The organism is Leifsonia naganoensis, from assembly GCF_013410615.1.
GTDB classification, from domain to species: domain Bacteria; phylum Actinomycetota; class Actinomycetes; order Actinomycetales; family Microbacteriaceae; genus Leifsonia; species Leifsonia aquatica.
In genome coordinates this window covers 3,212,635-3,267,098 of record NZ_JACCHJ010000001.1, presented here as the reverse complement: position 1 = coordinate 3,267,098, position 54,464 = coordinate 3,212,635, and the positions used below count along the sequence as shown (strand labels likewise).

59 protein-coding genes, 1 tRNA gene and 1 pseudogene (2 of these 61 only partly in view) are annotated in these 54,464 nt (G+C 70.9%); 33 read left to right on the top strand and 28 right to left on the bottom strand.

Features of this window, described 5'->3' with window-relative positions; all coding sequences use genetic code 11:
• Positions 1–478: the 5' portion of a class I SAM-dependent methyltransferase gene (locus HNR14_RS15750; protein WP_179701785.1), read on the bottom strand. The gene continues 269 nt to the left of window position 1, outside the view; 478 of the gene's 747 nt are visible here — the first part of the coding sequence; its start codon is at positions 476–478; the stop codon falls past the left edge of the window.
• 108 nt (positions 479–586) lie between these two features.
• On the opposite strand from HNR14_RS15750, the gene HNR14_RS15745 reads away from it, so the two are divergent.
• Both HNR14_RS15745 and HNR14_RS15740 read left to right on the top strand, forming a co-directional pair.
• A complete protein-coding gene (locus HNR14_RS15745) occupies positions 587–1,168 on the top strand; it encodes an exonuclease domain-containing protein (RefSeq protein WP_179701784.1) in 582 nt (193 codons plus the stop codon).
• 208 nt (positions 1,169–1,376) lie between these two features.
• A complete protein-coding gene (locus HNR14_RS15740) occupies positions 1,377–2,801 on the top strand; it encodes a DNA recombination protein RmuC (protein WP_179701783.1) in 1,425 nt (474 codons plus the stop codon).
• Positions 2,802–2,889: 88 nt separating this feature from the next.
• Here the strand turns inward: HNR14_RS15740 and glpX are convergent, their stop codons facing one another.
• Positions 2,890–3,891: a class II fructose-bisphosphatase gene (gene glpX / locus HNR14_RS15735; protein WP_021765779.1), complete on the bottom strand. Its 1,002-nt coding sequence runs from the start codon at positions 3,889–3,891 to the stop codon at positions 2,890–2,892.
• 203 nt (positions 3,892–4,094) lie between these two features.
• Here glpX and fbaA point away from each other — a divergent pair, with 203 nt between their 5' ends.
• Positions 4,095–5,123, top strand: coding sequence for a class II fructose-bisphosphate aldolase (gene fbaA, locus HNR14_RS15730; protein WP_179701782.1), 1,029 nt, complete (start codon positions 4,095–4,097; stop codon positions 5,121–5,123).
• 64 nt (positions 5,124–5,187) lie between these two features.
• On the top strand, positions 5,188–5,844 hold the full coding sequence (locus HNR14_RS15725; RefSeq protein WP_179701781.1) for a DUF6264 family protein: 657 nt from the start codon (positions 5,188–5,190) through the stop codon (positions 5,842–5,844).
• Between the two features lie 25 nt (positions 5,845–5,869).
• Here the strand turns inward: HNR14_RS15725 and HNR14_RS15720 are convergent, their stop codons facing one another.
• On the bottom strand, positions 5,870–6,739 hold the full coding sequence (locus tag HNR14_RS15720; RefSeq protein WP_179701780.1) for an SDR family oxidoreductase: 870 nt from the start codon (positions 6,737–6,739) through the stop codon (positions 5,870–5,872).
• Between the two features lie 94 nt (positions 6,740–6,833).
• Between HNR14_RS15720 and HNR14_RS20970 the strand changes: the two are divergent.
• The 3 genes and pseudogenes from HNR14_RS20970 to HNR14_RS15705 all read left to right on the top strand — a co-directional run.
• A pseudogene (locus HNR14_RS20970) lies at positions 6,834–7,208 on the top strand (winged helix-turn-helix transcriptional regulator); the annotation flags it as partial.
• A 9-nt stretch (positions 7,209–7,217) separates the two neighbouring features.
• Positions 7,218–8,066, top strand: coding sequence for a PP2C family protein-serine/threonine phosphatase (locus HNR14_RS15710; protein WP_343064565.1), 849 nt, complete (start codon positions 7,218–7,220; stop codon positions 8,064–8,066).
• On the top strand, positions 8,063–9,181 hold the full coding sequence (locus tag HNR14_RS15705; RefSeq protein ID WP_179701779.1) for an acyltransferase family protein: 1,119 nt from the start codon (positions 8,063–8,065) through the stop codon (positions 9,179–9,181). The genes HNR14_RS15710 and HNR14_RS15705 overlap by 4 nt, the downstream gene beginning before the upstream one ends.
• Positions 9,182–9,190: 9 nt before the next feature.
• On the opposite strand, the gene HNR14_RS15700 is transcribed toward HNR14_RS15705, so the two are convergent.
• The gene (locus HNR14_RS15700; RefSeq protein ID WP_179702700.1) at positions 9,191–10,231 is read right to left on the bottom strand and encodes a 4-hydroxy-3-methylbut-2-enyl diphosphate reductase; all 1,041 of its coding nucleotides are present in this window, start codon (positions 10,229–10,231) and stop codon (positions 9,191–9,193) included.
• 78 nt (positions 10,232–10,309) lie between these two features.
• Here HNR14_RS15700 and xseA point away from each other — a divergent pair, with 78 nt between their 5' ends.
• The 5 genes from xseA to HNR14_RS15675 are packed head-to-tail and all read left to right on the top strand — an operon-like array spanning position 10,310 to position 14,627.
• Entirely contained in the window at positions 10,310–11,599 is a 1,290-nt protein-coding gene (gene xseA, locus HNR14_RS15695; RefSeq protein ID WP_343064512.1) for an exodeoxyribonuclease VII large subunit, read from the top strand.
• Between the two features lie 10 nt (positions 11,600–11,609).
• A complete protein-coding gene (locus HNR14_RS15690) occupies positions 11,610–11,861 on the top strand; it encodes an exodeoxyribonuclease VII small subunit (RefSeq protein WP_039922461.1) in 252 nt (83 codons plus the stop codon).
• Positions 11,858–12,514: a DUF4245 domain-containing protein gene (locus HNR14_RS15685; protein WP_179701777.1), complete on the top strand. Its 657-nt coding sequence runs from the start codon at positions 11,858–11,860 to the stop codon at positions 12,512–12,514. Before HNR14_RS15690 ends, HNR14_RS15685 begins: the two co-directional genes overlap by 4 nt.
• On the top strand, positions 12,515–13,183 hold the full coding sequence (locus tag HNR14_RS15680; protein WP_179701776.1) for a carbonic anhydrase: 669 nt from the start codon (positions 12,515–12,517) through the stop codon (positions 13,181–13,183).
• Between the two features lie 37 nt (positions 13,184–13,220).
• Entirely contained in the window at positions 13,221–14,627 is a 1,407-nt protein-coding gene (locus tag HNR14_RS15675) for a class II fumarate hydratase (protein WP_039922465.1), read from the top strand.
• 103 nt (positions 14,628–14,730) lie between these two features.
• Here the strand turns inward: HNR14_RS15675 and HNR14_RS15670 are convergent, their stop codons facing one another.
• The 4 genes from HNR14_RS15670 to HNR14_RS15655 all read right to left on the bottom strand — a co-directional run bounded on the left by HNR14_RS15670 (position 14,731) and on the right by HNR14_RS15655 (position 19,193).
• Positions 14,731–15,294: a prepilin peptidase gene (locus tag HNR14_RS15670; RefSeq protein ID WP_179701775.1), complete on the bottom strand. Its 564-nt coding sequence runs from the start codon at positions 15,292–15,294 to the stop codon at positions 14,731–14,733.
• Positions 15,295–15,396: 102 nt separating this feature from the next.
• Positions 15,397–16,740 (bottom strand): RNA 5'-3' helicase PhoH2, encoded by a 1,344-nt coding sequence (gene phoH2 / locus HNR14_RS15665; RefSeq protein WP_343064511.1) that lies wholly within the window; start codon positions 16,738–16,740, stop codon positions 15,397–15,399.
• Positions 16,741–16,969: 229 nt separating this feature from the next.
• Positions 16,970–18,085, bottom strand: coding sequence for an aminotransferase class V-fold PLP-dependent enzyme (locus HNR14_RS15660; protein WP_179701774.1), 1,116 nt, complete (start codon positions 18,083–18,085; stop codon positions 16,970–16,972).
• Positions 18,086–18,398: 313 nt separating this feature from the next.
• Positions 18,399–19,193 carry an isoprenyl transferase gene (locus HNR14_RS15655; RefSeq protein WP_021763333.1) on the bottom strand — a complete coding sequence of 265 codons (795 nt, stop codon included), beginning with the start codon at positions 19,191–19,193 and terminating at the stop codon, positions 18,399–18,401.
• Positions 19,194–19,394: 201 nt separating this feature from the next.
• Here HNR14_RS15655 and trhA point away from each other — a divergent pair, with 201 nt between their 5' ends.
• Positions 19,395–20,084, top strand: a complete 690-nt coding sequence (trhA, locus tag HNR14_RS15650) for a PAQR family membrane homeostasis protein TrhA (RefSeq protein ID WP_246311909.1) — start codon at positions 19,395–19,397, stop codon at positions 20,082–20,084.
• Positions 20,085–20,119: 35 nt separating this feature from the next.
• Here trhA and HNR14_RS15645 read toward each other — a convergent pair whose 3' ends face one another.
• On the bottom strand, positions 20,120–20,395 hold the full coding sequence (locus HNR14_RS15645) for a hypothetical protein (protein ID WP_179701772.1): 276 nt from the start codon (positions 20,393–20,395) through the stop codon (positions 20,120–20,122).
• A 135-nt stretch (positions 20,396–20,530) separates the two neighbouring features.
• Here HNR14_RS15645 and HNR14_RS15640 point away from each other — a divergent pair, with 135 nt between their 5' ends.
• A complete protein-coding gene (locus HNR14_RS15640; RefSeq protein ID WP_248616264.1) occupies positions 20,531–20,926 on the top strand; it encodes a DUF4307 domain-containing protein in 396 nt (131 codons plus the stop codon).
• Positions 20,927–21,034: 108 nt separating this feature from the next.
• A complete protein-coding gene (gene greA, locus HNR14_RS15635) occupies positions 21,035–21,526 on the top strand; it encodes a transcription elongation factor GreA (RefSeq protein ID WP_179701771.1) in 492 nt (163 codons plus the stop codon).
• A gap of 65 nt (positions 21,527–21,591) precedes the next feature.
• Here the strand turns inward: greA and HNR14_RS15630 are convergent, their stop codons facing one another.
• Positions 21,592–22,191 (bottom strand): TetR/AcrR family transcriptional regulator, encoded by a 600-nt coding sequence (locus HNR14_RS15630; RefSeq protein ID WP_246311583.1) that lies wholly within the window; start codon positions 22,189–22,191, stop codon positions 21,592–21,594.
• A gap of 106 nt (positions 22,192–22,297) precedes the next feature.
• Between HNR14_RS15630 and HNR14_RS15625 the strand changes: the two genes are divergently transcribed.
• Positions 22,298–23,260 carry a zinc-binding dehydrogenase gene (locus HNR14_RS15625; protein ID WP_179701769.1) on the top strand — a complete coding sequence of 321 codons (963 nt, stop codon included), beginning with the start codon at positions 22,298–22,300 and terminating at the stop codon, positions 23,258–23,260.
• Positions 23,261–23,281: 21 nt separating this feature from the next.
• On the opposite strand, the gene ilvA is transcribed toward HNR14_RS15625, so the two are convergent.
• Both ilvA and HNR14_RS15615 read right to left on the bottom strand, forming a co-directional pair.
• Positions 23,282–24,541 (bottom strand): threonine ammonia-lyase, encoded by a 1,260-nt coding sequence (gene ilvA / locus HNR14_RS15620; RefSeq protein WP_179701768.1) that lies wholly within the window; start codon positions 24,539–24,541, stop codon positions 23,282–23,284.
• 55 nt (positions 24,542–24,596) lie between these two features.
• The gene (locus HNR14_RS15615) at positions 24,597–25,841 is read right to left on the bottom strand and encodes an AI-2E family transporter (RefSeq protein ID WP_179701767.1); all 1,245 of its coding nucleotides are present in this window, start codon (positions 25,839–25,841) and stop codon (positions 24,597–24,599) included.
• A 199-nt stretch (positions 25,842–26,040) separates the two neighbouring features.
• Between HNR14_RS15615 and HNR14_RS15610 the strand changes: the two genes are divergently transcribed.
• Positions 26,041–27,321: an FtsW/RodA/SpoVE family cell cycle protein gene (locus HNR14_RS15610; RefSeq protein ID WP_179701766.1), complete on the top strand. Its 1,281-nt coding sequence runs from the start codon at positions 26,041–26,043 to the stop codon at positions 27,319–27,321.
• Here HNR14_RS15610 and HNR14_RS15605 read toward each other — a convergent pair.
• The 4 genes from HNR14_RS15605 to HNR14_RS15590 are packed head-to-tail and all read right to left on the bottom strand — an operon-like array spanning position 27,284 to position 31,276.
• Positions 27,284–28,363 carry an ABC transporter ATP-binding protein gene (locus HNR14_RS15605; protein WP_179701765.1) on the bottom strand — a complete coding sequence of 360 codons (1,080 nt, stop codon included), beginning with the start codon at positions 28,361–28,363 and terminating at the stop codon, positions 27,284–27,286. The genes HNR14_RS15610 and HNR14_RS15605 overlap by 38 nt on opposite strands.
• A 2-nt stretch (positions 28,364–28,365) precedes the next feature.
• Complete coding sequence (locus HNR14_RS15600; protein ID WP_179701764.1) at positions 28,366–29,181, bottom strand: ABC transporter permease; 816 nt, start codon at positions 29,179–29,181, stop codon at positions 28,366–28,368.
• Positions 29,178–30,137: an ABC transporter permease gene (locus tag HNR14_RS15595; RefSeq protein ID WP_425485034.1), complete on the bottom strand. Its 960-nt coding sequence runs from the start codon at positions 30,135–30,137 to the stop codon at positions 29,178–29,180. The genes HNR14_RS15600 and HNR14_RS15595 overlap by 4 nt, the downstream gene beginning before the upstream one ends.
• Positions 30,137–31,276 (bottom strand): ABC transporter substrate-binding protein, encoded by a 1,140-nt coding sequence (locus HNR14_RS15590; protein ID WP_179701763.1) that lies wholly within the window; start codon positions 31,274–31,276, stop codon positions 30,137–30,139. The genes HNR14_RS15595 and HNR14_RS15590 overlap by 1 nt, the downstream gene beginning before the upstream one ends.
• Positions 31,277–31,427: 151 nt before the next feature.
• Here HNR14_RS15590 and HNR14_RS15585 point away from each other — a divergent pair, with 151 nt between their 5' ends.
• From HNR14_RS15585 to HNR14_RS15575, 3 genes are read left to right on the top strand one after another with little or no spacing between them, the layout of a single operon-like run.
• Entirely contained in the window at positions 31,428–32,663 is a 1,236-nt protein-coding gene (locus tag HNR14_RS15585; RefSeq protein ID WP_218875784.1) for a winged helix-turn-helix domain-containing protein, read from the top strand.
• Between the two features lie 15 nt (positions 32,664–32,678).
• Complete coding sequence (locus HNR14_RS15580; RefSeq protein WP_179701762.1) at positions 32,679–32,912, top strand: hypothetical protein; 234 nt, start codon at positions 32,679–32,681, stop codon at positions 32,910–32,912.
• Positions 32,913–32,937: 25 nt separating this feature from the next.
• Positions 32,938–33,504, top strand: a complete 567-nt coding sequence (locus tag HNR14_RS15575) for an AAA family ATPase (RefSeq protein ID WP_179701761.1) — start codon at positions 32,938–32,940, stop codon at positions 33,502–33,504.
• Here HNR14_RS15575 and HNR14_RS15570 read toward each other — a convergent pair.
• Together HNR14_RS15570 and HNR14_RS15565 are read right to left on the bottom strand one after the other, a co-directional pair.
• Positions 33,501–34,412, bottom strand: a complete 912-nt coding sequence (locus tag HNR14_RS15570) for a M48 family metalloprotease (RefSeq protein ID WP_179701760.1) — start codon at positions 34,410–34,412, stop codon at positions 33,501–33,503. The two genes, HNR14_RS15575 and HNR14_RS15570, sit on opposite strands and share 4 nt — an antisense overlap.
• A gap of 7 nt (positions 34,413–34,419) precedes the next feature.
• Positions 34,420–34,986 (bottom strand): LemA family protein, encoded by a 567-nt coding sequence (locus tag HNR14_RS15565; protein WP_021762881.1) that lies wholly within the window; start codon positions 34,984–34,986, stop codon positions 34,420–34,422.
• Positions 34,987–35,148: 162 nt separating this feature from the next.
• On the opposite strand from HNR14_RS15565, the gene HNR14_RS15560 reads away from it, so the two are divergent.
• Genes HNR14_RS15560 through HNR14_RS15525 form a run of 8 tightly spaced genes read left to right on the top strand, consistent with a single transcriptional unit; the run spans position 35,149 to position 39,712 of the window.
• The gene (locus HNR14_RS15560; RefSeq protein ID WP_343064510.1) at positions 35,149–35,769 is read left to right on the top strand and encodes a TetR/AcrR family transcriptional regulator; all 621 of its coding nucleotides are present in this window, start codon (positions 35,149–35,151) and stop codon (positions 35,767–35,769) included.
• A gap of 46 nt (positions 35,770–35,815) precedes the next feature.
• Positions 35,816–36,592: an ABC transporter ATP-binding protein gene (locus HNR14_RS15555; protein WP_179701759.1), complete on the top strand. Its 777-nt coding sequence runs from the start codon at positions 35,816–35,818 to the stop codon at positions 36,590–36,592.
• Positions 36,589–37,323 (top strand): ABC transporter permease, encoded by a 735-nt coding sequence (locus HNR14_RS15550; protein WP_179701758.1) that lies wholly within the window; start codon positions 36,589–36,591, stop codon positions 37,321–37,323. The genes HNR14_RS15555 and HNR14_RS15550 overlap by 4 nt, the downstream gene beginning before the upstream one ends.
• Positions 37,324–37,376: 53 nt before the next feature.
• Entirely contained in the window at positions 37,377–37,667 is a 291-nt protein-coding gene (locus HNR14_RS15545) for a WXG100 family type VII secretion target (protein WP_155829037.1), read from the top strand.
• Positions 37,658–38,197, top strand: a complete 540-nt coding sequence (locus tag HNR14_RS15540) for a hypothetical protein (RefSeq protein WP_179701757.1) — start codon at positions 37,658–37,660, stop codon at positions 38,195–38,197. The genes HNR14_RS15545 and HNR14_RS15540 overlap by 10 nt, the downstream gene beginning before the upstream one ends.
• Positions 38,194–38,517 carry a hypothetical protein gene (locus HNR14_RS15535; RefSeq protein ID WP_179701756.1) on the top strand — a complete coding sequence of 108 codons (324 nt, stop codon included), beginning with the start codon at positions 38,194–38,196 and terminating at the stop codon, positions 38,515–38,517. Before HNR14_RS15540 ends, HNR14_RS15535 begins: the two co-directional genes overlap by 4 nt.
• Positions 38,514–39,275, top strand: coding sequence for a hypothetical protein (locus HNR14_RS15530; RefSeq protein ID WP_021758155.1), 762 nt, complete (start codon positions 38,514–38,516; stop codon positions 39,273–39,275). The genes HNR14_RS15535 and HNR14_RS15530 overlap by 4 nt, the downstream gene beginning before the upstream one ends.
• Complete coding sequence (locus HNR14_RS15525) at positions 39,272–39,712, top strand: SUR7/PalI family protein (RefSeq protein WP_179701755.1); 441 nt, start codon at positions 39,272–39,274, stop codon at positions 39,710–39,712. Before HNR14_RS15530 ends, HNR14_RS15525 begins: the two co-directional genes overlap by 4 nt.
• A gap of 4 nt (positions 39,713–39,716) precedes the next feature.
• Here HNR14_RS15525 and HNR14_RS15520 read toward each other — a convergent pair whose 3' ends face one another.
• From HNR14_RS15520 to HNR14_RS15505, 4 genes are read right to left on the bottom strand one after another with little or no spacing between them, the layout of a single operon-like run.
• Positions 39,717–41,039, bottom strand: coding sequence for a D-arabinono-1,4-lactone oxidase (locus HNR14_RS15520; RefSeq protein WP_179701754.1), 1,323 nt, complete (start codon positions 41,037–41,039; stop codon positions 39,717–39,719).
• On the bottom strand, positions 41,036–42,301 hold the full coding sequence (locus HNR14_RS15515) for an amino acid deaminase/aldolase (protein WP_179701753.1): 1,266 nt from the start codon (positions 42,299–42,301) through the stop codon (positions 41,036–41,038). The genes HNR14_RS15520 and HNR14_RS15515 overlap by 4 nt, the downstream gene beginning before the upstream one ends.
• Positions 42,301–43,557 carry an MFS transporter gene (locus tag HNR14_RS15510; RefSeq protein WP_179701752.1) on the bottom strand — a complete coding sequence of 419 codons (1,257 nt, stop codon included), beginning with the start codon at positions 43,555–43,557 and terminating at the stop codon, positions 42,301–42,303. The genes HNR14_RS15515 and HNR14_RS15510 overlap by 1 nt, the downstream gene beginning before the upstream one ends.
• On the bottom strand, positions 43,554–44,228 hold the full coding sequence (locus HNR14_RS15505; RefSeq protein WP_179701751.1) for a TetR/AcrR family transcriptional regulator: 675 nt from the start codon (positions 44,226–44,228) through the stop codon (positions 43,554–43,556). The genes HNR14_RS15510 and HNR14_RS15505 overlap by 4 nt, the downstream gene beginning before the upstream one ends.
• Before the next feature lie 214 nt (positions 44,229–44,442).
• Here HNR14_RS15505 and HNR14_RS15500 point away from each other — a divergent pair, with 214 nt between their 5' ends.
• Positions 44,443–46,548, top strand: a complete 2,106-nt coding sequence (locus HNR14_RS15500) for a hypothetical protein (protein WP_179701750.1) — start codon at positions 44,443–44,445, stop codon at positions 46,546–46,548.
• Between the two features lie 9 nt (positions 46,549–46,557).
• On the opposite strand, the gene HNR14_RS15495 is transcribed toward HNR14_RS15500, so the two are convergent.
• The 3 genes from HNR14_RS15495 to HNR14_RS15485 all read right to left on the bottom strand — a co-directional run bounded on the left by HNR14_RS15495 (position 46,558) and on the right by HNR14_RS15485 (position 48,025).
• Positions 46,558–47,046, bottom strand: a complete 489-nt coding sequence (locus tag HNR14_RS15495) for a hemerythrin domain-containing protein (RefSeq protein ID WP_179701749.1) — start codon at positions 47,044–47,046, stop codon at positions 46,558–46,560.
• A gap of 1 nt (position 47,047) precedes the next feature.
• Positions 47,048–47,419: a YchJ family metal-binding protein gene (locus tag HNR14_RS15490; RefSeq protein WP_179701748.1), complete on the bottom strand. Its 372-nt coding sequence runs from the start codon at positions 47,417–47,419 to the stop codon at positions 47,048–47,050.
• A 234-nt stretch (positions 47,420–47,653) separates the two neighbouring features.
• On the bottom strand, positions 47,654–48,025 hold the full coding sequence (locus HNR14_RS15485; protein WP_179701747.1) for a VOC family protein: 372 nt from the start codon (positions 48,023–48,025) through the stop codon (positions 47,654–47,656).
• Between the two features lie 228 nt (positions 48,026–48,253).
• Between HNR14_RS15485 and HNR14_RS15480 the strand changes: the two genes are divergently transcribed.
• A tRNA-Leu gene (locus HNR14_RS15480) sits at positions 48,254–48,327 on the top strand.
• Positions 48,328–48,438: 111 nt separating this feature from the next.
• Positions 48,439–49,113 (top strand): PIN domain-containing protein, encoded by a 675-nt coding sequence (locus HNR14_RS21215; RefSeq protein WP_281371296.1) that lies wholly within the window; start codon positions 48,439–48,441, stop codon positions 49,111–49,113.
• A 168-nt stretch (positions 49,114–49,281) separates the two neighbouring features.
• Here the strand turns inward: HNR14_RS21215 and HNR14_RS15470 are convergent, their stop codons facing one another.
• Positions 49,282–50,694, bottom strand: coding sequence for an MFS transporter (locus tag HNR14_RS15470; RefSeq protein ID WP_179702695.1), 1,413 nt, complete (start codon positions 50,692–50,694; stop codon positions 49,282–49,284).
• 43 nt (positions 50,695–50,737) lie between these two features.
• Between HNR14_RS15470 and HNR14_RS15465 the strand changes: the two genes are divergently transcribed.
• Positions 50,738–51,181, top strand: a complete 444-nt coding sequence (locus tag HNR14_RS15465) for a MarR family winged helix-turn-helix transcriptional regulator (protein ID WP_179701746.1) — start codon at positions 50,738–50,740, stop codon at positions 51,179–51,181.
• Between the two features lie 29 nt (positions 51,182–51,210).
• Complete coding sequence (locus HNR14_RS15460; RefSeq protein ID WP_179701745.1) at positions 51,211–51,795, top strand: IMPACT family protein; 585 nt, start codon at positions 51,211–51,213, stop codon at positions 51,793–51,795.
• Between the two features lie 69 nt (positions 51,796–51,864).
• On the opposite strand, the gene HNR14_RS15455 is transcribed toward HNR14_RS15460, so the two are convergent.
• Both HNR14_RS15455 and HNR14_RS15450 read right to left on the bottom strand, forming a co-directional pair.
• Complete coding sequence (locus HNR14_RS15455) at positions 51,865–53,268, bottom strand: FAD-dependent oxidoreductase (RefSeq protein WP_179701744.1); 1,404 nt, start codon at positions 53,266–53,268, stop codon at positions 51,865–51,867.
• A 39-nt stretch (positions 53,269–53,307) separates the two neighbouring features.
• Positions 53,308–54,464 carry the 3' portion of a S8 family serine peptidase gene (locus tag HNR14_RS15450; RefSeq protein WP_425485033.1) on the bottom strand. The gene runs 172 nt beyond the window's last position, so only the last 1,157 of its 1,329 coding nucleotides appear in the window; its start codon lies beyond the right edge, outside the window; its stop codon occupies positions 53,308–53,310.

The following is a 54,464-nucleotide window of genomic DNA, read 5'->3' as shown; positions in this document are numbered from 1 at the left end:
ACGCATCCCCCGCGCCGATCAGCTCGCCCAGGCGGCGCACCCAGTCGACGCGCTCGTCGCGGTCGTTCCAGAGCAGCCCGAGGCGGCCTCCTGGTCGCAGCACGCGGGCCACCTCGGGCACGGCGCGCTCGGTGTCGACCCAGTGCCACGCCTGCGCGGCGACCACGAGATCCTGGGACGCGTCGGCCACCGGGAGGCTCTCCCCCGTGCCGAGCCGCGCCTCCGCGCCGGGCAGCCGTTCGCCGAGCACGCGCAGCATCTCGGGCGACGGGTCGACGGCGGTCACGGTCAGGCCGGCCTCGACGAGCGAGGCCGTGAGCTTGCCCGTGCCGGCGCCGAGATCGAGCACGTCCGCCGCGACGCCCTCGGCGATCCAGGCGACGGCCTCGGCCGGGTACCCGGGACGGGAGGCGTCGTACACCTCCGCGGCACGGTCGAAGGAGGCGGCGAGGAGGTCTCGGTCGTGACGCTGGCGCATGCTGCGATCGTACGCGCGGGAGGTCGGGACGAGATCGGGCGTCCCCGATACAGCGGCGCGCCCGCCTCGTGCGCGGGCGGTGTCGGCGGGCCGTGCGAGCATGACGACGTGACACTGGACTTCACCGCCATCGACTTCGAGACCGCGAATTCCTCCGCGGCATCCGCCTGCTCCGTCGGGCTGGTGAAGGTCAGGGACGGCAGGGTCGTCGACCGCGTCGGCTGGCTCATCCAGCCGCCGTTCGGGCACGACCACTTCCAGGAGTGGAACGTCCGCATCCACGGCATCCAGCCCGAAGACGTCATCGGGGCTGCGGGATGGGTGGACCAACTCGCCGACCTCGTCGAGTTCGCGGAGGACGACCACCTCGTCGCCCACAACGCCGGCTTCGACATGGGCGTCATCCGGGCCGCGTGCGCCGCGACCGCCGTCGCCTGCCCCGAGTACCGCTACCTGTGCAGCCTGCAGGTCGCCCGCCGCACCTACTCCCTCGACTCGTACCGCCTGCCGGTCGCGGCGATGGCCGCCGGCTTCGAGGACTTCGCCCACCACGACGCCCTCGCCGACGCCGAGGCGTGCACCGCCATCGTCATCCATGCGGCGAAGCGGCACGAGGCCGCCACGATCGACGACCTCTCCGCCCTCACCGGCGCCCGGGTCGGCCGGATCGGGATGGTCGCCGCGGCCTGATCGCGCCGCGCCGCGCGTCGCCTCCCGGCACGTCATTCCCCGGCACGTCGCCAACGGAGGAGATCCGCCCGCCTCGCGCCCGCGTCTCCTCCCGAACCTGCGCTCACCCGGCGCGCCGCACCGCGTCTCCTCCGGTAGCCGCCGGCCGTTAGCCGCGCCCGCCGCGCGGGAGCGCCCCAGTGTCGGACGCCCCTGTCACACTGGCGGCATGGACATCCTCGCCCTGCTCCTCGGTCTCCTCCTGGGCCTCGTCGTCGGCGCCGTCGGTGCCGGCTTCGCCGTCGCGAAGCTGCTGCGCGACCGTGCGGCGAACACCGCCCCGGCCGCCCCCGCCGTCGACCCGGCGGTGATCGAGGCGCAGCACACCACGGCCCTCGCGGAGCTGCGCGCGGCCGAGCAGGCCGTCCAGGCGGAGATCCGCGCCGACCTGGCGGGCGCGCAGTCGCGCGTCGACGCTTTGGAGGAGCAGCTGCGCACGGCGCAGGAGCTGCAACGCGAGACGGTCGAGCGCCACCGCGCCGAAGCGCAGGCGCAGGTCGAGCGCGAGCGCGCCGAGAGCAAGGTCCTGCAGGCGCTTGCACCGGTGCGCGAGAGCCTCACCGACATGCAGCGCAAGGTCGTCGCGCTCGAGTCGCAGCGCAGCGAGCAGCACGGCCAGCTGACGCAGCAGCTGCGCACGGCGGCGGAGTCGGAGGAGCGGCTGCGCAGCACCGCGGAGGCCCTCGCCTCGGCGCTCCGCTCCAACAGCACCCGCGGCGTGTGGGGCGAGACCCAGCTGCGCAGCGTCGTGGAGGCCGCCGGTCTGCTGGAGCGCGTCGACTTCGACGTGCAGTCGAGCATCCACTCGGAGTCCGGCGCCGGTCGCCCAGACATGATCGTCCGCCTCCCCGGCGGCAAGAACATCGCGCTCGACGCGAAGGTGCCGTTCAACGCGTACCTCGAGGCGAGCCAGATCCCGGCGACGGCGACCGGTGCGGAGGGCGCGCAGCGTCAGGCGCTGATGAAGCAGCACGTGAAGGCCGTTCGCGACCACATCACGGCGCTCGGCAGCAAGGCGTACTGGACCGGCCTCGAGTCCTCCCCCGAGCTCGTCATCGCGTTCATCCCGAGCGAGTCCCTGGTCTCGTCGGCGCTGGAGGCCGACCCGTCGATCATGGAGTTCGCGTTCGGCAAGCGCGTCGCCCTCGCCTCCCCCGTCACCCTGTGGTCGGTACTCAAGACGGTCGCGTTCAGCTGGCAGCAGGATGTGCTGACCCAGGAGGCGAAGCAGCTCTTCGACCTCAGCCGCACCCTTTACAGCCGGCTCGCCACCACCGCGACCCACATCGAGAAGCTCGGCCGGTCGATCGAGCGCACCGTCAAGGACTACAACGGCTTCGTCGGCTCGTTCGAGCGCCAGGTCTTCCCGGCCGCCCGCAAGCTGGGCGCCCTCGACGAGTCCAAGGTCATCGGCGTGATCGAGGGCATCGAGGAGTCTCCCCGCGAGCTCACCGCCTTCGAGCTGACCACCGAGCTGGAACTCGATCTCGAGCCGCGCGACATGCACGGCATCGACAAGCTCGCGATCGACGAGCAGGAGCGCGCACACGCGCAGGAGCGCGACGCGGAGGACGCGGAGTCCGGCGCCGCCTGATGCGGCCCTCCCCCGATACATTCGTGCCGAATGTCGGCTTTGGCACCACCAGAGTCGACATTCGGCACGAATGCGCGAGGGAAGCCTCCTACAGCTGCTCCGGCTCCAGCCACTTCTCGGCGAGGTGGTCGGCGATGACGCGGCGGATGGTGCCCGACTTCGACCGCAGCACGATCGACTCGGTGCGGATGATCGGTCCCTTGCGGCGCACACCCTCGACGAGGCCGCCATCGGTCACGCCGGTCGCGACGAAGAACGTGTTGTCGCCCTGCACGAGGTCGTCGGCGCCGTAGATCCGGTCCACGTCGAGGCCCGCGGCGATGCCGCCGGCCCGCTCGGCGTCGTCCTTCGGGGCGAGCTTGCCCTGCATGAACCCGCCGAGCGCCTTGACGGCAGCGGCGGTGATGACGCCCTCGGGGCTTCCGCCGACACCCACACACATGTCGATGCGCGACTCGTAGCGCGCCGCGTTGATGCCACCGGCCACATCGCCGTCGAACAACAGCCGCGTCCCCGCACCGGCGGCGCGGATCTCCTCGATCAGCTCCGCGTGACGGGGCCGGTCCAGCACGGCCACGCGGATCTCGCCGACCGGCTTGCCCTTGGCCTTCGCCAGCTCCCGGATGTTGTCCCCGATCGACTGCGACAGGTCCACGACCCCGGCGCCCTCCGGCCCGGTGACGATCTTCGACATGTAGAAGATGCTCGACGCGTCGAGCATGGTGCCGCGGTCCGACACCGCGATCACGGAGAGCGCGTTCTGGCGCCCCGCGGCGGTCAGCGACGTGCCGTCGATCGGGTCGACCGCGATGTCGCAGGCGGGCCCGCGGCCGTTGCCGACGTGCTCGCCGTTGAACAGCATGGGGGCGTTGTCCTTCTCGCCCTCGCCGATGACGATCAGGCCGTCGAAGTTGACCGTGCCGAGGAACTTGCGCATCGCGTCCACCGCCGCACCGTCGGCGAGGTTCTTCTCGCCCCGGCCGATCCACGGCGTCGCGCGGATCGCTGCCGCCTCCGTCGCTCTCACCAGTTCCATCGCCAGGTTCCGGTCAGGATGCAGAAACAGGGATGCGGTGTCGGTGCTGGTCATGATGGGTCCTCCCGGACGGAATCGAACGACATTGTCTAGGCCGCCCGCGGCGACGCTGCAAGTGTATCCACGCCGTGCGCGGACGCGGCAGGATGCGCACGAACGTTCACCTCCGATGCGCGATCGCACGACCCCACGGCCGGGCGCGGGGCGTCGTCGGTATGATGAGACCCGTTCGACACCCTGATTCCCAAGGAGCTGCAATGCCCATCGCCACGCCGGACCAGTATGCAGAGATGCTCGACAAAGCGAAGGCCGGCGGGTTCGCCTATCCCGCGTTCAACGTGTCGTCGTCGTCGACGATCAACGCGGTGCTCCAGGGCCTCACCGAGGCCGGCAGCGACGGCATCATCCAGGTGACCACGGGCGGTGCCGACTACTTCGCCGGCCAGACCGTGAAGGCCCGCGCGACCGGCGCGCTCGCGTTCGCGAAGTTCGCGACCGAGGTCGCCAAGAACTACCCGATCACCGTCGCCCTGCACACCGACCACTGCCCGAAGAACGCGCTCGACGACTTCGTGCTGCCGCTCATCGCCGCCTCCGAGGAGGAGGTCCGTGCGGGCCGCAACCCCATCTTCCAGTCCCACATGTGGGACGGCTCGGCCGTGCCGCTGGACGAGAACCTCGAGATCGCTCAGGAGATGATCAAGCGCACGAAGGCCATCAACGCCATCCTCGAGGTCGAGATCGGCGTCGTCGGCGGCGAGGAGGACGGCGTTCAGCACGAAGGCTCCAACGAGGCCCTCTACACGACCCTCGCGGACGTGGAGAAGGCCGTCGAGGCACTCGGCCTCGGCGAGAACGGCCGCTACATGGCCGCACTCACCTTCGGCAACGTGCACGGCGTCTACAAGCCGGGCAACGTCAAGCTGCGCCCGGAGCTCCTCAAGGAGATCCAGGACGGCCTCGCCGCGAAGTACGGCACCGGCCCGAAGCCCCTCGACCTCGTCTTCCACGGCGGCTCGGGCTCGACCGACGAGGAGATCGCCGAGGCGGTCCGCAACGGTGTCATCAAGATGAACATCGACACGGACACGCAGTACGCGTACACCCGCGCGATCGCCGGCTACATGCTGTCGAACTACGACGGCGTGCTGAAGGTCGACGGCGAGGTCGGCAACAAGAAGCTGTACGACCCGCGCGCGTGGGGCAAGGTCGCGGAGACCGCGATGGCCGCTCGCGTCATCGAGGCCACGCAGCAGCTCGGCTCGGCCGGACACTCCGGCAAGTAATCCCCCCGGCGGCGGTCGGCTTCGGCCGGCCGCCGCTTCGCGTATCCCGAAGGAGGCGGCCTGCATGGCCGACGAAGACCCGAAGCCGGACGAGCGGCCACGGCCGCAGTACGGCGAGCTGGCCCCGCCCGGGTGGGTGTGGAAGCCGCCGGAGGACGTCGACCGGCTCGACACGGCCCGCTCGAATCCCACCGTCGACGACGAGGCGTCGCAGCCGTCGGCCCCGGACTCCACGCGCGCGCCGTACCGTCAGGCCCCTCCGCCCACGACGTCCCCGTATCCCGGTGCCGCACCGGACGCGGCGCACGGTCGGCCTCCGGCGCCGCGGTGGAATCTCACCCTCACGATCCTGCTGATCGCGTTCGGCTTCTTCGGGATGTCGTACTCGGTGGCCATCCTGCAGGCCTTCCCGACCTCGATGCAGCTGCTGCACTCGAGTCAGGGACTCGGTGACTTCACGCCCGCTGCGGCCGTCGGGACGCTGATCACCGTGGGCACCGTGACGATGACCGGCCTGTGGGCCCTCTCGACCGGGCTCGCCGTCTGGCAGCTCGTCCGGCGGAGGATGGCGTTCTGGATCCCGCTCACCGCCGGGGTGGTCGCGCTGGTGGTCCTGTTCGTGTTCCTCGCCATCATCCTGTCGACCGATCCCACGCTGATCGACTTCTACAGCGGCGTGATGCCGGCGTCGCCGGTGCCCACGGCACCGGCGACGCCCTGAGCCCCCGACGATCCGGGGGCGACGGTCAGGCCGCCGCCTCCTCGCGTGCCTCGGCGAGGCCCTGCGCCAGCGGCGTCGTGGGCCGGCCGATGAGCTCGGCGAGGGTGGTCGTCGCGTCGGCGAGCTCGCCGTCGCGGATGTTGCCGTCGAGCGCCACGACGAACCCGGCCGTGCCCTCGTCCAGCCCGGCGCCGGTGAGGATGCTCGTGTGCTCGTCCGGCGTGACGGACCGGTAGACGACCTCCCGGCCGGCCAGTGCGCCGACGGCGGTGGCGAGCTCGTCGAACGTCCAGGCGACATCGCCGCTCAGCTCGTAGATCGCGCCCTCGTGGCCGTCGGTCGTGAGCACGACGGCGGCAGCCTCCGCGTAGTCCTTGCGGGAGGCGCTGGCCACGCGTCCCTCACCGGCGCTGCCGACGATCTCGCCGGTCGCGGCAGCCTGGTCGACCAGCCCGCTGTAGTTCTCGGTGTACCAGTTGTTGCGCAGGATGGTGACCGGCAGCGAGGAGGCGGCCAGCAGCTCCTCGGTCGCCTTGTGCTCCGGCGCGAGGACGAGCGCGCCGTCGGTCGCGTGCGGCGCACTGGTGTAGACGAGACGGCCGACTCCGGCGGCCTCAGCGGCCTCGATGGCGTTGCGGTGCTGCTGCACGCGCTTGCCGACCTCCGAGCCGGAGACGAGCAGCACCGCGTCCGCACCCGCGAAGGCGGCGGTCAGCGTCTCGGGCTTCTCGAAGTCGATGACGGCGGTCTCGACGCCCTGCGCGGCCAGCGGTGCGAGCCGTTCGGCGGAGCGGCCGACCGCCCGGATGTCGGAGGCGGCGACGCCGCGGGCGAGGAGGGAGTCGACGGTGAGGCGGCCGAGGTGGCCAGTGGCGCCGGTGACGACGATGGTCATGGAGGGTTTCCTTTCGATCGGACATCGAGGAGAACCCATCCACTCGCCCGATACTTCCCGATCGGAGGTACCCACCTTTTGGTAAGTTACTGACGTGGACACCAGTCTCGCGTCATTGAACGAGTTCGGCTTCACCGACGGAGTGCTCCCGTCGGCGTGCCCGAGCCGGATCGTGCTGAATCACGTCACGAGCACCTGGGGCGTGCTCGTGCTCGTCGCCCTCTCCCAGAGCGATCTGCGCTGGGGAGAGCTGCGACGTACCGTCCAGGGGATCAGCGAGAAGATGCTCGCGCAGACCCTCCGCACCCTCGAAGCCGACGGCTTCGTGCTGCGCACGGCGCAGCCCACCGTGCCACCGCGCGTCGACTACAGCCTCACGCCGCGCGGGCGCGAGCTGACCACGCACCTGCTGCCGCTGATGGAGTGGATCGCCGGCAACGCCGACGACATCCTCTCCGGCGAACCGGCCGCCCCACCCGTGCCGCTCGGGTTCTCGACGGGGCAGGCGTCCACGCGCGGCGATTTCCGCGACGGCAACGAGGACTCGCTGTACGCCTCCGCGTGGTCCGCCTTCGTCGCCGACGGGGTCGGTGGGCATGCAGCCGGCGAGATCGCGTCGGCGACGGTCGCGATCCGGCTCGCATCGATGCTGGATGCGACGGGCGGGCGCGTCCCGACCGAGGAGCGCCTCCGCGAGCTGATCGCGATCGCGAACGCCGATCTCGCGCTCCGCGTGCGGCTCGATCCGGCGCTGGCCGGCATGGCGACGACGCTCGCAGGCCTCTTCGCCGACGGCGCCCGGATCTTGGTGGCGCACACGGGCGACTCGCGCGCCTACCGGCTGCGGTCGGGGCGGATGGAGCAGCTGACCCGCGACGACTCCCTGGTCGCCGATCTCGTCGCCTCCGGCGCGATCGCCGAGGCCGACGTGCCCATCCATCCGCTGCGCTCCATCGTGACCCACGTCCTCGGCGGCGACGCGGACGATGCCGCCGCCCTCCACGTGGTCGCCGAGCCGGCCCGGCGAGGCGACCGCTGGTTGCTCGCGAGCGATGGCCTGACCGACTACGTCGCGCGCGAGATCATCGCCGACGCCCTCGCCTCCGGCACTCCGCAGGAGGCGGCGGACGCCCTGCTGACGATCGCCCGCGCTCACGAAGCGCGCGACAACGTGTCGGTCGTCGTCGCGGACGTCGTCGAGTATCCCGAAGCCCCGGCCTACGCCCCGGTGTTCGGTGGCTCCGCTGCCGACGACCCGGCGTCCTCCCGATACCTGGACGGCGACAGCCCGCGCGCTCGAGACCGGCCTGGTAGATTTCCCGGGTGAACCAGCCGCCCCACGAGCTCGACGCGATCGCGACGGGAGATGACGTCGCCGCTGCCCGCACCCGCTCGGTCGGGCTCGACGTCCTGCGGACGACGGCCATTCTCGGCGTCGTGGCGATCCACGTGTTCGGCAACATCGTCGGCAACCCTGCGATCCGCGGATCCGGAACGTGGTGGGCGGCGACCGTCATCGACGTGGCCAACGTGTGGGTCGTGCCCGTGTTCGTGATGGTGAGCGGCGCGCTCGTCCTGTCGTCGCGCGCTCACGTCGACGGGCCGGCTGCGTTCTATCGCAAGCGGCTGCTCCGGCTCGGCCCCGCCTTCGTCTTCTGGCAGGTGTTCTACTTCGTCGTCGTGCGGATGCTGATGTCGCACCAGCACTTCACTCTCGTCGAGACGGCGGGGCTCGTCTTCGACGCGAAGACGTACACGCATCTCTACTTCCTCTGGCTGATCGTCGGCCTCTACGCTGTGGCGCCCGTACTTGCCGCCTTCCTCCACGGCGGCGGGCCGCGGCGTGCCGTGATCTTCGCCTCGTGCACCCTCGGGCTGACCGTCGTCGTGGTCGGTCTCTCCGGTCTCGCGACCATGCACGGCGATCCCCACCCGATCGTGCTGAACGCCCTGACCCAATGGGTGCCGTATGTCGGCTACTTCCTCGCCGGCTGGGCACTCCGGAATGTCACCCTCCGGGCCGGCTGGACGATCGCGGCCGCCCTCGCCACCGCGGCCCTGCTGGCCATGACGATCTGGCAGTACAACGGAGTCGCGGTGCCCGGCTGGCTGAACGCGGTGTCGCCCCCCGGCTACTACTCGGCGATCGTCGCCGCCGCGTCCGTCGGCGTCTTCGTCGTCGTGAACAGCCTGTGCGCGCACGTGCGCACGCGGCCGGTCCAGCGACGCGGGATGCTGACCACGCTCTCGGACGCCGCGTTCGGCGTCTACCTCGTGCACTTCTTCATCCTGGTGCTCGCCGAGCTGGTGGTCCCGGGACTCCTCCCCCGGCTTCAGACCACGCTGTGGGTCGCCATCGCGGTGTGGGCCGGCGTCTGCGTTCTGTCGTTCGCGATCAGCATCGGTGCCCGGCGCGTGCCGGTCCTGCGCAGACTGTTCTGAACGCTGCCGTCAGCGCCCGCGCCCGCCGATCGCCCGGGCATCCTGCTTGCCGGTGATGTCCTTGCGGAGCTCCTTCGGCAGGGAGAACATGAGGTCCTCCTCGGCCGTCTTGATCTCCTCGACGTCGCGGTAGCCGGCGCCGGAGAGGTCGTCGAGGACCTCCTGCACCAGCACCTCGGGCACGGACGCGCCGCTCGTGACGCCGATGCTCGCGACGCCGTCGAGCCACTCCTGCTTGATCTCGCTGGCGTAGTCGACGCGGTAGGCGGCCTTCGCGCCGTACTCGAGCGCGACCTCCACGAGGCGCACCGAGTTGGAGGAGTTGGCGGAGCCGACCACGATCACGAGCTCGGCCTGCTCGGCGACCTTCTTGATCGCGACCTGGCGGTTCTGGGTGGCGTAGCAGATGTCGTCGCTGGGCGGGTCCTGGAGGTTCGGGAAGCGCTCGCGCAGGCGGCGCACCGTCTCCATCGTCTCGTCCACCGAGAGGGTGGTCTGCGAGAGCCACACGACCTTGTCCGGGTCCTTGACGACGATGCGGTCGACGTCCTCCGGGCCGTTGACGAGGGTCACGTGCTCGGGGGCCTCGCCCGCGGTGCCCTCGACCTCCTCGTGGCCCTCGTGGCCGATGAGCAGGATCTCGAAGTCGTCGCGCGCGAACCGCACGGCCTCACGGTGCACCTTGGTGACCAGCGGGCAGGTCGCGTCGATCGCGTGCAGGCCGCGGTCGGAGGCGGCGTTGACGACCGCCGGCGAGACGCCGTGCGCCGAGAAGACGACGTGGGAGCCCGTGGGCACCTCGTCGACCTCGTCGACGAAGATCGCGCCCTGCTTCTCGAGCTCGGACACGACGTGCACGTTGTGCACGATCTGCTTGCGCACGTAGACGGGCGAACCGTAGTGCTCGATCGCCTTCTCGACGGCGACCACCGCACGGTCCACGCCGGCGCAGTAGCCGCGGGGAGCCGCCAGCAGCACACGTTTGCGTCCGGCGACCGGGATATCCTGAAGCCGGCCGCGCGCACCGGGGGTCCGCGGGATCCGGGGCATCGGCAGGCTGATAGTCGCGTCGCTCACCCCTCGATCCTACGGGTGAGCGCTGAGGAACGGATGGGAGGCTCCCGAACGGTGACGGAGACCACGAACGCGCCCACGTTCACGCCCGGGCCGCCGACGCTGGACGCGCCCTGGCCCGTCTCGGTGCTGGCGGGCAAGATCAAGGGCTGGATCGATCGGCTGGGCACGGCCTGGGTCGAAGGAGAGATCACCCAGTGGGGCGTCTCCGGCGGCAACGTCTACGGCAAGCTCAAGGACCTCGAGGGCGACGCCACGATCAGCTTCACGATCTGGTCGTCGGTGAAGGCGCGCATCCCGGCCGACCTCAAGCAGGGCGATCGCGTCATCGCGGCGGTCAAGCCGAACTACTGGGTCAAGGGCGGGACCCTGACCATGCAGGTCTCCGACATGCGCCACGTCGGCATCGGCGACCTCCTCGAGCGTCTCGAGCGCCTGCGTCAGCAGCTGACGGCGGAAGGGCTGTTCGCGCCCGAGCGCAAGAAGCGCCTCCCGTTCCTCCCCCACACCATCGGGCTGGTCACCGGCCGGGACTCCGACGCCGAGAAGGACGTGCTCCGCAACGCGCAGCTGCGCTGGCCGCAGGTGCGCTTCCGCACCGTCTACGCGGCTGTGCAGGGCGAGCGCACGGTCCCGGAGGTCGTCGGCGCCATCCGGACGCTGGATGCCGACCCGGAGGTGGAGGTCATCATCGTCGCGCGCGGCGGCGGCGACTTCCAGAACCTGCTCGGCTTCAGCGACGAGGCCCTCGTGCGCGCCGCGGCGGCCGCGACGACCCCGCTCGTGAGCGCGATCGGGCACGAGGCCGACCGCCCGCTCCTCGACGAGGTCGCCGATCTCCGCGCCTCCACCCCGACGGATGCGGCGAAGCGGGTCGTGCCGGACGTCGCCGAGGAACTCGCCCGCGTGCACCAGGCCCGCGCGCGCATCGGCGCCCGCCTCACGCACATGATCCGCAACGAGGTCGACCGGATCGGCCACCTGCGCAGCCGCCCGGCCCTGGCCTCCTCGGCCTGGATCGTGGACTCGCGCGCCCAGGAGCTCACCCGTTACGTGGCGCGCGGCGTCGAGCTGGTCGAGCGCGGGGTCGAACGCGAGACCGCGCGGATCGGCGAGCTGCGCGGCCACCTGCGCGCCCTCTCCCCGCAGGCGACCCTCGACCGCGGTTACGCGATCGTGCAGAACGGCGAGGGGCACGTCGTCTCGGATCCGGCCCAGGCAGCGCCGGGAAGTGCGCTGCGGGTGACTGTCTCGGGCGGCGCGTTCGCCGCGACGGCCGGCGAGGAGCTCCCCTCCCCGGCTCGGTCCGACGCGGACTCAGCGGGCACTCGGCCGGGCAAATAGAATGGATGCCATGCCGACCTCCCAGACCACCTCCGGCGTGGACCCCCTCAGCGATCTCAGCTACGAGGAGGCGCGTGACGAGCTGGTCCGCGTCGTCACGGAACTCGAGCAGGGATCCGCGACGCTCGAGGAGTCGATCGCGCTCTGGGAGCGCGGTGAGGCGCTGGCCCGGCACTGCGAGGAGTGGCTGATCGGAGCGAAGGCCCGCCTGGACGCGGCGCGCGCCGGGTCCGCCGCAGCGGGAGCCGCTGACAGCGAATGAGCCCCCGAGAGAAGCCGCCGGCGGTCGTCGCCGAGCTCGGCCGTCCCGAGACCCCCGAGGAGACCGCCGCCCGCAAGGCGCAGAACTCCGCGAACCACCGCAACCGGCAGACGATCAACAACCTCGTCTACTCGCTGATCGCGACGGTCGCGCTCGTGATCGTGATCGTGCTGGTCGTGCCGCGCGGCAATCCCACCGCCACGCAGCCTCCCGTCGACTACGCGAGCGTCGCCCAGGAGGCTCAGGGCAGCCAGGCGGATCGCCTCCTCGTGCCCAAGCTCCCCGCCGACTGGAAGTCGAACAGCGCCGAGCTGCGCACCAAGACCGCCGACGGCGTCGACTCCTGGTACATCGGGCTGATCACGCCGAAGGGCGAGTACATCGGCATCACCCAGGGCTTCGACGCCAACGACAGCTGGGTGGCCGACCAGGTGAACAAGTCCCGCATCGCCGGCACGCGCGACATCGATGGCGTCACCTGGGATGTCTACGACAACCGGAAGTCCTCGTCCGACGTCAGCGACGTCGAGTACGGGCTCACCACGAACGCCGGTCACAGTTCCATCGTCGTCGTCGGGACCGCCGACGACGCCGAGTTCCGCACCGTGGCCGCGTCGCTGGCCGACCAGATCACCGCATTGAAAGGCGAATAGATGCCCACGACCCGTCCCGGACGTATCTGGAACGCCATGCTCGAGGGCAACGAGCGCTTCATCGCCGGCGCCCCGCAGCATCCCCGCCAGGATGTCGAGCGCCGCGAGTCCCTCTCGACCGGCCAGACGCCGGTCGCCGCGATCTTCGGCTGCGCCGACTCCCGCCTCGCCGCCGAGATCATCTTCGACATGGGCCTCGGCGACGCCTTCGTCGTGCGCAATGCCGGCCAGGTGGCGTCGGAGTCGGTCATCGGCTCGCTGGAGTACGCCGTCGCCGTGCTGAAGGTGCCGCTGATCCTCGTGCTCGGCCACGACTCGTGCGGCGCGGTCGCGTCGGCCATCGCCTCCCAGGAGCCGGACGCCGAGCCCCTCCCCCCACACATCGCCAACCTGATCGCGCCGATCGTCCCCGCGGTCCACCGGGTCTCCGGCACCCGCGACGACGAGCCCGTGGCGCCCGGCGCCGCCGACCCGATGGAGGTGGGCCGCGAGCACCTGCGCGACACGGTCGCCGAGCTTCTCGCCCGCTCCGAGATCATCAGTACCGCCGTGGCCGAGAACGTCCTCGCCATCGTCGGGGCGAACTACCGTCTTCAGGAAGGTCGGGTCGTCCCCGACATCGTCGTCGGCATGACCGATCCGGTCGCCGAACAGCAGCCCGAGCGCTGACCGCAGCGTCTTCGGCATCAGAAAGGAAGAACACACCGTGGTGGACACCCAGGCGGACGCCGAGTACCGCATCGAGCACGACACGATGGGCGAGGTCCGCGTTCCCGCGGCCGCGCTCTACAGCGCGCAGACGCAGCGAGCCGTCGAGAACTTCCCCATCTCGGGATCGGTGCTCGAGCCGACCCAGATCGCGGCGCTGGCCCGCATCAAGAAGTCCGCGGCCCTCGCCAACGCGCGCCTCGGCGTCCTCGACCAGGAGATCGCCGACGCCATCGCCGCCGCGGCCGACGAGGTCGTGAGCGGAGCGCACGACGCCGAGTTCCCGATCGACGTCTACCAGACCGGGTCGGGCACCTCGTCGAACATGAACATGAACGAGGTCCTGGCGACGCTCGCGTCGCGTCGCCTGGGCAAGCCGGTGCACCCGAACGACCACGTCAACGCGTCGCAGTCGTCGAACGACGTCTTCCCGACCTCGGTGCACATCGCCGTCACCGGCGCGCTCATCGACGACCTCATCCCCGCGCTCGACCACCTTTCTGTCGCGCTGGAGGAGAAGGCCCAGACATGGGCCACCGCGGTCAAGTCGGGTCGCACCCACCTCATGGACGCCACCCCCGTGACCCTCGGCCAGGAGTTCGGCGGCTACGCCGCTCAGATCCGTTACGGCATCGAGCGCGTGCGGTCGGCTCTCCCCCGCGTCGCGGAGGTCCCGCTCGGCGGGACGGCCGTCGGCACCGGCATCAACACGCCGCTCGGCTTCCCGCAGCTGGTCATCGAGCTGCTCACCGCCGAGACCGAGCTGCCGATCACCGAGGCGCGCGACCACTTCGAGGCCCAGGCCAACCGCGACGCGCTGGTGGAGGCGTCCGGCGCCCTGCGCACCATCGCCGTCAGCCTGACCAAGATCTGCAACGACCTGCGCTGGATGGGCTCGGGTCCGAACACCGGTCTCGGCGAGATCCACATCCCCGACCTGCAGCCCGGCTCGTCGATCATGCCCGGCAAGGTCAACCCGGTCATCCCGGAGGCCGTGCTCATGGTCGCCAGCCGGGTCGTCGGCAACGACGCCACTATCGCGTGGAGCGGCGCGTCGGGTCTCTTCGAGCTGAACGTCGCCATCCCGGTGATGGGCACCGCACTGCTCGAGTCGATCCGTCTGCTGACGCAGGCGAGCCGCGTGCTCGCCGACAAGACCGTCGCCGGTCTCGAGGCCAACCTCGACCGCGCCCGCGCGTTCGCCGAGTCGAGCCCGTCCATCGTCACGCCGCTGAACCGCGTGATCGGCTATGAGGCCGCCGCCAAGGTCGCCAAGCACTCGGTCGCCCAGGGCATCACGGTGCGTGAGGCCGTGATCGACCTCGGCTTCGTCGACCGCGGCGAGGTCACGCTGGAGCAGCTGGACACCGCCCTCGACGTGCTCAGCATGACCCACCCGGGCTGAGCCCGCACCGCACCAACCAGTGGTCGCAACACGCCGCGCCCGGCATCTCCGGCGCGGCGTGTTGCGACGACCAGATCGCCCGCTGGGCTCCCGCTACTGCCCCCTACTGCGCCGCGACCACCACCATCCAGAACGCCCCCAGCATCGCCGGCCCGAAGGCGACCTCCGGCCGGTCACTCCCCAGGCTCCCGCGCCGTACCACCCACTCGATCACGACGTGCAGCGCCGCCGCGAGGAACACCGCCGCCACCCACAGCAGCACCGGCACCGCCGCCCCCAGCGCAATCGCGAGCAGCCCGGCGAGCTTCGCATCCCCCATCCCGAGCCCGCCGCTCCACACCAGCAGCAGGAACAGCCCGAGCACGCCCGTTCCCCCGGCGAGCACGACCGTCACCGACGCCAGCGTGTCGTGCGCAGGCGAGCCACGCGCCAGCGCCTCCCACACGAGGCCGACCGCGGCGAACGCGTATCCCGGAAGCACCAGCGCGTTCGGCAACCGCCGCTCGCGCACATCCGTGACGACCAGCGGCACCGTCACGACGGCCAGATAGATCGCGCCGACCGCGGCCGGACCGGCGCCCCGCACTCCCCACAGCGCGAGGGCCGGCCCGGCCACGGTCACGGTCACGATCCGGATCAGGACCCGGATCCCTGTGTTTCCCCCCATGCCTCCACGCTAGGAGACTGCCTCTCAGGCGGGAGAAACCCACAGGACATCCGGGAATCCGACGGCCATCCACACGCCGTCACGCGCGGCGTGCGCATCCCGTCACGCGAGCTCGTTGGCCTCCAGCATCTCCGTCACGAGCGCGGCGATGGCCGACCGCTCGGAGCGGGTCAGGGTCACGTGGGCGAACAGCGGGTGCCCCTTCAGCGTCTCGATCACCGAGGCGACGCCGTCGTGGCGGCCCACCCGCAGGTTGTCGCGCTGTGCGACGTCGTGCGTGAGGACGACCCGCGAGTTCTGGCCGACGCGGCTGAGGACGGTGAGCAGCACGTTGCGCTCCAGCGACTGCGCCTCGTCGACGATCACGAACGCGTCGTGCAGCGAGCGGCCGCGGATGTGCGTGAGCGGGAGCACCTCCAGGATGCCGCGGTCCAGCACCTCGTCGAGCACGTTCTGCGACACCAACGCGCCGAGCGTGTCGAAGACCGCCTGGCCCCAGGGGTTCATCTTCTCCCCCTGATCGCCCGGCAGGTACCCGAGTTCCTGGCCGCCGACCGCGTACAGCGGCCGGAACACCATGATCTTCTTGTGCTGCTGCCGTTCGAGCACCGCCTCCAGGCCGGCGCACAGGGCGAGGGCCGACTTGCCGGTGCCCGCGCGGCCGCCGAGCGAGAGGATGCCGATCTCCGGGTCGAGCAGCAGGTCGATCGCGAGCCGCTGCTCCGCCGAGCGGCCGTGCAGCCCGAACACGTCGCGATCGCCGCGGACGAGCTTGACCTCGCCCTTCGCGACCACGCGGCCGAGAGCCGAGCCACGGTCCGAGTGGATGACGAGGCCGGTGTTGACGGGGAGGGCGTCGACGAGCGGGGTGCGCATCCCCTCCTCCTCGTAGAGGTCGCTCATCTGGTCGCTGCCCAGCGAGATCTCCGCGAGCCCGGTCCAGCCGGAGTCGACGACCTGCTCGTGCCGGTACTCCTCGGCGGCGAGGCCGACCGAGGCGGCCTTGACGCGCAGAGGGAGGTCTTTGGAGACGACGGTGACATCGAGGCCGTCGTTCGCCAGGTTGAGGGCGACGGCGAGGATGCGGGAGTCGTTGTCGCCGAGCTGCAGCCCGCTCGGGAGGACCGCCATGCTGGAGTGGTTCAGCTCCACCCGCAGCGAGCCGCCTTCGCCGATCGGGATCGGGAAGTCGAGCCGTTCGTGCTCCACCCGCAGGTCGTCCAGGTTGCGCAGCGCCTGCCGTGCGAAGTACCCGAGTTCCGGGTCGTTCCGCTTGCCCTCCAGCTCGCTGACGACGACCACCGGGATGACGACGGAATGCTCCGCGAACCGGTGGATCGCCTTGGGATCCGACAGGAGGACCGAGGTGTCGAGCACGTACGTGCGCTCGGCCTGCTTCGTTCCGTCGGGTGCCGCCTCGAACTGCCGGGTCTTTGATTCAGCCACGACCACTCCCACCCCGCCGCCCCCGCGAGGGCTGCGGATCAACTTGGCGAGTCGGCCGCTGGGTTCCGAAACGAACTTATGTGGCCGTCTCGACCGGGCGCCATGCCCGATGCCTTGAAACTACGCCGCACCTCCGACACGAAACGCCGCGGCACCCGCGTGTCGTGTTTCCATCAGGTGAACATTCGCCCCCAGTTGTGGAGGCTGGACGCGCGCCGGTGCGCGCGCGTCAGATCGCCGAGGCGTACGAGGTGAGGGCCGCCCGCAGCATCCCGAGCGTCTCCTCGGTGGTCCCGGCGTGCACGCTGAACCGCACCGAGGCCTGCCGGACCGACGCACTCACCCCGTGGTTGAACAGGGAGGCGCTGAGCGCGGTCAGCGTCTCCGGCGGCTCGACGACGACGATGCCGGCGCGCTCCGCGGGGTTGCGCGGGGAGGTCACCGGGAGCGCGAACTCGTCGGCCAGGTCGATGACCCGCTCCACGCCGTCGGCGATGGCGTCGTTGATCGCGGGCACGCCCGTCGCGGCGATCTCCTCGAGGGAGGCCGCGAAACGCGCCTGCGCGATGGAATCGGGGTTGGAGATCGAGAAGGCCTTGGCGGCGTGGGCGGGCTCGACGACCTCGTCCCACGTGAGCCCCTCCGCCGTTCCGGTCCAGCCGCTGAAGACGGGGGTCAGGTGGTCGATCGCCCGCTCGCTGAGCGCGAGGAAGCCGGTCCCCCATCCCGCGCGGGCCCATTTCTGGCCGCCGGACAGGACGACGTCGGCGACCTCGTACGGCGCATCCACGATGCCGAAGCCCTGAATGGCGTCGACGATCAGCAGCCGGTCGCCGATGACCTGGCGGATGCCGTCGATGTCGGTCAGGTAGCCGGTGCGCGAGTCCACGAGGCTCACCATCACCGCGCTCGTCGCGGGCGTGATCTGCTCGCGGATCTGCGCGGGCGTGACCCGGCCGTGGTCGGTCTCGAGCCAGGTCGGCGTGATGACGCGCATCGCCTGCGCGGCGCGTACCGCGGCGTAGGTGACCGAGGGGAACTCGCCCCGGGAGAGCAGCACCTCGCCGCCCGTGAGACCGAAGGCGGCGTGCATCAGGCCGAGCGACGCGTTCGGCTGGAACGCGATCCGGTCGGCGGGGAAGTCGGTGAGGGCCGAGACGGCGTCGCGGACACGGGCGTCCTCCAGCTGCAGCCGGTCGACGGTCCCGTAGCGCGCCCGGCCCAGGATCTCGTACTGGGCGGAGGCCTCCGTCCGCACCGCCTGCGAGACCGGGCCGACCCGGCCATAGTCCAGGTATCCCGGCTCCTCGCCGAACCCGCGTGCGAACTCTTCGACAGTCGTCATCCGAACCTCCCGTACGATTCTGCCGGTCGGCGGAGCCCCCGGCGAGCCCGGCGGCGGCGCGCCGTCGGCCACGCGGCGAAGCGAGCGGAGGACATCTGGACCTGGTACCCGCCGATCTCCTCCCTTACCCGTCCTGTCGGGGCACGACATAGAGGACCTCCTCCTTTCACCACACGGCGACCGGCCTGTCGGCAACGGAGGAGTTCGGGCGGGGTGCTCGGCGTGTCGGCAGGGAACGGAGGGGATTCATGCCCGGGACGCACGGAACTCCTCCGCTAGCGGTACGGGCTCGCGGGGACCGGAGTGCGCCCGCTCAGCCGCCGAAGCGACGCTGGCGGCGGGAGTAGTCGCGCACCGCGCGCAGGAAGTCGACCTCGCGCAGGTCCGGCCCGAGGGCCTCCACGAAGTAGAACTCCGAGTGCGCGCTCTGCCAGAGCATGAAGTCACTCAGCCGCTGCTCTCCCGAGGTGCGGATGACGAGGTCGGGATCGGGCTGGCCGCCGGTGTAGAGGTGCTCGCCGATCATGTCCGGGGTCAGGAGGTCGGCCAGCGTCTCGAGGCTGCCCCCGTCGGCGTGGTGCGCGGCGACGATGCTGCGCATCGCGTCGGTGATCTCCTTGCGGCCCCCGTAGCCGACGGCGAGGTTGATGTGCATGCCCGTGTTGCCTGCCGTGCGCTGCTCGGCGGCGGCGAGCGCGGCGACGAGCGGCTCCGGGAGGCCGGCGGGCGAGCCGACGTGCTGCACGCGCCAGTCGCGGTAGCGGGAGAGGTCGTCGGCGAGTTCGGCGATGATCTCGATCAGGTCGGAGAGCTCGGTGCTCTCGCGGTTGGTGAGGTTGTCGCTCGACAGCAGGTAGAGGGTGGCGACCGAGACGCCGAGGTCGTCGCACCACTCGAGGAACTCGCGCATCTTCGCGGCTCCCGCGCGGTGGCCGTGGGCCACGGTGGTGAGCCCGGCCTGGCGCGCCCAGCGCCGGTTGCCGTCGATGATCATGGCGACGTGCTTCGGAAGGGCCTGCTCCCCCAGTCCCGCCAGCTCGCGGCGCAGCCGCTTCTGGTAGAGCCCGTAGAGCAGCCCGCTCCCCGGGGCGGTACTGCGTTTGCTCACGGGGATACGTTAGCGCCCCGCACCGGGTGCGACTCTCAGCATCCCGGCACCGGATTCCCCTACGCTTGGGCCATGTCGCCCCGCAACCGCCACGAACCCGAGGACGTCGCCGAGCTGCTGCACGAGCCTGCCTCGTCGCTCGATGCGTCCGACGCGGCCGTTCAAGCGGACGACGCCACCGCGCGCGAGCAGGGACCGGACCTGCCGAACATCCCGCTGCTGGATGCCTCCCCGGCCAATCCGGCCGAGATCAAGCCGACCTGGCGCGGCTGGATCCACGCCGGCACCTTCCCGTTCACCATCGCCGCGGGCATCGTGCTCATCTGCCTCGCGCAGGGGGCACCGGCCAAGTGGGCGTCGGCCGTCTTCGTGCTCACGTCGATGCTGCTCTTCGGCAACTCGGCCCTGTACCACCGCTTCAATTGGAAGCCGCGCACCAAGGTCGTGCTGAAGCGCATCGACCACGCCAACATCTTCCTGCTGATCGCGGGCACCTACACGCCGCTCGCGGTGCTGGCGCTCCCGCCGTCGAAGGGCGTCCTGCTGCTCTGCATCGTCTGGGGCGGCGCGCTGCTCGGCATCGGCTTCCGGGTGTTCTGGATCAGCGCCCCACGGTGGCTGTACGTGCCGATCTACCTGCTGCTGGGCTGGGCGGCGATGATGTACATCGTCGACCTGGTGGAGGCCAACGTCGCGATGATGGTGCTGGTGCTCGTCGGCGGCGTGTTCTACACGATCGGCGCCGTCATCTACGGAGTGAAGCGGCCGAACCCGTTCCCCGGGAAGTTCGGCTTCCACGAGATCTTCCACACGCTGACCGTGCTGGCGTTCCTCTGCCACTGGACGGCGACGCTGCTCATCGCCCTGCACCCGGCCTACAACGTCGGCTGAGCGGGCGCTGCTGAGCGGGCGTCGGCTGAGCGGGGCTACGCCCGGTCGTCGTCCTCAGCTCCCGGCGCGGCGTCCTGCTGCCCGGCCTGCTCGGCGTCGAGCTTCTCCGCGATCTCCGCGCGGTAGCGCACGCGGCGGATGCGGCGCACCATGTCGATCACCAGGAGCACGACGGCGACCGCGACGAGGAAGGTGACGACGAACCCGACGACGCCCGGGGTGATCTGGTCCTCACTCGGACCGCTCGACGGAGTCGGGGTCGGTGTCGCGGCCAGCCAGACGGAGGCGCGCAGGAGGGCGTCGGCGATCATCGTTCGGGGATCTCTTCTCTCGAGTCGGGAGGAAGCCGCGATTCTCAGCTTCGTCTCCTAGTCTTGACTCAGCCTACCGCCGCCCCGACGGCAGGCCTGAACGTGTACCGAGAGGCGGAACCGGCGAGCATGGCCGTGACGGAGACCATCGATCGCCGCTACGGGCGTACGCCGCAGCGCAAGCGCCGGGACCGCTGGTTGCTCATCGGCGGCGCGGTCGCCGTCCTCGCGGTCGTCGTCGCCTGGGTCTTCTGGGCGGGCTGGGACAACAACCAGTCCGATCTGGAGGCCACCGACACCGCGTACACCATCCCCGACGCGCATCACGTGGACATCAGCTTCACGATCAACGCACCGAAGGGCACGCCCGTGACGTGCGCCATCCAGGCGCTCAACGAAGACTTCGCGATCGTCGGCTGGCGCATCGTCAGCTACCCCGGCTCCGACCTCCGCATCACCCAGCACACGGAGACGATCCGCACCATCCAGCAGAGCAACACAGGTTTGATTAACACCTGCTGGCTGACCTAGCATTCTGTGGATACGCCCCGACCGAGGTCGGGGCGTCTACTTTACCCACCGGCCCCGGCCGGACGATCTGCCCACGCGGCCATCGCCGCGGGCGCAAAGGAGCTCACCATGGCCCAGGAGACCCCGGTCACCTTTCTGACCCAGGACGCCTACGACCGCCTCGCGGCGGAACTCGAGGAGCTCAGCATCAACGGCCGCAACGAGATCGCGAAGCGCATCGAGGCGGCCCGCGAGGAGGGCGACCTCAAGGAGAACGGCGGCTACCACGCCGCGAAGGACGAGCAGGGCAAGATCGAGGCCCGCATCGTGCAGCTGACCAACCTCCTGCGCTCCGCCACCGTCGGCCACGCGCCCGAGAGCCACGGCGTCGTGGAGCCGGGAACGGTCGTGACCGCGACCATCGCGGGCGACGAGAGCGTCTTCCTCATCGGCAACCGCGAGATCGCGGCCGGCAGCGAGCTGCCCGTCTACAGCGAGCAGAGCCCGCTCGGCGCGGCCATCCTCGGCCTCAACATCGGTGAGAAGACGGAGTACACGGCTCCCAACGGCCGTCAGATCGCCGTGGAGATCACCAAGGTCGAGACCTACGCCGGACAGTAACGGCGTCGCAGCGTCACGACGGGCCCGCGAGAGATCGCGGGCCCGCCGTCGTTGTCACCGGGGTCTCAGAGTGCAGCCTGCAGCCGCGCTCGCGGCGGCAGCGGCCGATGCGCGTCCGAGGCGCGGAACGCGTCGATGGCGAGGGCGGCGAAGCGACGGGCAGCGGCCGTGCGGCCCTCGACCGGAGTGGTCGACAGGGCCCGCCCGGTGAGCAGCACCAGCACGAGATCGTCGATCACGAAGTCGGGCCGCAGGCCTCCCGACGCCTGTGCACGCGCCGCGAGATCGGAGAGCATCTGGAGCAGAGCGGTGCGGTGGACAGTGAAGCTCTGGTCCGACGGGCTCGCGGAGAGGAACGCCTCCACGAAGCCGTGGTTGCGCCCGTTGAGCACGCTGATGCTCTCGATGACGGTGCAGAAGCCGCGCCACGGATCGGGATCGGCGCAGCCGTCGATCACGATCCCCCGGCATGCGCGGAGCTCTTCCGCGAACGCCTCGTCGACCAGGATCTGCTTGGTCGGGAACCGCCGGTAGAGGGTGGCCGGCCCGACGCCGGCGTGCCGGGCGACCTCCCGCATCGTGACGTCGATGCCGCGCTCGGCGAAGAGCCGGCGGGCCGCCTCCAGCACCCGGTCGCGGTTGTCCTGGGCATCGGCGCGGAGCATCTGAGGCAATCGTCCCGTCCTCGTTCTCACTTCGGGTAAGTGGACGGGGGCGTCCACTACCGTGGCCCTCAGTATCGCAGAGTGCGAGCACGACGAGGAGACCACGATGAGAGCAGTGTCCATCCGCCGATTCGGAGACCCGAGCGGGATGGAGGTGGTCGAGGCCCCGTCCCCGGTCGCCGCTGCCGGGCAGGTCGCCATCCGCACCGAGGCCATCGGTGTCGGCGGGGTGGATGCGGTGATCCGGCGGGGCACGCTCGGCGGGTTCGGTTTCCAGGAGGGCCTGATCCCCGGGAGCGAGGTCGCCGGGGTCGTGACCGCGACGGGCGACGGCGTCGACGCATCCTGGATCGGCCGGCGCGTCTGGGCGTTCACGGGGACGGGCGGAGGCTACGTCGAGGAGGCCGTCGCGCAGGTCGCCGACGTGGTCGCACTGCCCGGCGAGCTGACGTCGATCGACGCGGTCACCCTCGGCAGCGCCGCCCCGGTCGCGCACTTCGCGCTCGCCCACGCGCACCTGGCGGCCGGCGAGTCCGTGCTCGTCCGCGGCGCCGCCGGCAGCATCGGGATCGCCGCCGTGGAGCTCGCGGCGCGCGCCGGCGCTGGACCGATCGCCGTCACGACGTCCTCTCCCGCGCGCGGGCAGCGGTTGCGCGAGTTCGGAGCGACCCACGTGCTCGACCGCAGCGGCGCGGGCGATCCCGCCGACCCGGAGAACTTCGACGTGATCATCGACATCGTGGGCGGTGCGGACCTCCCCGGGTTCCTCGACCGGCTCGCGCCGAACGGGCGCCTGGTGCTCGTCGGAGCCGTCGCCGGCTTTCCGCCCGCCGACTTCGGCGCGCACCTGCTGCGGGCGTTCCAGCAGTCGCGCTCGTTCGCGACGTTCAGCCTCGACACCGTGCCGCGGGATGCGCTGCGCTCGGCGCGCACGGAGCTCTTCGCGGCCGCGACGCAGGGCGACCTGCACGCCGTGGTCGAGGCGGTGCTCCCCCTGGATCAGGCGGCGGAGGCCCATCGGCTGATGGACGCCGGCCGGGTGTTCGGGCGGATCGTGCTGACGCCCTGACGACGAGCGGTCGGCGACCGGCTACTCGTAGTCGACGACGGCGTCGTAGCCCGCGGTGCGGAGCGCCTCGATGACCTGCTGCCGGTGCTCGGTGCCGCGGGTCTCGACGCTCACGTCGAGCCCCACCTGGCTGATCTGCAGGCCGCGGCCGTGGCGGGTGTGCAGCACCTCCACCACGTTGGCGTTGACGCCGGCGAGGATCTCGGCGATGCGGGCGAGCTGACCGGGACGGTCGGGCATCATGATCGAGAGCTTGAGGTGGCGGTCGGAGGCGGCGAGGCCGTGCCCGATGACGCGCTGCATCAGCAGCGGGTCGATGTTGCCGCCCGACAGGATGGCGACCGTGGTGCCATCGGCGGCGACCTTGTCGGCGAGGATGGCCGCGACCGCTGCCGCTCCGGCCGGCTCGACGACGAGCTTGGCGCGCTCGAGCAACACCAGCATCGCGCGAGCGATGTCGTCCTCGGTGACGGTGACGACCTCGTCGACCGCGTCGCGGATGATCGAGAAGTTCAGGAGGCCGGGCTTGCTGACCGCGATGCCGTCGGCGATCGTCGGCACCAGTGAGATCTCGGTGGGCTCGCCGGCGGCGAGCGAGACCGGGTAGGCCGCCGCATTCGCGGCCTGCACACCGATCACCCGGATCGTGCGCCCCTCGAGCTGCGCGCGCTGCTTGACCGCGCTCGCGACACCGGAGATGAGGCCGCCGCCACCGATCGGGATGACGATGGTCGTCACCTCGGGGGCCTCGTCGAGGATCTCGAGGCCCAGCGTCCCCTGCCCCGCGACCACGTCGCGATGGTCGAACGGCGGGATCAGCACGGCGCCGGTCTCGGCGGCGAAGTCGGCCGCGGCGCGCAGGGTCTCGTCGACGATGCTGCCGCTCAGCACCACATCGGCGCCGTACGCGCGCGTGGCCTGGAACTTGGGGATGGCGACGCCGACCGGCATGAAGATCGTGGCGTGGATGCCGAGCTCGCGAGCGGCGAAGGCGACGCCTTGCGCGTGGTTCCCGGCCGAGGCGGCGACGACGCCGCGGGCGCGCTCCTCGGCGTCGAGCTTCGACAGCCGGTTGTAGGCGCCGCGGATCTTGTACGACCCGGTGCGCTGGAGGTTCTCGCACTTGAGCAGCACGGGCGCGCCGAGCACGTCGGTCAGGTAGCGCGAGCTCTCCATCGGAGTGGGCTGGGCCACGCGCGACACGATGGCGCGCGCGGCTTCGATCTCGTCCAGGCCGGGGCCGGCGAAGGGAGTGCGCGTGGAGTCGGTCACGGTAGCCACTCGCACAGCCTACTCGCCGCCATATTCCGCGCCGTGTATGCGGTCGGAACGACCATCAGGCCCGGGGGCGACGCACGGCGCGCGGGACGGTCTCCCAGATGGCGCCCGCCGGCGGGCTGAACGCGACCTGCTCCTTCCCGCGCCATGCCCCGCTGGAGATGTAGTGCACCATCACGTTCAGCACGGCGACGAACGGCACCGCGAAGAGGGCGCCCGGGATGCCGGCGAGCAGCGACCCTCCCGCCACCGCCAGCACCACCGCGAGCGGGTGGACCTTGACCGCGGTGCCCATGATGAGCGGTTGCAGCACGTGCCCCTCCACCTGCTGCACCAGAAGGACGACGCCGAGCATGATGAGCGCGAAGACCCAGCCCTTGAACACCAGGGCGATGAAGACGGCGAGGGCGCCGGTGACCACCGCGCCGACGATCGGGATGAACGAGCCGAGGAACACGAGCACGCTGATCGGGATGACCAGGGGCAGACCCAGGAAGAACGCGCCGAGGCCGATGCCCAGGGCGTCGATCGACGCGACGAGGATCTGCACCTTGGCGAAGTTGCGGAGCGTCACCCAGCCCGCCTGCCCGGCGCCGTCGATCGCGGCGCGGGCGTTGCGCGGGAAGATGCGCACGATCCAGCCCCAGATGCTCTTGCCGTCGATCAGGATGAACAGCACGCTGAAGATCGTCAGCAGGGCGCCGGCCAGCACGTGGCCCACCGTCGAGCCCAGGGAGAGCGCACCCGAGATGAAGACCTGGCTGTCCTCCTGGATGGAGGTCCAGAGCGACTGGAAGGCGCCGTTGATCTGGTCCTCGCTGAGGCCGAGGGGGCCGGTCGTGAGCCAGGAGCGGAACTGGTCGAACGCGGCGACCGACTGGGTCTGGAGCTCGTGGCTCTCGCGGCTGACCTGCCAGATCGCGAGGTAGAGAAGTCCGCCGACCACGACGACGAGGGCCACGAGCGCGGCGACGATCGCCAGCCAGCGCGGCCACCCGTGGCGGTGCAGGAGGTCCTTGAACGGCACGAGCAGCGCAGCCAGGAGGACGGCGATCAGCACCGGGATGACGATCAGGCGCAGTTGGACGATGAGGAAGACCACGACAGCGATGACCGCGCCGATGACCAGGAGCCGCCACGACCAGGCACCTGCCAGGCGCACCCCGCGGGGAAGCGACGCATCGACCGGCTCGAGCCCGTCGAGGGACTCCCCGAGCTCGCGGCGTCGGCGCAGGAACCACGATCGCGCGGGTGCGCGGTTCTCGCCAGCGGGCGGGGGGACGGAGGTCTCGCTGTCGGCCATGCCCGTCAGTCTAGGCGGGCTCCTCGCGCTTCCTCAGGGTGCTCTCAGGAGGCGTCGATGAAGTCACAGGGAGCACCCAGGATGGTCGCTCCCCTCCCTCGAGATGACTGGGGCTGCGGTGGGTCGCCGGTCGTGCCCGCGCGCCTCGCCTAGGGTCAGGAGGACAGCGACCACCCTCGATCACAGCGAACAGCACCGCATGACTGCACCTCCCCCCTCCGCGCCCGCGACCGGCGCCGGGCCCCGCCGCATCCTCATCCGATTGAAGGAGAGCGCCGCGCTGCCCTCCGCCTTCGGCACGCTGCTCGCCGCGGTCGTGCTCTTCCTCGTCGTCTTCGGACTCGTGATGGTGCTCTCGGCCTCGTCGGTGGAGTCGTTCACCGACGGCAACGGCTTCTTCGGCCGGTTCGGTTCGCAAGGAGGCTACGCCGTGCTCGGCGTCGTGCTGATGGTGATCGTCGCGCGGCTGCCGCGCCGGACCGTGCAGCGGGTCGCCGTCGTCGTGCTGGTGCTCTCGTGCGTGCTGCAGATCCTCGCCCTCGCGACGCCGCTGGGCGTGAAGATCGGCGACAACACGAACTGGATCCGCATCGGCCCGATCGCCGGCCAGCCGTCGGAGGGCATCAAGCTCGGCCTGGTGATCTGGCTCGGGATGATGCTCGGCCGCCGTCCGGAGGAGCTCCAGGACTGGCGCACCCTGGCCCGACGGATCGTGCCCGTTGCCGGGCCCGCGCTCCTGCTCGTCGTGCTCGGCGGCGACCTCGGCACCACCGTCGTGATGGCGGCGTTCACGCTGGGCGCCCTCTACTTCGCCGGCGTTCGTCTCAAGCACCTGGGCGTCGTACTGGGTGCCGGAGCGTTCGTCGCCATCCTGATCGCCCTCTCCAGCGCCACGCGCCGCGGCCGGATCTCCGCCTTCTTCGGCGGCACGAGCGCGGTCAACCCCGACGTGAACTGGCAGGTCGACAACGCGCACTACGCGCTGGCATCGGGGGGCCTGTGGGGTGTCGGCCTCGGCAACTCCCATGCCAAATGGTCCTGGCTGCCGTCCGCGGACACCGACTTCATCTTCGCGGTGATCGGTGAGGAGCTCGGCCTGATCGGCGCGTGCGTCGTGCTGCTGCTCTTCGCGATGCTGGCCGTGCTGATGGTGCGCCTGGTGCGGACGACGCCGGACCCCGTGGTGCGCATCACCACCGGCACCGTGCTCGTCTGGCTGATCTTCCAGGCGTTCGTGAATATCGGGGTGGTGCTCGGGCTGATCCCGACCCTGGGCGTTCCGCTGCCCTTCATCTCCGCCGGAGGGACGGCGCTCATCGCGTCGCTCGTCGCCATGGGCGTCGTGCTCTCCTATACCCGCCGACCGCCGCGGTCCCCGCTGGACGGGCTCGACCGAGCGCACGTCGCCGCCGGCCGAGCGGGCGGCGACGTGCCCCCGGCCCTCAGACGACCGGGGAGACGGTGGCCGGCGCGCCGCTGAGCGCGATGTTCACGCGCTCCCCGAGGGCGAGCACGTCCCCCGCGGCGTGCTGCACGGCCAGTTCGGTGCCGTCAGCCAGCCGCACGTTCGTGCGCCGGAGCGCGCCGAGGAAGCTGGAGGTCAGCACCTCGCCCGGCAGGCCGTTCGCCCCGAGCACCACGTCCTCGGGCCGGATGTAGGCGGTGACCGGACCGTCGGCCGCGGCCGACGCGAGCGGGACCTCCTGGCCGAGGACGGTGAGCCGGCCCCCTGCGACCGTGGCGGGGAGGCGGTTGGTGAGGCCGACGAACTCGGCGACGAACGCCGATGCGGGCCGGCGGTAGAGCTCCTCCGGCCGGCCGATCTGCTCGATCCCGCCCGCCCGCATGACGGCAACCCGATCGGCGACGGCGAGCGCCTCCTCCTGGTCGTGCGTCACGAAGAACGTCGTGATGCCGAGCTCCGTCTGGATGCGGCGGATCTCCTCCCGCAACTGCACGCGCACTTTGGCGTCCAGCGCGGAGAGCGGCTCGTCGAGCAGCAGCACGCGGGGCCGGGTGACGAGCGCACGCGCCAGGGCGACGCGCTGCTGCTGTCCGCCGGAGAGCTGGTGCGCGTAGCGCGCGCCGTGCTGGCCGAGGCCGACCAGCTCGAGCGCCTCGGCGGCACGGCGGCGTCGTTCGGCGGCGGGCACCTTGCGCATCCGGAGCCCGAACTCGACGTTCTGGGCCGACGTCAGGTGCGGGAAGAGCGAGTACGACTGGAACACCATCCCGAGGTCGCGCCGGTTGGCCGGCTCGTCGGTGACATCCCGGCCGTCGACGAGGATGCTGCCCGCGTCGACGCGCTCGAGCCCGGCCAGGGCACGGAGCGCGGTGGTCTTGCCGCAGCCGCTCGGACCGAGCAGGGCGATCAGCTCGCCCGGCTCGGCCGCGAGGTCGAGCCCGTTCAGGCCGGCGCCGCCGCCGAAGTCGCGGACGAGGCCGCGCAGCTCGACGGTGCTGCCGTGCCCGGCGGCGAGGGTGGGGGCGACCGTGTCGACGGTCGACGGGAGAGCGGACATGCCTAACCTTTCGCGGTGCGCCGCCGGGCCGCGACGAGGCGGTCGACGACGACGAGGAGGACGAAGGCGAACACCAGCGCGAGGAGCGCGAAGATGACCGCGACGAACGGATCGGACTGCGAGACCAGCAGCAACGAGGTCTGCAGGTTCACCCGGCTGAGCAGGGAGGCGATCGTGAACTCGCCGAGCACGACAGCGACCGAGAGCGCGGAGGCGGCGAGGATGCCGCGCCGCAGGTTCGGCACGATCGCGCGCCAGAACACGGTGCCCCATCCCGCGCCCAGCGATCGGGCCGCCTCGCTCAGCGTGATGAGGTCGATGGCCGCGACGTTGCTCTGGATCGCCCGATAGGCGTACGGCAGGACGGTGATCCCGTAGGCGAACGCGAGCGTCCAGGTGCCGGACCCGAAGATCTGCGTGACCACGGCGTACGTCGGCGCCAGGCCGACGACCATCACGATCGCCGGGATCATGATCGGCAGCAGGCAGACGGCCTCCAGCACCCTCCGGAGCCGGGCGAACCGGAGCTCGACCAGCACCATCGTGGGCAGGAGGACGAGGAGCACGATCGCGACCGTCACGACCGCGAGCACCAGCGAGTTGCCGAGGCCCTGGTACACGCGGTCGTAGCGGGTGGTCTCGCCGCTGAAGACGGCCTCCCAGCGATCGAAGCTGTACACGCCGGGCTTCGCGGTGCGCAGGGTGAACTCGAGCATCGAGAGCAGCGGGATGAGGAAGAAGAGGCCCAGCAGCGTCCAGATGATCGTGCGCGCGACCGGCCCCGGGCCGAGCCGCAGCTGCGCGGCGCGCCGGCTCATCGCTGCCACCGGGCGGTGCGGCGCACGAGCGCCGAGTACGCGAGCATGACGACGACCATGACGACCAGCATCCCGAGCGCCATCGCACCGGCGAGGTTGGCGCGACCGAGCACGGTCTCGCTGATGAGCGCCTGGCGGATCTGCAGGGAGACGATGTTGTTCGCCTGCCCGACCAGCGCGGCAGCGGTCGCGTACGACGAGAAGGCGTTGGCGAACAGGAGCAGGAGGCTGCCCAGGAACGACGGCAGCAGGATCGGGCCGCCGACGCGGGTCCAGTAGGTCCAGCGGCTGCCGCCGAGGGTGGCGGTCGCCTCCAGCCACTGCGGGCGCAGCCCCTCCAGCGCCGGCAGGAAGGTGATGACCATGAGCGGGATCTGGAAGTAGAGGTACGGGAGGATCAGGCCGGGCACCGTGTAGAGCCAGACGCCGTTCTCGTAGATGTTGATGTGGAACTGGTTGCGGAGCAGCACCGTGACGAGCCCTTGGGCGCCGATTGTCGCGATGAACGCGAACGCGAGCATGACGCCGCCGAACTGGGCCAAGACGCTGCTGGCCGAGTCGACCAGGGACCGGCCGAAGCCGCCGGGACGCGAGCCGAGGAGCGCGAAGCACAGGGCGGCGCCGGCGATCGCGCCGACGACGGCGGTCACGGCGGAGAGCCAGAAGGCGCCGAAGAACGAGCCGGCGATGGCGGGCTCGGCGAGGCCGCTGAGATTGGCCCAGGTGAACCGGCCCTCCCCGTCCACGAAGCCGCTGCCGACGGCGACAAGCGTGGGCACGGCGAGGAAGATCACGACGTAGAAGGCGAACGGCGTCAGCCCGAGCGCCGCGACGAGGCCGCGCGGCCGGCGGCGGGAACGCGCGGGCCGGGGGCCGGACGGCGGCTGCCGCCGGGTCGCCCCGGCGGCAGCGCTGTCGACCGCCGACGCCGGGGCGTCAGCGAGGGTGCGGGTCATCAGCCGACCGCGTTGGCCCAGGTGGAGTTGAGGAGCGTGCCGGCGTCGGTGGCCTGCTTCTCCGTCATCACGGCGACCTCGTCGAGCTTGCCCGGGAACTCCTTGGTGTCGAGCGTCTTGGCCTTCTCCATGGCGTCGACGCGGGCCGGGTAGGCGCCGCCCTTCAGCCACGCGTTCTGAGCGGCGTCGCTGTAGAGGTACTCCTCCCACAGGCGCGCGGCCGCCGGGTGCGGGGCGTCCTTGTTGATGGCCTGGTTGTAGTAGCCGACGTACGCCTTGCCGGGGAGGACGACGTACTTCCAGTCGATGCCGCCCGACGTGATCGTGTCGGAGGTCGTGTAGCCCTTCTGGTTGAACGACCAGTCGAGCAGGACGGGGGTCTCGCCCGAGGCGATGGTGTTCGGCTTGCCGTCGGCGGCGTTCCAGTTGCCCGCGGCCTTCAGCTTGGAGAACCAGTCGACGCCGGTCGTCAGGTCGTCGAGGCTACCACCGGCCTGAAGGGTCGCCCACGCGACCGCACCGGCCGCGGCGGCCGCCTGGGTCGGGTTGCCGTTGAGCGCGACCGCGCCCTTGAACTCGGGCTTGAGGAGGTCGTCGAAGGTCTTCGGCGGCGTCTTGATCTTGTTGGCGTCGTAGCCGACCGCCATCACGCCGTAGTAGCCGACCTTCCAGAGGCCGTCCTTCTCCTTCTGGTCGGCGGGGATGTCGTCCCAGCCGGTCGGCTTGTACGGCGCGAAGTACTCGGTGTTGGCGAGCGCGACGGACGAGCCGATGTCGAAGGTGTCGGGCGCGGTGTCCTGCCCCTTGAGCTTCTTGGCGGCGTCGATCTCCTCCTGGCTGGAGGCGCTGTCCTGGCTGGGGTTGATCGTGATGCCGTACTTCTTGGTGAAGCCGTCGAAGATCTCCTGGTAGTTCGCCCAGTCGCCGGGGGTCGCGATGATGTTGAGGCTGCCCTCCTTCTTCGCGGCGGCGACGAGTGCGTCCATGCCGCCGGCCGAGGCGACGTCGGTGGCGGTGGATGCCTTGTTGCTGTCGGCGGTGCTGCTTGCGTCCGCTCCGCCCGAGCAGGCGGCGAGCGAAAGGGCGACCACGGTGGCCGCGGCCGCGAGGCCGGCGACGCGTGCGCGCTTGTTGATCACGGAATATCCTCCAGTGCACGGGTTAGACCGGGCGTGCGCCCGGTCCGACTGCCACGGTAGGCAGCGCGGGAGACGCGCCGGCCAGCGAGCGGTGACGCGCAGGTGAACTCGTGGTGTCGGCCGTCCTCGATAGGGTCGACCCGTGGTCGCACTGGTCTCCGCCGAACTCCGTTCCCCCGACGTCGTCTCCCCCGCGCTCGCGCGTCGCATCGCGCTCGGTGCCCAGGGCTTCGGGCGTCCGCGGCCTGCGGTGGTGGGCACCCGGCAGCTGAACGGCCTCGTGGACCGGCTCAACCTGCTGCAGATCGATTCCGTGAACGTCTTCGAGCGCAGCCACTACCTCCCCGCCTTCGCCCGGCTCGGCGCCTACGACCGCTCGCTGCTCGACCGGCTGACGTTCGACGCCCGCGGCCCGCACACCGAGTACTGGGCGCACGAGGCCGCGTTCATGCGCAAGGAGGACTGGCCGCTGTTCCGCTGGCGGATGGAGTCGTACCGCCGGAGGTACGGCGCCGACAGCTGGTTCGAGGCCAACCGCGAGACGGTCGAGTGGCTGCGCCGGGAGCTGGCGGCGAGCGGCCCCCTCGCCGCGAGCGAGATCGAGCACGACGCCAACACACGCACCGGGCCGTGGTGGGGCTGGTCGGCCGTCAAGCGGGCTCTCGAATTTCTCTTCCTGTTCGGCGAGGTCGCCATCGCGGGCCGCACCCGCTTTCAACGCCGGTACGCCCTCGTGGAGGACGTGCTCGACGCGAGCGTGCTCGACCGGTCCGTCACTACGGAGGACTCCGTCCGCGAGCTCATCCGCCGCTCCGCGGTCGCACACGGCATCGGCACCGCGAACGATTTCGCCGACTACTACCGCATCAAGGTCGCGCCCGCGACGGCGGCGATCCGCGACCTGGAGGACGCCGGCGAGCTCATCCCCGTCCGGGTGCCCGGGTGGGAGTCGGGTGGCCGGCCCGCGGCGGCGTGGATGCACCGCGACGCGCGGCGTCCTCGTCGCATCGAGGGTGCCGCACTGCTGTCACCGTTCGACCCCGTCGTGTGGTTCCGTGACCGCGGTCTGCGGATGTTCGGCTTCCACTACCGCATCGAGATCTACACTCCCGCTCCACAGCGCGTCTACGGTTACTACTCGCTGCCGATCCTGCTCGACGACGCCCTGGTCGGCCGCATCGACCTCAAGAGCGACCGTCAGGCCGGCGTGCTGCGCGTGCAGTCCGCGTGGACCGAGCCTGGCGCGCCCGCGGCGACCGCGGAACGCCTCGGGCCGCTCCTGGCCGAGACCGCCGCCTGGCAAGGGCTCGGCACCGTGGAAGTCTCGCCGGGTGCCCGCGGAAACCTCGTGCCGACGCTCAGCGCCGAACTGGCGACCCTCGGCTGACCGGGACGACGGACGATGGACGAAGCCGACACTGACGACAGACCGTCGCACTACGTCGCCGTCCTGGTGAATCCGGACGGCTCCGTGTACACGGAGGTCGAGCTGGCCTTCGTCGACGGCGCCCCGGCGGACCCGGTGCGGGACGTCGTGACCGTGGGCGAGCAGACGGTCACCACGGTGTGGCGACCGATCGACGAACCGCCCACCGGGCACCGGGTGCGCTACCGGCTGGCGACGGGCGCACGCTGACCTCGACCACGGCTAGGGTGACGGGATGCGGATCGTCGTCTCCGGAACCCACGCCAGCGGGAAGAGCACCCTCGTCTCCGACTTCGCGCTTCGCCATCCGGGCTTCACCGTGCTGCCCGACCCTTTCGATCTCATCGACGAGATGTGGGACGGTCCGAGCGCAGCGATGTTCGCCTCCCAGCTCCGGATCGCAGCGGATCGGCTCGAGCCCGGTCGGGACGCGGGCGACGTCATCGCCGAGCGCGGCCCCCTCGACTTCCTCGCCTATCTGGTGGCTCTCGGCGAGACCACCGGATCCGTCCCCTCTCCCGAGCTCCTCGAACGCTGCGCGGAGATCACTGCTGCGGCATTGCGGCACGTCGACCTGCTCGTCGTGCTGCCCCTCACCGCGGCGGATCCGATCGACGTCGGTGAGGACGAGGATCCTGAACTGAGAAGCGCGATGGACGACGCCCTTCTGGAGCTCATCGACGACCCCGACCTCGTCGGGACGAACCTGGTCGTCGAGGACGTCGTCGGCACGCCGGAGGAGCGACTCGCCCTGCTTGAGGCGCTGGCGAGCGAGCGAGGCGCGTCGCAGACGCGCTCCTAGAAGCCGGCGCCCATCTTCTCGAGGCGTTCGACGCGCTCGGGGATCGGCGGGTGGGTGCTGAACAGGCGGCTCATCAGGCTCGGCTTGAGCGGCTCGGCGATCCACAGGTGCGCCATCGAGGTGTTCTGCTTGCGCATCGGCTGCGCGTAGGTCTCCAGCTTGAGCAGAGCGCTCGCGAGCGCGTCCGGGTGACGAGTGGTCATCGCCCCCGTCGCGTCGGCCAGGTACTCGCGCTGACGCGAGACGGCCAGCTGGATGAGGGTGGCGAGCAGCGGCGCGACGATCGCGGCGACGAGGCCGAAGACGAGGATGACGGGGTTGCCGCCTCCACCGCCGCCGTTGTTGTTGTTACCGCCGCGATTGTTCCCGCCGATGGCGCCGAAGAATGCCATGCGCATGAAGATGTCGGCGACGAGGCCGATCGCGACGGTCAGCCCGAAGACGATCATCGAGAGCCGGATGTCGTAGTTGCGCACGTGCCCGAGCTCGTGCGCCATCACGCCCTCGAGTTCGGCGTCGGTCATGATGTCGAGCAGCCCGGTGGTCGCGGCGACGGAGGCGTGCTCCGGGTCGCGCCCGGTCGCGAAGGCGTTCGGTGCCGGATCGTTCACGATGTAGACCGCCGGCATCGGCGTCCCGGTCGCGATCGAGAGGTTCTCGACGACGTTCCAGAGCCGCGGGTTGTCGGCCTTCGTGATCTGCACGGCCCCCGACATGCTGAGCGCCTGGCTGCTCGCCATGAAGTACTGGAACACCGAGAAGAGCACGGCGCCGATCACGATGACGACGAAGATCGTCCAGCTGTTGTAGAGGTACGCGGCCAGCCAGCCGAGCGCGCCGATGATGATCAGGAACAGCAGGATGATGAAGACGGTGTTGCGCTTGTTCCTGGCGATCGCTCTGTACATCGAGGCCCTAGAACTGGACGCGCGGAGGTTCGGCGATCGCGGCGAGGTTGTCGACCTCGAAGAAGTCGCGCTCGCTGAAGCCCAGGCGACGGGCGAAGAGGTTGTTCGGGAACACCTTGATCTTGGTGTTGAACTCGCGGACGCCACCGTTGTAGAACCGGCGCGACGCCTGGATCTTGTCCTCGGTGTCGACGAGGTCGGCCTGCAGCCGGAGGAAGTTCTGGCTCGCCTGCAGCTGCGGGTACGCCTCGGCCACCGCGAAGATGCTCTTCAGGGCGGACTGCATGTGGCCCTCGGCCACGGACGCGTCGGCCGGTCCCTGGGCGGACAGCGTCTCGGCGCGCGCCTGGGTGACCGCCTCGAAGACGCCCTTCTCGTGCGCCGCGTAGCCCTTGACCGTCTCGATGAGGTTCGGTATGAGGTCGGCACGGCGCTTGAGCTGCACCGTGATGTCGCTCCACGCCTCGTCCACGCGCACCTTGAGCGTCACGAGGGAGTTGTACGTGGCCCACAGGTAGATCCCGATGATCGCGACGATCACGACGACGATGATGACCGGAATGAGCCATTCCATTTTCGGGTACTCCTTGCGTGGGGGCGCGGACGGTTGGGGCGCACGATCATCCTAACGGCGGTCGATGTGCCTCCCACCGCCTTCCCATGACTCTCAAAGCTAGGTGGCGGGCACCTCCGAGATCGCGGCTGTGCGAAGGACCCCGGGGTGCACAATGGACGCGTGAGCGAGGTGGCCGAGCGGCGCGGCAGAGGGCGTCCGCGCAAGGCGCGCGGGGCGGCGTCCGCACGCGACGCGATCGTGCGCGCCGCCGCGGAGGAGTTCGTCGAGCGCGGCTACGAGGCCGCCTCCTTGCGCGCGGTCGCCCGGCGGGCGGGCGTCGACTCCGCCCTTGTCCACCACTACTTCGACGGCAAGGCGGACCTGTTCGCCGCCGCCCTGGAGGCACCCCTGCGCCCGGACCGGGTCCTGGACGTCGTGCTCAGCGCCCCGCGCGAGGAGATCGGCGAGCGCCTCGTCGGCTACCTGTGCGAGCAGCTCGACGACGGCCCGGCCGCGGGACGGATGGTCGTCGTGCTCCGCACGGCGCTCGGCAGCGGTCCGGGGACGCGCATGGTGCGCGAGTTCCTGACCCGTGAGGTGTTCTCCCGCCTCGCCGCCCTGAACGACGGCGCGGACGACGCCGAGCTGCGCGCCGATCTGGCCTCGGCGCAGATCGTCGGCCTCATCGTGACCCGCTACGTGCTGAAGCTGGAGCCGGTGGCGGCGGCGTCGGCGGACGAGCTGGCGCGCCGGGTGGGCCCGGTGCTGCAGTGGCACCTGTTCGGAACGCCCCTCGGCTAGCCGCCGCTCTTGACCCGGCGGTGCGCACCGGCGAATAATTCACCACATGATGAATTACTCGCCCGGCACGGAGACACCCGCCGATGCCGCCGTCGTCGTGGACGGCCTGCGGGTGAAGCGCGGCCGGGCGATGGTGCTCGACGGGCTGTCGATCAGCGTGCCCCGCGGGCAGGTCGTGGGGCTGCTCGGACCGAGCGGGTGCGGCAAGACCACCCTGATGCGCTCGATCGTCGGCGTGCAGCGCGTGGCCGGCGGCACCGTGACTGTGCTCGGGCAACCGGCGGGGACCGCAGCGCTGCGGCACCGGGTCGGCTACGTCACCCAGTCCGCCAGCGTCTACGACGACCTGACCGTGACGCAGAATCTGCAGTACTTCCGCCGGGTGCTGGGAGCGGGCGCCGACGACGTGGCGCGCGCGATCGCGGCCACCGACCTCGGCGCGAACGCCGCCCAGCTCGTCTCCACGCTCTCGGGAGGACAGCGCAGCCGGGTCTCCCTCGCCGCCGCCCTGCTCGGCTCCCCCGACGTCCTCGTCCTGGACGAGCCGACCGTCGGCCTCGACCCGCTGCTCCGCGCCGACCTCTGGGACCTGTTCCACCGCCTCGCGGAGGGAGGCACCAGCCTCCTGATCTCCAGCCACGTGATGGACGAGGCGACCCGCTGCGACCGCCTGCTGCTGATGCGGGAGGGCGCCGTCATCGCGGACAGCACACCGGACGAGCTCCTCGCCGAGACCGGTGCGGTGGATGCGGAGGGTGCGTTCCTCGCCCTGCTGCGCCGGCGGCATCCGCGCCACCAGCTGCCGGACGGGGACGAGCGATGAACGCGACCCGCACCTTCGCCACCGCGGGCCGGGTGCTCACACAGATCCGGCACGATCCGCGCACCGTCGGCCTCCTCGTCCTCGTCCCCGCTCTGCTGACCGGCCTCGTGGCGTGGATCTTCACCGACACGGACGTGTTCCAGACCATCGGGCCGGCGATGCTGGCGCTCTTCCCCTTCATCGTGATGTTCCTCGTGACGAGCATCACCACGCTGCGGGAGCGGCGGACCGGCACGCTGGAGCGCCTGCTCTCCATGCCGCTCGGCAAGGGCGACTTCCTCCTGGGCTACACGCTCGCGTTCGCGCTGCTGGCGATCGTCCAGTCGTGCGTCGCCGTCGGCTTCGCCGTCTGGGTCTGCGGGCTCGACATCGCGGGGAACGTCTGGCTGCTGCTCGCCGTGGCGGTGGCCGACGCCATCCTGGGGACGACGCTCGGCCTCTTCGTCAGCGCCTTCGCGCGCACGGAGTTCCAGGTGGTGCAGTTCATGCCCGTCATCGTCTTCCCGCAGGTGCTGCTCGGCGGGGTCTTCCTCCCGCGCGACCAGCTCCCGGATGTGCTGCACGCGATCAGCGACTGGCTCCCGCTCTCCCACGCCATCGACGCCCTGAACGCCGTCGCGACCGACTCGCATGACGCGGCATACGTCGGCGGCGAGCTGCTCATCATCGGCGCGTTCTCGCTCGGCGCCGTGGTGCTGGGCGCGCTGACGCTCCAGCGCCGAACGCCCTGAACCGTGCTGGCACGGATGGGCAGCGCCGGAGACACCGGGCTAGGGTGATCACCGTGAGCGTCGAGTACGGAATGGAACTCGGCGGCATGGGGGCTCTTGTCGACAAGCTGCGCTCTGCCGTCCGAGACATCGAAACGGAACTGTCCACCCTGGACGAGCAGGCCGCACGCCTGCGCTCCTCCTGGACCGGAGAGGCCTCGGCGGCCTACGACCGGGCCCACGCCGAATGGACGGCCTCGTTGAGCGCGCTGAACGCGGCGCTCGACCGGTCCGCTTCCGCCGCCGAGAACGCGGTCAACCGGCACCTCGCCGCGCGTGCGGAGGTGGCGGCCCTGTGGAAGTGAGGCCCGGACTCGATGCGGACCCGGCGGCGCGGTCGCGACGGCTGCTCGCCGAGGCGCGTGCCGTGCAGGCCGACCTCGCCGCCTTCCTCGCGTCGTCGCGCGCCCAGCTCGCGGAGGGCTTCGGACCTCCAGCGGTGACCGCCGAGTACGGCGAGGACGGCGTGCTGGCTTATCTCCGGATCGATGCGGAGGCGCGCAAGCAGCTCACGGAGGCCCAGCTCCTCGCGCAACTCGAGGCGGCGCTCATCGTGAGCCCGGCCATCGGCGTCTCCGGCGACCCGCGAGCGCTCGCCCGCCGGCTGAACGCGCTGATCGCCTCCGCATCCGCGCAGCAGGAGCGACGAGCGCGCGAGGAGTTCTCGACCCGCGACGGCGCCCTCACGCTGCAGAGCGTCGACGGCCGGCCGGTCGGTGTCACGACCCGGCCGGGCTGGGTCCTGTCCGAGCCGTCGACGGAACTCGGCTCGGCGATCGTCCAGCTCGCACGACAGGCGGCGGTGGCCGCCGAAGACGAAAGGGGGACGGTGTGACCGACACCGTGGTCATCAACGGAGCCGTTCTCGAGAAGGACGCCGAGAGCGTGTGGCAGGCCGGCGCAGACACCCTGAAGGGGATGACGTCCGCACTGCCCACCATCGCTGCTCCCGATTTCTCGATCATCCCCGGCGGCCAGGAGGCGGCGAAGCTCTACGTGACCGCCCGCCAGGCCCTCGCCGACTACATGGACGGCGGCCAGAGCGAGTTCCTCGCGTTCGAGCACCTGCTGCTGCAGACCGCGATCGCGTACGGGAAGGCGCACGGCGCCACCGTCGAGGACATCACCCGCATGGAGAAGGAGCTCGAATCATGAGCTACGTCGACGTCATCCGCGACCAGATCGTCGAGCAGCTGGAGTCGGGACAGAAGGGCCTCGACTGGATCGACAGCAACGGCCCCTCCATCATCCGGACCGCGCTGAACATGTATCTCGACACGGTCCTCCACCTGCCGGTGCCTGGCTTCGTCACCGACCGGCTGGCCAATGAGGCCATCGAGAAGATGCACGAGGCGACGAAGGAGATCCGCAAGTCGCTCGAGGAGGCGGAGCGGCAGATCGCCTACGTCGGAAGCCCCGACCGGCTCCGTGCCGCCGCGTCCGCCATCGGCGACAAGGTCGTCACCCCGGCGCGCGACCTCGCGTCCGGCATCGTCCTCGGCAAGCTGCCCTCGACCTCCCCCTCCAACTGGAACGACGGGGAGGCCAGCGGCAACTACGTGCGCGCCGTGGACGGCCGCGACGACGCGGTGACGGCGATCGACACGTATGCGAACCCGATCTCCTCGGCGCTCGACGACCTGGCCGACGCCATCGAGAACTACTACCTCTCGCTGCTCGCAGCGGTGGTGGGCGTATGCACCTTCATCCTCAGCATGGTCGAGACCATCCTGAGCCTGGTCGGCGTCATCACGGCGCCGGCGGCGATCATCGGCGTCGTCGGGATGCTGCTCGGCGGGATCACCGCCGGGATAGCCATCTTCCAGCTCGCCGTCACCGCGGAGCAGAACGCGCGATCCATCACCGGCGGCCTGAGCGGAGACGTGCCCGAGTGGCCGAGGGTCCTCGCGTGACCGCCCCGGCGACGTCGGGCGTCGCGCTCCCTGATGCCTTCGGCGGCTCGATCCGCACGTGGCGGGCCGTCGGCGTCACCGCGCTCAGCGTGGCGATCCTGGGTGCGTTCGCCGTGCTCGTGCTGCTTTTCGTCGGCCTGTACGCGCACAACTATGCGCCGCTGCTGATCACCGGGCTCGTCACGGCGGTGCTCGCGCTGATCGGGATCGTCTCGGTGTTCGTGCTGCTCGCGAAGCAGAACGACCAGCGCAACGCCCTGTCCGACGCCCTCACGCTCGGCGGACACCCGGGCGTCGACGTCCGTCGGCTCCAGGTCGGCCGCCCGGTGCCGTCGCCGCAGGGCGTCGAGCTGCGGCTGCGGCGCGAGAAGGACGACGCGGGGGCGCCCTGGCTCCTGGTCGACGCGTACTCCTACGCGCCGCGCCCGACGGCGTAGCCGCCTACTCCCCCAGCACGCGCCGCAGGTAGGTGTTCTCGAAGCGGCGCTGCGGGTCCAGGCGGTCGCGCACGGCGAGGAAGTCGTCGAACCGCGGGTACACGGTGCGCAGCGAGTCCGCGTCACGGTAGTGCATCTTGCCCCAGTGCGGGCGGCCTCCGTGCGCCATCATGATCTGCTCGACCGCGTGGAAGTACGCGCTCGGGTCCTCCCGGTAGTAGCGGTGCACGGCGATGTAGCCGGTCTCTCGGCCGTACGCGGTCGAGAGCCAGTTCTCGTCAGCGGCGGCCGAGCGCACCTCGATCGGGAACGAGATGCGCCACCCGCGCTTCTCGATGAGGGCCTTCACCTCGTCGAGCGCCTCCGGAACCGCCTCGCGCGGGATCGCGTACTCCATCTCGCGGAAACGCACCGTCCGATTCGTGACGTAGACCCGTGGCGAGTGATCGGTGAAGTCGCGGTTGCCGGTGAGCTTCTGCGCGAGCCGGCTGAACGGCGGCACGATCGCCGGGACCACGGTGCCGACCGCGCACACGCCGCGGTAGAGGCCGTTGGCGAGGAACTCGTCGTCCATCCACCGCCCGACCGGTGAGAGCGGGGCGCGCTTCTCGGTGAGCGGCAGCCGGGTGTTGGTCTTGGTGAGCGCCGTCTCGGTGTGCGGGAACCAGTAGAACTCGAAGTGGTCCTCACCGGCCGACCGGTGCAGGTAGCCGTCGAGCGCGTCCTGCAAGGGCTCCGGCCGTTCGACGGCCTGGAGCAGGAAGGCGGGCACGCACTGGAGGGTGATGTCGAGGATGACCCCGAGCGCGCCGAGCCCGAGCCGCGCGGCCGGGAGCAGCTCGGCGTTCTCGGTCTCGCTGATCCGCAGCACCTCCCCCTCGCCGGTCACGAGGGTGAGCGCGACGATCTGGGTGGCGAGGCCGCCGAACGACCCGCCTGTGCCGTGCGTGCCGGTGGAGGTCGCACCCGCAATGGTCTGGCGGTCGATGTCGCCCATGTTCTGCAGGGCGAGGCCGTGCGGGCGCAGCAGGGCCGGGAGCTGGTGCAGGTGGGTCCCGGCCGCGAACGTGACACGGCCGCGCTCGAGGTCGACATCCAGGACGCCGGTGAGCGACTCCAGGTCGAGGAGCACCCCGGGGGCGGCCGAGATGGCGGTGAAGCTGTGCCCGGCCCCGATCGCCTTGACGCGCATCCCCTGCTTCGCGGCTGCGGCGACGGCGCGCTGCACCGCGTCCGGGGTGGCCGGCCGCTCGATGCGCTGAGGGCGGATGGACTCGCTGCGACCCCAGTTGCGCCAGACGCCGGTGCGGCCGTCGACCGCCGTCACAGGAACACCTTGCCCTCGCCGCGGTAGCTCGGGGTCTCGCCGACGACCGTCGCGCGGCCGTCGACGACGTCGACGAGGTGGAAGACGTCGACGTGCTCGCTCAGCTCGCCGGACTTGGTGTGACGCAGCCAGACGCGGTCGCCGATGCGCATCACACTGGCGGCGGCGCCGGTCAACGGTGTCTGCACCTCGCCGGCCATCTCGCGGTCGACCATCGACAGGCCGGTCGGCCAGACGACCTTCGGCATCCGATCGGTGCCGGGAGGCCCGGACGCGATCCACCCGCCGCCGAGGAGCGTCGCGATGTCCGGGCTCGGGCGCCGCACGACGGACAGGGCGAAGGAGGCCGCCGGAGCGGGACGGAATCCGCGGTAGGTGTCGAACAGGTGACCGCCGAACAGGCCGCTTCCGGCCGCGATCTCGGTGACCGAGTCATCCCGGCCGGTGAACTCCAGCGAGCCGGTCCCGCCGCCGTTGACGAACTCCAGGTCGGCGAGCGCGCGCACAGCCGCGACCGCCTCCCCGCGCCGGGCGAGCAGTTCGTCCTGCGAGTTCTTCTGCACCCAGCGCAGTGTTGCACCCCAGGCGGGACGACCGGTCGGGTTGTCGCCCTGGCCGGCGATCTGCGCCTCGTAGCCCATCATGCCGACCAGCTCGAAGCCCGGGCGGCGCACGATCTGCTCGGCGACCGCGCGCACCTGCTCGACGGTGTGCAGCGGCGACCGGAAGACGCCGATGTGGCCGAGGACCGGAGCGTCCCACGAGGAGTCGAGCTCGAGGCAGAGGCGGATGCGCTCGCGCTCGGCGGGCGGCACGACCGCGTCGATGAAGTCGAGGTGCGCGACGGAGTCGACCATCAGCGTGACCCGGGCGGCGAGCTCCGGCGAGTGCGCGAGCCGGGCGATGGCGCCGCGGTCCGCCGTGGGGTAGCCGACGACCACATCCTCGATCGGCGGGTGCTCGGCATCCCCTTCGGCCAGCCAGAGCGCCTCGGGGAGGGTGTACGCCAGAACGCCCGCATAGCCGGGCAGGGCGAGCACCGCGTCGAGCACCGAGCGCACGCGCACCGACTTGGACGCGACGCGGATGGGCTTTCCGCCCGCACGGCGCAGCATGTCGTGCGTGTTGTGGCGCAGCGCCGGGAGGTGCAGCACGGCGAGCGCCGGGTCCAGCCGGGTCGTCGCGGCCGACAGGGACGGCCAGAACACGTCGGGCGTGGTCCAGGTGCGTTGGGCGGGGGTGGGCGGGGTGGTCAGATCCATCAGCGCACCGCTTTCACTCGGGCGACCGCGAGAGCACCCGCGAACGCGAACAATCCGGACAGGATGAAGAGGCCCATGAACCCGCCGAGCGCGGCGACGATGCCGGCGCCGATCAGCGGCGCCATCGCCTGGGGGACGGCGGTGGCGATGTTCATGATGCCGAGGTCTTTGCCGCGGCTCTCCGGGTCGGGGAGCACCTGGGTGGCGAGGGCCTGGTCGACCGACAGGAAGCAGCCGTAGCCGAGCCCGAGGAGGCCGGCCGCGATCATCGCCGCGGTCAGCTCGGGGACGAACGCCAGCAGCAGGGCGGCGACGCCCTGGATCGCCGACGACAGGAAGACGAACGCCTTGCGGCGCCCCAGCTTGTCCGAGAGCCGCCCGAAGACGAGCGACGCGATGATGACGAACACCATGTAGATGAGGATCAGGATGAGGAGGTCGTCGTCGGCGTCCGGATCCTTGAGCCCGAACTCGAGGAAGTACAGCAGCAGCGAGGTGCCGAACGCGTTGCCGAAGTTGACCAGGATGCGGCTGAGCAGGGTCCAGCCGAAGTCCGGGTGCTCGCGCGGGCTGATCCAGAGCCCCTCGATGAGGCTGCGCGCCGTCATGGGCTGACGCAGCTGCTTCGGGAGCACAGCGTCGGGCAGGAAGAGGAAGGGCAGCACCAGGACGAGCAGGAGCACCGCCATCGCCGCGTAGCCGACGACCGCGCCGACGAACACGTAGGTGACGAGCGAGACGCCGAGGATGATGCCGATGGCCTGCGGGGCACTGATCCAGCCCGACACGTATCCGCGCTGCGCGACGGGCACCTGGTCGCTGATCGTCGCGGTGAGCGCGGCCGTCAGGACGCAGAACCCGGTGAGGGCGAGGGACCAGAAGACGCCGATGCCGACGATCGAGGTCTGCAGGCCGAGCAGGAGGAGCGAGACGGCGAAGAGCAGCGCGCCGCCGGCGATCCAGGGCCGCCTCCTGCCGAACCGGCTGGTCGTGCGGTCGGAGAGGGCGCCGGTCAGCGGGTAGGCGATGATCGCACAGACCCCCGAGATGCCCGAGATGATGCCGAAGACGACGACGTTGTCGACCCAGTAGGTGGTGTGCAGCTGGGTCTGCACCTGATCGGGCAGCAGCTTCTGGATGGGCGCGAGCTGCGCCATCCACACCCCCAGCCAGGCGATGGCGAAGAAGGCGATCCAACGGCCCGGGATGCGGCGCGTGGGTTCGGCGAAGACCGCCGGGGTGGATGTGTCGGTCATCGGGCACCTGCGTTCGGGAAGAGGGATGCGGAGGGTGACGCGGGTGGTGCGGGCGGTGCGGGTGGTGCAGGTGGTGCGGTCGTCGCCAGGGCGGCGAGCGCCCCCGCGGCGAAGTCGATGGTGGCGGCCGCGGCGCGGTCGTCGCGGGTGGCGAGCCAGGCGACGGTGAGGCCGTCGGTCAGGGTGACGAGCAGGCGGGCGACGTCGGCCGTCGGAAGCGACCAGGTGGTCCCGGTCAGCGTCGCGGCGTCGGCGGCCGCCCGTTCGGCGACCTCGTAGTACCGCTCGTACTGGCGCGCGGCGAGCGGCGCGAAGCCCGGATCGCGCAGCGCCCACTGGGTGAGCTCGAACATCGCCTTCTCGCGATCGGGGTCGGCCCGGACGCCCTCGAAGTAGTGCTCCAGCCCGCTGCGGATCGCGTCGCGCAGGTCGGCGGGAGGCGGGTCGAACGCCGGCTCCAGGTCGGACTGCTCCCCCGCGACCGCGAGCTCGACCAGTTCGGCGATCAGCTCGTCGCGGGAGGAGAAGACGTAGTGAAAGCTCGCCAGCGGCATCCCGGCCTCGGCGACGATGCGGCGCGTGGTGGCGGCGGCAACGCCGTCCCGGGCGACCACACGGAGGGCAGCCTGAACGAGGGCGGTACGACGAGCGGCGGGCGGGATGCGCGTCATCGGAGTCTCCTCGGGATGCCTCGTGCGACGGTGCGCGAGAAAGTGGGACGGTTGACCCAGATGTCAGTATGCCCCAAATCCGGCCCGGTGGTTTGACACACCAGGGCGCGGCCCCCTGGAATGGGGTGGAATGCGGGTGTACTTCTCTGATACTTCTCCTCCAGTCCGGTCGCGGGGGGCGACTGGACAGCGCCGTCGTGCGCTCGCCTCCGGCGTGATCGCCGCACTCCTCCTCGTCGCGACGGGAGTGCTGGGCACGGCCCTCCCCGCGACCGCCGCTCCGGACGGCGCGCCGACCCCCGATCGGCCCTCCGCGACGGTGCCCTCCTCGGGCACCCCCACCCCGCCTCCGTCGCCCGTCGCCCTCGACGACCCGGGCGACAGCCTCGTCACCCGCTTCCCGCTGACCGTCCGCGGAAGCGGGGAACCCGGGGACACCATCGCCGTCTCCGCCGGCGGTGCCGGGTCCGCCGCGAACCGCTGCGACGCGACCGTCGATGGCTCCGGCCGCTTCTCCTGCGACCTCCGCGCCCTCCCGGACGGCCCGAACGTCACCATCCGCGCCGAGTCCGCCGCGACCGGGCAGGCGGACACCACGCGCGTCGACGTCCTCTCCCCGCCGGTCCTCGCCTCGGACGGCACCCCGTCCGGCGGTGGAGTGCGTGGAACCGCGTATCCCGGCGCCCGCGTCACGGTCACCGCCGACACCGGTGCGACCTGCCAGTTCCCCGCCGACTCCAGCGGAGCCTGGGGATGCGTGCTGACCGGTTCGCTGCCCGACGGCCGCCACACCGTGACCGCGACTCAGGTCGCGCCGTTCTCGGGCTCGCGCAGCGCCGCCAGTGCACCGGTGACCATCGTGGTCGACACTTCTGCGCCGCCCGCTCCGACAATCACGTCGCCCTCCCCCGGCGCCACGGTGAACCCCGGCGAGGCGATGACGTTCGGCGGCGCCGGTGAAGACGGCGGGACGGTCACGGTCTACGCCAACACCTCGGCGGGAACCAGTGTCGCCTGCACCTCCCCCGTGTCGGGCAGCACGTGGTCGTGCACCGGGACGCTGCCGGAGGGCGGCTTCCTGATCACCGCGCTCCAGCGCGACGCGGCGGGCAACATCAGCGCGGGCAGCAACTCCGTCGCGGTGAGCGTCGCACGGGCCGGCGCTCCCGCAGCGCCTCCCGCGACGCGCAAGCCGAAGCCGACACCCACGCCGACGCCGACGCCGACCCCGTCCGCGCCTCCCGGAACGACGGCCCCCGTTCCGCCTGCCGCGGGCGGGCAGCCTCCCGGTGCGGAGAGCTGGATCGGGACTCCCTTCAGCACGGCCTCCGCGCCGGTCGTCTCGGCCGCGGCCTTCCCCGGCTGGCTGCGCTCCGTGCTGCTGGCGCTGGCGGCCCTGGTGCTGCTGGTACTGCCCGCCCGCCTGCTCGCCGCGACGATCGCCCGCAGCCGGGCCGCACGTGCGGTCGTCGACGACGTACCGCGCGAACGCTCCTCGATCTTCGGCCGCAATCGGGCGCGCGGCGAGCTGGGCGAGGCCGACGCGTTGCTCGGGCGCAGCTCCGGCGACGGGGCCGGCGACGCAGGATCCGCGCGTCAGCCCGTCTGGCTGGCTCCGCTCACCGGCGTGCTGGCCGCTGCTCTCGTCACCCTGTCGACATCGGTCAAGGATCCGGCCGCATACATCCGGCTGCTGATCGCCGTCGTGATCGCGATCGTGGTGGTGAACGCCGTGTGGGTGATCTCGGCGCGCGGCCTCGCCCGACAGCTCCGTCTCGCCGTTCCACCGGTGGCGGTGCGGCCCGGGATGCTGGTGATCGTGGCCGTCGCCGCGATCGGTTCGCGCCTGTTCGGCCTCGAGCCGGCCCTGCTGTTCGGCCTGGTCCTGGGCGTGACGATCGCGCCAGAGCTCGGACGGGTCTCCCGCGGGCGCATCGCCGCGGTGCAGATCTCCGCCACCGCTGCCCTCGGTGTGCTCGCCTGGCTGCTGACGGGTGTGCTGCCGCCGCCGTCGGGCGCGGTGTCCGCGTTCGTCGTGGAGTGCGCCAACGCGCTCGCCATGGTCGGGCTCGGGTCCAGCGCCATCGCTCTCCTGCCGCTGGGCGGCCTGGCCGGCCGCGCGGTCTTCCAGTGGAGCCGTCTGATGTGGACGGGGCTGAGCCTCGTCGTCTACACCCTGCTCTTCGCGCTGCTCCTGCCCGTCGCCTCGCTCGTGCAGACCGGGAGCGGGCTGGTCGCCGCGACGGTCGTCGCCCTGGCGTTCGCCGTGCTCAGCGTGTCGGCGTGGCTCTGGGAGCGGTACGTGGAGCCCGCGCGATAGGAGCCGGAATCACAGCGGCCCGAGCACACTCGCCGGGTCGGCGTCGAGCGCCAGCGTCTCCAGCACGGTGAGCAGCTGACGCTCCTCGTAGCGGAAGTGGTTCTCCATGATCGCCGCGATGCCCGTGACGTGCCGCTCCAGCTCCTCCGGTGCGGCTGCCGACGCCACAGCGGACTCCAGGTCGCCGATGAGCTGGGCGATCATCGTGTGGTCGCGGGTCAGCTGCGCGAGAGTGTCGCGGAGCTCCGGACGGGCGGCGGCGATCGCCGGGAACAGGTCGCGGTCCTCGCCTTCGTGATGCCCGGTGAGCGCCGTGCAGAAGCCGTGGCAGAACAGGAGGAGGTCCCGGCTCGCGGCCTGCGCGGGCTCGCCCGCCGCGAGGGCGTCCTGCACGACGCGCAACGCGTTGCGGAGCCGGGTGTGCACGCTCCGCAGCTCGTCGCTCCAGGCGACCAGCCGGGCCGTCTCGCCGCCGGTCTCGGCACCCGTCGCGGCCACGCTAGAGCGCCTCCACGTAGAACCAGTCGCGGCCGTCCTTCACGAAGCGGGAGGTCTCGTGCAGTTCGCCGCGCTCGGCGCCGCGGTAGTAGGCGCGGAACTCGACGACGCCCTCCCGGTCGAACGGCCCCCCGCGTTCCGTCCGCTCGATGTCGAGCCGGTACCAGCGGAGGCCGTCGTCGAGGTCGAGCTCGTCCGGCCGGGTGGAGGGGTGCCAGCTGCGCAGCAGGTACGGTGCGTCTCCGAGCGCGAACGCGCTGAACCGGGAACGCATCAGTCGCTCCGCCGTCGGCGCGGGCTCCCCACGGTGGAGGGGCCCGCAGCACTCGTCGTACGTCTGGCCGCTCAGGCACGGGCACCGCTCGGAAGTCACCCGACGAGCCTATCCGGATCGCGCCCGCCGGCGCCGGAGACAGAGAACCCGGCCGAGGCGGGAAATCGGGGGATCGCAAGCCTCGGCCGGGGGAGGACACCTCACCAGAAAGGGTGCCTGCAGACAGTGTGCGATGCCCACGTGAGTGTGAGCTATGGACGGCCTGAAGGACCTCTCACAACGCCCGGCGCATGCCCGGGAGTGTCGCCCCGGGCGGGCGGTCAAGGCGGTCGGTCAGGCCGGTTCGCGGGCGGCGGGACCGGCGGCGACCACGCAGAACCGGTTGCCGTCCGGGTCTGCGAGCACGACGTAGTCGGCGCCGTCTTCGTAGTCCCACTCGACCTCGGAGGCGCCCAGGCCGATCAGCCGCGCGACCTCCGCCTGCTGATCGTCCGCGTACAGGTCCAGGTGGTGGTGCGGCGACCGGTTCGTCTCGGTCCCGACCTCCTTCAACGCCAGCCGGGGACCGTGCCCCGCGACCGGCGCGAGCAGCGCCCAATCCGTGTCCGGTTCGTACACCGGTTCGTAGCCGAGCACCGCCGTCCAGAAGGCGATCCCGCGCTGCACATCCCGCACACCCCACACCACCGAGCCGATCCGGATCATGGGCCCACCCTCCCCCGTCGGCGTGCGACTGGCAAGGCCCGCGCGGGTGTACCGTTGACGTCATGGCAGGCGTTCTCATCGGAATCATCTCACTCGTCGTCCTCGTCGGCGGCGTGACCGCACTCGCGGCGATCGTGCAGATGGTCAAGTCGCCCTACCGCGGCAAGTAACCCGCACCTTCTCCCGTCGCTCCGCCGCGTCCGCGGCGCTCGCTACGATGGTCGCCGGGCCCCCATAGCCCAATTGGCAGAGGCAGGCGACTTAAAATCGCCTCAGTGTGGGTTCGAGTCCCACTGGGGGTACTTGTGCGGTGGATGAGGTTGAGATCCAGCGCCGGGGTGGGGAAAACCCGCGCGATCAACAACCCTTCGTACCGGACGCCGAGGAGACGAGGCGACTCCTACGCTCTACGCATGCGGATCGGCGTCTACATCGATGGGTACAACCTGTACTACGGCGCGCGAGGTATCTGCGGGCGTTCCACCCCCGGCTGGCGATGGCTGGACCTGCGAGCGATGGTGGCCGACGTCATCGCGGAGCGCTCGACGTGGGGTGACGTCGAGATCGAGAACGTGACGTACTGTACGGCGCGCATCAGCGGTACCGGCAATCCGGAAGGTCAACGAGAGCAGGATGTCTACCTGCGTGCCCTGACCCGCTCGAACTCGGCGACACGAATCAGCTATGGCACCTACGTCGCACGGGTGGCAACGGCACCCTTGGCGCGCAAGGGCTCGAACGGCAGACCTGCCCTGGTCGAGCCCGACTGGCCGATCATGATCCGGGACGACTCCGGCCGCGATGTTCCCGGCGCGACGTTCATGGCATCGATCGCTCGACGGGAGGAGAAGGGGAGCGATGTCAACGTTGCCTCGCACCTCCTGATCGACGTGCTCACGACGCCATCGACGCTGCGGTGGTTATCAGTAATGACAGTGACCTGGCGTACCCCGTCCAGGTCGCGCGGCAGCACGTCGCGGTCGGGCTGGTCAATCCGACCAAAGGTGTCCGCGCAGGCAGGCTGGCGGGCGATCCGGCCGAGGGGGCCGGGAACCACTGGTGGTATCGGCTCGACGCGTCCGATCTGACGGAGCATCAGCTCCCGGCAGTCGTGTCACCTCGCATCCGCAAGCCTGCGCCATGGTGAGCACCGTTGCGTCGTGATAGTGTATGACACATACCACCCGGCGCCTCTGGCGCCGGGTCTTTTTCGTCGTCCTGCGTGCGCCCGGGATTGGGTCGCAAGGCGCCCCCGGCTACACCCGCTCCCCCGCCGTCCCCCGCGGGATCCTCCGGTCCACGGCCGTGATGACCAGCAGGGCGATGCCGATGCCCGCCATGACCCAGGCGAGGGTGTGGAGGCCGGCGTCGGTGGCGGCCTCGCCGAAGGTGATGCCGATGAGGCTGGAGGAGAAGATCGCGCCGATGTAGGCGAAGGTGCGGTAGAGGCCGGACGCGACGGCGATCTCGCCGGCGGGGGCCTGCACGTACAGGCTGGCCTGGTTGGCGAAGCCGGTGAGGCCGTTGGCGATGCCGAGCAGGGCGGCCATGAGCAGGAGCAACCAGACGCTCGTGTGCGCGTCCATGAGCAGCAGGAGGGTGGCGGCCGCGGCGACGGCGAGGGCGCCGAGCAGGAGCGGGCTGCGCACCCAGCCCCGGTTCGACACGATGCGGGCGAGCACGATGCTGATGCCCGAGAGCGGCAGCAGGATGAGACCGACCTGCGTCGGCGTGTACCCGGCCGACTGCTCCATCCACTGGCTCACGCCGTACAGGGTCGAGTAGCTGACGAGGGCCGACAGGGTCTGCCGCAGGTAGGTGCGCTGGAGTGGTCCGTTGCTGCCGAGCATGCGCACATCGATGAGCGGCCGGGTCGCCCGGCGCTCCCAGAGGATCAGGGCGGCGGCGCACACGACGACGATCGGGAGCAGCCACCAGATCGGCGCGGAGAGGTTGGAGAGGAAGAGCAGGAGGCTGACGATCGTCGCGGCGAAGAGGCCGATGCCGGGCAGGTCGACCGACACGAGCAACGACTGCACTCCCCCTCGCTCGCGCGGCGCATCCTTCTCGACGCCGAGCAGGGTGAAGGTGAGCACGATGAGCGCGAGCGGGACGTTCACGAGGAAGAGGGCACGCCAGCCGAACGCGCCCGCGAGGATGCCGCCGAGGGGCAGTCCGACGACCGCCGTGATCTGCGCGGCGATGGAGAAGTTGCCGAGCACACGGGACGGCACGCCCACCTTGTGCTCGTCCGCCCGCCTCCGGACCATGGCCATCGCCGTCGGGTAGGCGGCCGAACTGCCGATCCCGATCAGCGCGCGCGAGACGAGAAGGAAGCCGAAATTGGGAGCCGCCGCACCGACAACGCCCGCGATCAGCAGGATCACGATCCCCGACACGAACACCCGCCGCGGCCCGAACACGGTCGACAGCTTGCCCATCGTGGGCTGCATGATCGCGCTGCACAGGTACAGCACCGAGATCAGGCTCGCGGTCTTGCCCGGCCCGAGGTGGAAGTCGAGGCCGATGGCGAGCAGACCGGTGGCGAGCATCGAACTGTTGATCGGGTTGAGGGTGGCCCCGAGGAGGAGCGGCGCGGTGAAGCGCCACCCGAAAGGCTGGGTGGTGGCGGCGGTGCGGTCGGTTGTGGCCGTGAGGACTCCCGAAATCGTTCAGACGTGTTAACTACTTCTTTAGGTATACTAAAGACTTATGCAGGCAGACGCAACCGGCACCGACGCTCTCCGGGATCTCGATGAGAAGCTCACCCGGGCGGTCGCCCGGATCTACCGGCGATTCCGCACCGAACGTGCGAACGGCGAACTCGGCGACGCGGCGATGTCCGCCCTCAGCCACCTCCATCGCTCGGGCCCGACCTCCCTCGGCGGTCTGAGCGAGAACGATCGCGTCACACCGGCCTCCATGAGCCAGACGGTGAATCGTCTCGTCTCGCTCGGCCTCGCGGTGCGCATGCCCGACCCGGAGGACGGCCGCCGCGTGCTGTTCGCGCTGACCGAGCAGGGACACGCGCTGGCCGCGGTCGCGCGCGAGGAGCGGCACCGATGGTTCCGCGAGCGCCTGGCCGCCCTCACGGACGAGGAGCGGGACGTGCTGCGCCGCGCAGCCGACCTCCTCGGCGGCATCGCCGAGGACTGACGCCCGGCCCCATCCCGTACCGTGGAGGGATGCCGCACACGCTCGCCGCTCGCGCCCACGCGGAGCTGGAGGTGCGCCGCAGCCGGTTCCTCGCCGTCGCCCTGCCGGTGTCGGGCCGGGAGGAGGCGACCGAGCAGATCGCGCGCCTGCGGGCGGAGCACCCCGGCGCCAACCACGTCTGCTGGGCGCTGCTGGCGGGAGGTCACTCCGGGATGTCGGACGACGGTGAGCCGAGCGGCACGGCGGGCCGCCCCATCCTCGAAGTGCTGCGGCATCACGACCTCGAGGGCGTGCTCGGCGCGGTCGTCCGGTACTTCGGCGGCGTCAAGCTCGGGGCGGGTGGACTCGTCCGCGCCTACACCGACGCGATCGCCACCGCGCTCCTCGACGCCGAGGTGATCGAACGCATCCCGGAGACCACGCTCGTCGTGACGGCCGACTACGCGGACGCGGAACGCATCCGGCGCTGGGCGGACGGTGAAGGTTTCACCGTGCCCGACGTGGCGTACGGCGAATCGGTGCGCCTCACCCTCCTGCTGCCGGAGGCGCGGAGCGCCGAGGCCGTCGACGCGATCCGCGACCTCACCGGCGGACGCGCGCAACCCGAAGATTGACGGAACCAACGCCGAAGGCCCGGTTCCCGCAGCTGCGGGAACCGGGCCTTCGAGACGAGACGGGTCGCGTTACTTCGCGGCGACCTCGGCCGGCTCCTTGGCAGACGACTTCTTCTCCGGAGCCTTCGCGGGCTCGGCAGGAGCCTCGACGGCCGGCTTCGGGCGGGAGGCGAACTCCTCGAAGACCGCACGCGGGGTCTGCACGGCCTCGAGCGACACGATGTCGCGGCCGAGCCAGAAGTTGTTCCACCAGCCCCAGATGACGCGCCACTTGCGCTCCCAGCTCGGCATGGCGAGACCGTGGTAGCCACGGTGCGCGAGCCAGCCCAGGACGCCCTTGAACGCGAGCTTGCCGGACTGGAGCACGCCGATGCCGAGACCGAGGCCGGCGACGGCGCCCAGGCTCTTGTGGACGTACTGGCGCGGGAGCTCGCCGCGGAGGTCCGCGACGATGTTCTTCGCGAGCAGCTTGCCCTGGCGGACGGCGTGCTGCGCGTTCGGCACGCAGTAGCCGCCGACGCCCGCACCGGTCAGGTCGGGGACGGCCGAGACGTCACCGGCGCCCCAGGCGTCCTTGATGATCTCCTCGTCGGTGCCGACGCGCAGGTCCGCACGGACGCGCAGACGGCCGCGCTCCTCGATCGGGAGGTCGGTGTGACGCACCACGGTCGGGTTCGCCATGACGCCGGCGGTCCAGACGATGAGGTCGGTCTCGAACGACTCGCCGGTCGAGAGCTGGATGACGCCGTCGACCGCGCTGGTGAGCTGCGTGTCGAGGTGGATCTCCGCGCCGCGCTCGGCGAGGTTCTTGATGACCCAGTGGCTGGTGGGGAGGCTGACCTCCGGCATGATCCGGCCCATGGCCTCGATCAGGTGGAAGTGCGTGTCCTCGAAGGACAGCTCCGGGTACTTCTTCAGCAGTGCGCTGGCGAACGAGCGCAGCTCGGCGAAGATCTCGATGCCGGCGAAGCCGCCGCCGACCACCACGGTGGTGAGCAGGCGGTCGCGCTCGGGGCCGGCCGGGAGGCTCGCGGCCTTGTCGAAGTTCGTGAGCATCGTGTCGCGGATGTACACGGCCTCTTCGATGGTCTTGAGACCGACGGCCTGGTCGGCGACACCCGGGATCGGGAACGTGCGCGACACGGCACCGGCCGTGACCACGACGACGTCGTACGCGAACTCGTACGCCTCGCCGACGGGCGGCTGGATGGTGGCGGTCTTCTTCGCGTGGTCGATGTACGTGACCTTCGCGGTGATGACGTTCGTGCTCTTCAGGTGACGGCGGTGCGCGACCACGGCGTGACGCGGCTCGATGGAGCCTGCCGCGACCTCGGGGAGGAAGGGCTGGTACGTCATGTAGGGCAGCGGGTCGACCATGGTGACCTCGGCTTCACCCTTGCGCAGCTGCTTCTCGAGCTTCCACGCCGTGTAGAAACCGGCGTAGCCTCCGCCGACGATCAGGATTTTGGGCACAGTGATGCGTCTCCTCAACACGAAACAATGGGTGTTAATCTACCCCCTGCGCACCCTTCGCCTGAAATGCAGCCACGCGCCCACGCCGCCGAGGGCGGCAAGGGCCACGAAACCCGTGATCAATGCGAACGGAATCCAGAAGGTGGTGAGGACGCTCCATTGCGGCCAAAAGAACCGCGTCCATTCTACCGCGCGTTCGGGAGTCAGCTTCGCCGGGGCCGGAATCGCCTGCGGATCACTGGTCGGAGCGGGGGTCGCCGTCGTCTCGGCGCGACGGTGCACGCGGATCCACTCGCTCAGATCGCCCATCGGATTCGCGGTCACGTGCGGGACGGACGCGGTCACCGCGGCCGCGGCATCCAGCAGCCCGAACCCGTAGATCGGGCTCGGGACGCTTCCGCCGGCCGGGCGCGCCGTCTTGATGATCCGCTCGATGACGTCGGCGGCCTTCAGCTCGGGATGCGCGGCCCGCACGAGCGCGACGGCACCGGAGACCAGGGGCGCCGCGCCGCTCGTGCCCTCCCACTGCACGTACCCGCCGCCCGGATTCGCACCGACCAGCTGCTCGCTCGGGGCGGAGACGCCGATCGTGATCCCCTGCGACGACGCGTCGAAGCTCGCCTGCCCCTGCCGATCCACGCCCGCCACCGTGAGGACGCCCGGGATGGTCGCGGGCGCTCCGACCTCGGTCGTCCCGCTGCCCCGGTTGCCGGCCGCCGCAACGATCACGACGTCGTGCTGGAACGCGTACTGGAACGCGTCGTCCCAGCTGGTGGGCCAGTCGAGGGTGTTGCGGGTGAGGGACATGTTGATCACGGTGGCGCCGTTGTCCACGGCCCAGTGGATGGCCTGGGCGATCTGCTCGTCGCTGCCGATCGGTCCCATCGCCTTGCCGAGCGCCACCGACGCCGGCAGGATCGTCGCCTCGGGCGCCGCCCCGAGGACGCCGTTGCCGTCTCCCGTGCCGCGGCCCGCGAGCAGCGAGGCCACCCAGGTGCCGTGGTTGGCGGCGTCGCCGTCGCCGAGCGGCTTCTGGCCGTTCGCGGCGCCGACGCCGGAGACGTCCGTCCCGGCTCCGAGCGCACCGGCCAGGTCGGGGACGCTGCCATCGACGCCCGTGTCGATCACGGCGACCTTCACCCCGGCGCCGCGCGTGGTCTGCCAGGCGGTGGTGAAGCCGTAGTCGGTGAGCCAGT

Excerpts from the sequence above, each read along its gene's own strand:
- HNR14_RS15740 (WP_179701783.1), top strand. The coding sequence starts at position 1,377 with ATGGACATCCTCGCCCTGCTCCTCGGTCTCCTCCTGGGCCTCGTCGTC.
- glpX (WP_021765779.1), bottom strand. The coding sequence starts at position 3,891 with ATGACCAGCACCGACACCGCATCCCTGTTTCTGCATCCTGACCGGAAC.
- fbaA (WP_179701782.1), top strand. The coding sequence starts at position 4,095 with ATGCCCATCGCCACGCCGGACCAGTATGCAGAGATGCTCGACAAAGCG.
- HNR14_RS15725 (WP_179701781.1), top strand. The coding sequence starts at position 5,188 with ATGGCCGACGAAGACCCGAAGCCGGACGAGCGGCCACGGCCGCAGTAC.
- HNR14_RS15720 (WP_179701780.1), bottom strand. The coding sequence starts at position 6,739 with ATGACCATCGTCGTCACCGGCGCCACTGGCCACCTCGGCCGCCTCACC.
- HNR14_RS15700 (WP_179702700.1), bottom strand. The coding sequence starts at position 10,231 with ATGCCCCGGATCCCGCGGACCCCCGGTGCGCGCGGCCGGCTTCAGGAT.
- HNR14_RS15690 (WP_039922461.1), top strand. The coding sequence starts at position 11,610 with ATGCCGACCTCCCAGACCACCTCCGGCGTGGACCCCCTCAGCGATCTC.
- HNR14_RS15685 (WP_179701777.1), top strand. The coding sequence starts at position 11,858 with ATGAGCCCCCGAGAGAAGCCGCCGGCGGTCGTCGCCGAGCTCGGCCGT.
- HNR14_RS15680 (WP_179701776.1), top strand. The coding sequence starts at position 12,515 with ATGCCCACGACCCGTCCCGGACGTATCTGGAACGCCATGCTCGAGGGC.
- HNR14_RS15670 (WP_179701775.1), bottom strand. The coding sequence starts at position 15,294 with ATGGGGGGAAACACAGGGATCCGGGTCCTGATCCGGATCGTGACCGTG.
- HNR14_RS15660 (WP_179701774.1), bottom strand. The coding sequence starts at position 18,085 with ATGACGACTGTCGAAGAGTTCGCACGCGGGTTCGGCGAGGAGCCGGGA.
- HNR14_RS15645 (WP_179701772.1), bottom strand. The coding sequence starts at position 20,395 with ATGATCGCCGACGCCCTCCTGCGCGCCTCCGTCTGGCTGGCCGCGACA.
- greA (WP_179701771.1), top strand. The coding sequence starts at position 21,035 with ATGGCCCAGGAGACCCCGGTCACCTTTCTGACCCAGGACGCCTACGAC.
- HNR14_RS15630 (WP_246311583.1), bottom strand. The coding sequence starts at position 22,191 with ATGCTCCGCGCCGATGCCCAGGACAACCGCGACCGGGTGCTGGAGGCG.
- HNR14_RS15625 (WP_179701769.1), top strand. The coding sequence starts at position 22,298 with ATGAGAGCAGTGTCCATCCGCCGATTCGGAGACCCGAGCGGGATGGAG.
- HNR14_RS15615 (WP_179701767.1), bottom strand. The coding sequence starts at position 25,841 with ATGGCCGACAGCGAGACCTCCGTCCCCCCGCCCGCTGGCGAGAACCGC.
- HNR14_RS15610 (WP_179701766.1), top strand. The coding sequence starts at position 26,041 with ATGACTGCACCTCCCCCCTCCGCGCCCGCGACCGGCGCCGGGCCCCGC.
- HNR14_RS15605 (WP_179701765.1), bottom strand. The coding sequence starts at position 28,363 with ATGTCCGCTCTCCCGTCGACCGTCGACACGGTCGCCCCCACCCTCGCC.
- HNR14_RS15600 (WP_179701764.1), bottom strand. The coding sequence starts at position 29,181 with ATGAGCCGGCGCGCCGCGCAGCTGCGGCTCGGCCCGGGGCCGGTCGCG.
- HNR14_RS15595 (WP_425485034.1), bottom strand. The coding sequence starts at position 30,137 with ATGACCCGCACCCTCGCTGACGCCCCGGCGTCGGCGGTCGACAGCGCT.
- HNR14_RS15580 (WP_179701762.1), top strand. The coding sequence starts at position 32,679 with ATGGACGAAGCCGACACTGACGACAGACCGTCGCACTACGTCGCCGTC.
- HNR14_RS15575 (WP_179701761.1), top strand. The coding sequence starts at position 32,938 with ATGCGGATCGTCGTCTCCGGAACCCACGCCAGCGGGAAGAGCACCCTC.
- HNR14_RS15570 (WP_179701760.1), bottom strand. The coding sequence starts at position 34,412 with ATGTACAGAGCGATCGCCAGGAACAAGCGCAACACCGTCTTCATCATC.
- HNR14_RS15565 (WP_021762881.1), bottom strand. The coding sequence starts at position 34,986 with ATGGAATGGCTCATTCCGGTCATCATCGTCGTCGTGATCGTCGCGATC.
- HNR14_RS15555 (WP_179701759.1), top strand. The coding sequence starts at position 35,816 with ATGATGAATTACTCGCCCGGCACGGAGACACCCGCCGATGCCGCCGTC.
- HNR14_RS15550 (WP_179701758.1), top strand. The coding sequence starts at position 36,589 with ATGAACGCGACCCGCACCTTCGCCACCGCGGGCCGGGTGCTCACACAG.
- HNR14_RS15530 (WP_021758155.1), top strand. The coding sequence starts at position 38,514 with ATGAGCTACGTCGACGTCATCCGCGACCAGATCGTCGAGCAGCTGGAG.
- HNR14_RS15515 (WP_179701753.1), bottom strand. The coding sequence starts at position 42,301 with ATGGATCTGACCACCCCGCCCACCCCCGCCCAACGCACCTGGACCACG.
- HNR14_RS15510 (WP_179701752.1), bottom strand. The coding sequence starts at position 43,557 with ATGACCGACACATCCACCCCGGCGGTCTTCGCCGAACCCACGCGCCGC.
- HNR14_RS15505 (WP_179701751.1), bottom strand. The coding sequence starts at position 44,228 with ATGACGCGCATCCCGCCCGCCGCTCGTCGTACCGCCCTCGTTCAGGCT.
- HNR14_RS15485 (WP_179701747.1), bottom strand. The coding sequence starts at position 48,025 with ATGATCCGGATCGGCTCGGTGGTGTGGGGTGTGCGGGATGTGCAGCGC.
- HNR14_RS21215 (WP_281371296.1), top strand. The coding sequence starts at position 48,439 with ATGCGGATCGGCGTCTACATCGATGGGTACAACCTGTACTACGGCGCG.
- HNR14_RS15465 (WP_179701746.1), top strand. The coding sequence starts at position 50,738 with ATGCAGGCAGACGCAACCGGCACCGACGCTCTCCGGGATCTCGATGAG.
- HNR14_RS15460 (WP_179701745.1), top strand. The coding sequence starts at position 51,211 with ATGCCGCACACGCTCGCCGCTCGCGCCCACGCGGAGCTGGAGGTGCGC.